The following is a 56,474-nucleotide window of genomic DNA, read 5'->3' as shown; positions in this document are numbered from 1 at the left end:
CAGCGCCCTGCTCGTCGCGGAGGGCCGGAACGGCGCGCCCCGGCGCGTCGCGACAATGCGGGGGAGCCTGTACCAACCGGTCTGGTCGCCTGATGGTCGCTGGATCGCTGCGAGCTACGGCGCTCCGGGTACAAGCTTGCGCTACGCCGTGTTGGTCGTCGGCGTGACGCCCGGCGGTCTGCCGAGCGCGCCGCCACGGCTCGTCGAGGCCGGACTTGTGGTTGGCTGGGACATCAAGTGGCTGCCCGACAGCCGGGCGGTGACCGTCTTCGGCATGAGCGGCCAGGGGTCCACGCCCGGCGTCTGGCTCGTGTCGCTTCGCGAAGGCGATCAGCCAGTCAAACTGACCCGGGACGACCCCTCGGCGATGTGGAGCTACTCGCTCTCGCCCGACGGCCGGTACATCGCGTACCCGGCCGAGATCCCGCGCGGCAGCTCGATCTGGCGCCTGGACCTCGGCGAGGTGCTGGCGGAGGGAAGGCGCGGCACCCGCCGGTAAGCGTTGCGCCGGTTCGCCGGCGCGGCGCGCTGTCACCCGGGGTTGGGGCCCTGTATCCCGGAGAGATGATGGGGTGATGGTGAAGGGCATGAGGTGGTGAGGGTAGGGGGAGAAAGGGGAGTTATGGGAGTAAATTGAGAAAGGGGAGTAAGGGGACCGGAGTGCGGTCGTGCCATTTCTCCCCTAACTCCCCTTTCTCCCCTCACTCCCTTTTCTCCCCTCACCCCATCACCTCATCACAAACTAATCCTGATTCTTTCCACCCGCGGCAGCTCCATTCCCGGCTGCATCTCGAAGCGGTTCGATCTTATCCTCCACCGCTGCTCCGACTGGCGCGGCATGCGTCCATTCACGCTGACCCGGCGCTTCTGCCGCATCACCTCGAACGACACCGCCTCGTTGGCGTCGTAGGTCCCGAGGATCCGCATCGCGTGGGACGGGCTGGTGGGCCGCCGGCCGCCGATCGAGAGAATGACGTCGCCGGCGCGCAGGCCGAGGGTCGAGTCGGTCCCCACGTCCACGACGAGCAGTCCCTCCGAGGTCCCGAAGTACTCCGACAGGCCGGGGCCCACCCGCACCAGTTCCAGGTCGGCCAGTCCCTCGCCGCCGAACGCCATGACCCGCATGCGATTCTCCGGGCCGCCCGGGACGGCAATCTCCGGCGGGAACGGGACGGCGAACCGGCGGAGCTGGTTGCCGCTCAACTCCGTGATCCGGTCGAACCCGGACTCCGAGACGACGAAACTCACGGTTTGGGTCCGCCCGTCGCGACGCAGCTCGAGCCGCACCGAGTCGCCGCCGTCGAGCCGCGAGGCCAGCTCGATGAGCCGTAGGCCGGGGCGCGACTGATCCATTTCGTCATCGCGCCGGTCGCTCCGGAGCGCGGCGAGGCGAGCGCCGTTCAGGCGCACGATGAGGTCGCCGGTGCGCACGCCGGCGCGATCGGCGGGACCGCCCGGCGTCACGCCCGCCACTCGCGCGCCGACGCTGTCGCGCGCCGGGTCAGCGGTCAGATCCACGAGCACGCCGAGCCGCTCGCGGCGGAAGCTCATCCGGGAGAACTCGCCCGGACCGATCGAGTACATGAATGTGCGCACCCGATCCTCGCGCTCGCGCTCCCGTTCGCGAACCCGCGCCGAGTCCTGAGCCGCCGCGGGGACGGCCACCGCGGCCAGGAACGTTGCTGTGAGAAGAAGGCGTCGCATGGAAACCTCGTTGAAGAAAAGGACGCTAAAGGCCCGCGAGGGCCACCCGCGTGGTGTGAACGTCCACCAGCGCCGAGAGCACGCCGGCGCGATTCTGCCACAGGCCGACCACCCGGTCCGGATCAGAACGCCAGGCGCCGGGTTGCGCGAGCTGTGCGTCGATGCTGGACAGCCGGTCCTCGAGATCGGCCACGACCCCCGCGGCGGACCCCGGCAGCGCCCGGGACTCGGGCGAGAGGTCGCGCAGCGACTGCTCCATCGCCGCCGACTGTGCCATCGCGCGCTGAAGCGCCGCACGACCGGCCGCCGTGGAGGCAGCGCCGTCCGGCCGCAGCGCCACGACGGTGAGCAAAGTCAGAGCCGCGGCCGTGGCCAGGCCGACCATGCCATGGACCCACCGGCGCCGGCGCTCGGCGCTCGCCCTGGTCGCGACTACGGGCCAGCGATCGCGAGGCAGCGTGAACGTGGGCAACGCCTTCAGCCGCGCGCGCATCTGATCCAGCCGGTAAAGCTCGCCCGCGCAGGCCACGCACTCCCCGACGTGCGCCTTCGTCCACGCGCTGCCTTCGCCGTCGCGTAGCGCGAGCAGCTCTTCGGTCGTTCCGTGCCGGATGTCGCTCATGCCATCGCTCCTTCGCCGAGCCAGCGGCGCAGTTTCTCGTGTGCCCGGGCCAGCTGCGACTTCGAGAAGCTCGTCGTCATACCCATCAGCTCGGCGATCTCCTCATGAGTGTACCCTTCCACATCGTGCAGCCAGACCACCGCGCGCGACCGCTCGGTGAGCCGCGACATCGCGGCCTCGAGATCGAGCCGTAGCGGCACGTCGGCGTCGTGCGACTCCGCCGCTTCGTCCTCCAGCGGCTCTCCCGCGCGGAGCTTCTCGCGGCGATAGCGCATCAGCGCCTTGCTCGCCGCGATGGTCCGAATCCACCCCCAGAGGCTGCCGTCACCCCGCCAACTGCCGATCGAGCGACAGACCTCGAGGAAGGTCTCCTGCAACACGTCCTCGGCGTCCTCCGCGGTCGGCGTCAGTCGCCGCGCCAGCGAGTACACGCCCTTCTCGTGCGCCCGATACACCTGCTCGAGGGCGCCGTAGTCACCGGCCTTCGCTCGCGCGACGAGGCTCCGGGCCTCCGACAGGGGGAGGGTTTCCGTCATGACGGTCACGTTATGTAGATGCGGGAGAGGGGGGAAGGGTCGCGTGAACCCCTATCTCCTTCATACAACGAGATTTACCAGCCTGTCCACCACAAACACCACCTTCCTGACAGTCTTCCCGTCAGTGAACTTCCGCACCCCCGGATGCGCAATGGCAGCCGCCACCACCGTCGCCTCGGCTGCGCCGCGGGGGAACATGAGCCGCGCCCGGACTTTGCCGTTCACCTGCACCACGATCTCCACGTCCTCCGCCAGCGCGAGTCGCGCGTCGAACACCGGCCACTCAGCGTCCATGACCGAAGCCGTGTGGCCGAGCCGCTCCCAGCACTCCTCGGCGAAGTGAGGCGCGTATGGTGCGAGCATGACCGCCAGCGGCTCGATGAGCGCCCGGGTGGGAGCGCCATCGCGCAGCGCGTTCACGTACTCCATCATCGCCGAGATCGCCGTGTTGTAGTCGAGCGACGCAGTGTCCTTCGTGACCTTCTGGATCGTGTGATGCATTAGTCGGAGCAGCTCTCCTGATGGCTGCTGGCTGACCTCCGCTGCGCGTCGGCGCGTCGGCGCGTCTGCTTCATCGATCAGATGCCAGACCTTATCGAGGAATCTCCGGATCCCCGAGATCCCCGCGTCGCGGAAGTCCCCACCCTCCTGGTAGGGACCGAGGAACATCAGGTACATCCGGAAGGTGTCGGCTCCCCACTGCTCGACGTACTGGTCCGGCACGACGACGTTGCCGCGCGACTTCGACATCTTCGACCCGTCCTTCACGATCGTGCCGTGGGCGCGGAAGCGCGGGAACGGCTCCTCGAAGTCCACGTAGCCAAGGTCCTTCAGCGCCATCGTGACGAAGCGCGAGTACATGAGGTGCAGCACCGCGTGCTCGTTGCCCCCGATGTAGCTCGTCACCGGGAGCCACTTCTTCGTGAGCACGGCGTCGAACGGCACGTCGCCGCGTCCCACGGAGGGGTAGCGCAGGAAGTACCACGCCGAATCGAGGAAAGTGTCGGAGACGTCGGTCTCGCGGCGACCCATCTTGCCGCACTTGGGGCACGGCACGCGGTACCACTCGGCGTGGCGCGCCAATGGCGAGACGCCGGAGTCGTCGGGCCGGGTGTCCGCCACCACCGGCAGGACGACGGGGAGGTCCTTCTCGGGAACGGGGACCGTGCCACAGGCATCGCAATAGATGATGGGGATGGGCGGGCCCCAGTAGCGCTGCCGCGACACGCACCAGTCGTGGAGGCGGTAGTTGACCATGCCCTTGGCGAGGCCCTTCGCTTCGAGCGAGGAGGTGATCGCCCGGGAGGCCTCCTCCCACGGCATCCCGTCGAAGCCGGGGCTGTTCACCAACCGCCCTCCCGGGACGTCGGGCTCGGCGGCCGGGAGCGGCGTAGCGGCGTCCTGGGCCGGGCCCGCGACGACCCGCACGATCGGTAGCACCATCCGCGTGGCGAAGTCGAAGTCACGCGCATCATGACCCGGAACGCCCATGATCGCGCCGGTCCCGTACTCCATGAGGACGTAGTCCGCGATCCAGATGGGGATGCTGTCGCCCGTCGCCGGGTTACGCACGTACGCGCCGGTGAAGACCCCGGTCCGCTCCTTGTCACCGACCTTGCGAGAGACCAGGTCGCTCTTCTCGACCTTGCGGCGGTAGGCGTTGACGTCCGCCCGCTGCTCCGCCGTGGCTAGGTCTCCCACGAGAGGGTGCTCGGGCGCCAGAACGAGGTAGGTCGCGCCGAAAACCGTGTCGGGACGAGTGGTGAAGACGGTGATGCGCCTGCCGGCGGGCGTCTCGAACGCCAGCTCTGCGCCCTCCGACCGGCCGATCCAGTTGGTCTGGAGGAGCCGCGTCGACGACGACCAGTCGAGCTTCTCGAGGTTGCCGAGCAGCTTCTCGGTGTACCTGGTGATGGTGAAGAACCACTGGTCGAGGACCCGCTGCTCTACCTTCACATCGGGATGCCGCTCGCAATAGCCGTTGATGACCTGCTCGTTGGCGAGCACCGTCTTGCACGCGGGGCACCAGTTCACCGCGGCGCGCTTCCTGACGGCGAGGCCCGCCTTGTGGAGCTGGAGGAATATCCACTGCGTCCACTTGTAGTACTCGGCGTCCGTCGTCGAGAGCTGCCGGCGCCAGTCGATCATCAGCCCCATGCGCTTCATCTGCCGGCGGAAGCGCTCGATGTTGCGCGGGATCAGCTCGGCCGGGTGTACGCCGATCTTGAGGGCGTAGTTCTCCGAGTGGATCCCGAAGGCGTCGAAACCCATCGGCTCGAAGACGTCGTCGCCCTGGAGCCGGCGGAACCGCCCGAAGATATCCGCGCCGACGAAGGCGAAGACGTTCCCGACGTGCAGCCCCTCGGCCGAGGGGTACGGGAACATCATGAGGTTGTAGAAGGGCCGCTTCGCGCCGACGAGGTCGGCGTGGTTGGTTCCGCGCTCTTCCCAGCGCGCCTCCCACTTCTTCTCGACGCCTTGCGGGTCGTACGGGGTGAAGCCTTGGTCGGGCATAAGAGGCGAAAAATAGCGGCTTGCGGCGTGAAACAGCCATCCCTACCTTGACCGGAGATGCCCGCTACCCCGCGTCGTTCCGGCGACCGCAGCCTCCAGAGCTATCTCCTCACGTTCGGCATCGTCGCCGCGCTCATCGTGGTGGCCGCCGTCGCGGCGCTCTCCTGGCGGGTGGCGAAAGGCTACCTCCAGTCCGACGCCGACCGGCGACTGGCCGACATCGCCCAGCGTACGTCCTCGCTGATCGCCCAGTACATGCGGGAGCGTCGCAGCGAGTTGGAGCTGCTGGCCTCGACGCCGACGGTCGTGGCCGCGGCGGAAGCGGCGGACGCCCAGGCGGCGCAGCAGGGGCTGCCGCTGAATACCATCGACCAGCTCGAGCGCCGATTCACGGCCACCCGCTCGCTCGAGGTGGATCCCGTGGCCAAGGCGTTCCTCCGGGCCGCCGTGGACCGTTCCGATTTCGCCGAACTGTTCTTCACGGAGTCTCACGGCTACAACGCGGTCACGTCCGAGGCTACGTCCGATTTCGTGCAGAGCGACGAAGAGTGGTGGCAGCGGGCGATGCAGACGGGCTGGTACCAGTCGGAGCCGACGTATGACGAGTCGGCGAGGGTCGTCTCCCTCCAGATGGCGGCACCGATCGTGGCGCGCGGGACCCAGCGCCGGGTCGGCGTCTTCCGAGGCACGTTCGACCTCGATCGGCTCTCCCGCCTGGTGGCGAGCTCTGACGCCGGCGCGGGCGCGGCGGTGCAGGTGGTGGACCAATTCGGCAAGCTGATCGTGGGCGGCGACTCGACCCAGCTCCTGAAGCTGCTGCCGGAGGCCCCGAGCCTCACCTTCGCCGACACGGTCAGCTTCACGACCGTCCAGGACGCCGAGCACGGCACCGAACGAACGGCGACGGCCCGGGTCGGTAGCGCCCGGTGGTGGGTGGTGGTGCGCCAGCCGGCGGAGCGGATCTACGAGTCGGTGAACGCCATCGGCAAGCTGATCCTCGTGGTGGCGATCACCCTGGGGGTGTTGGTGGTTTTCGCGCTCTTCGGCCTCGGCGCATGGCTCAACCGCCGCGTGACGAAGCCGGTCGAGCGGCTCGCTGCTGCTGCGAGCGCGGTCGCGCAGGGCGACCTTGCCGTGGACCTCGAGCTGACGCGAGGCACGGCGGAAGTAGCGCACCTGGGCTCTTCGTTGATCGGGATGGTCGGCGCGCTCCGGCGCCTCGTCGGGGCCATACGCTCGGCGGCTGACGAAGCGGCGGCGATGGCGGCCGAGATCAGCGCGTCCACCGAAGAGATGGCGGCCGCGGGCCAGGAGATGTCGTCCACGACTCAGGACCTTTCACGCCGCGCGCAGCAGCAAGCCGAGGTCGTGAAGGCGGCGGCGGTGGACGCGAACCGCATCCTCGCCATCGCGAAGCGCCTCGCCGAGACATCGCGCGACGCGGCCGCCCGCAACAGCGCGCTCGCGACCGTGGCCGAAGAGCACCGGGCGCAGCTCGAGGAGAGCAGCGCCGCACTCGAGGGCCTGGCGGCGGAGGTGGAGAAGGGCGCGGCGGAGTCCGCGGCGCTCAGGGAGGCCTCGAACCAGATCTCGCGGTTCGTAGCGCAGACCAAGACGATCGCGACCCAGACCAACATGCTGGCGCTGAACGCCGCGATCGAAGCGGCACGGGCGGGCGAGCACGGCCGCGGCTTCGCGATCGTGGCCGACGAAGTGCGCAAGCTGGCGACCCAGGCGGCACAGGCGGCGGTCACGACCGAGGGTACGGTGCAGCAGGTACTCAAGCGGGTGAAGGGCGCTCACGACGCGATGACCCGCCTCGGCGAGGGGAGCGCGGCAGCGAGACGGGCGGCGCGTACCGTGGGCGAAGGGTTGGGCGCGGTCGCGAAGGCGGCCGGCGACAACGACATCTGGTCGCGCGAGATCAACGCCTCGGCAGTGGAGTCAGAGCAGCTGGTTCAGGAGATCGCCGCGCGGCTGGACCAGCTCGCCGCGAGCGCCGAATCGTTCGTCGCGTCGGCGGAGGAGATCGCCGCGTCTTCGGAAGAGCAGACGGCCGCGACGCAGGAGATCGCCGCTTCCGCGCAGAACCTGGCGAGGGCGGCGGACCGGCTTACCACCGCGGTGCAGAGCTTCCGGCTACAGACCCACCAGCCGCCTCTGGAGCAGGCCGCGGACTAGGCCGTCGGCGGCCCCAGGTCCACCTGCCACACGCCGGTGACCTCCGGCATCTTCCGCAGGTCCTCGAGCACCGGTGTCGGCGCGCGCACCTCCAGCGCGATGGCGGCCAGGGCGTCGTCGCCGCGCCGCGGCGGGCGCGACTGATGGTAGTCGCTGATGTTGACGCCGGCGGCGCCCAGCATCGTTCCCACTTTCCCGATCACGCCCGGCACGTCCCGGTTGGTCAGCACGAGCAGCGTGCCGAAGGGCTCCACGTCCACGTGGTAGTCATGGATCCGCACGATGCGCGCGTGCGCGTCCCCCAGGAGCGCGCCCTGCACCCGGACGGTCCGCCCATCGGCGACCAACTCGACGCTCAGGCTGGTCTGGAAGACGTCCGGGTCCTCGGCGCGGCGGGTCACCCGGATCCCGCGCTGGCGCGCCAGGTGCCCGGCATTGACCAGCGACACCCGGTCCATCCCCATCGCCACCAGGACGCCCGAGAGCGCGGCGATGCCGGCCGTGTCGGCAGCACGGTCGTCGGTGCCGCGGTAGGTCACATCCACCGACTGCACGCCGCCCGAGCCCAAGCCGAAGGCGAGCTTGCCTAGCCGCTGGCCAAGGTCCATGAGCGGCCGGCTCGAGGCGAGCTGTGAGGCGTCGAGCCCGGGCAGGTTCACCGCGCTGCGCAGGTCGCCCGAGAGCAGCGCGTCACGCACCGCCTCCGCGATCTCGATCGAGACCCGGGTCTGCGCTTCCTTCGTGGACGCCCCGAGGTGCGGGGTGAGGATGACGTTGGGCGCCCCGCGCAGGGGTGAATCGGCGGGCAGCGGCTCCGGTTCGAAGACGTCGAGCGCCGCACCGGCGAGCCTGCCCTCCACCAGCGCCGCGGACAGCGCCGCCTCGTCGACCAGCGCGCCGCGCGCGGTGTTGACCAGCAGCGCCGTCTTCTTGACCAGCTTGAGGCGCTCAGCGTTGATGAGCTGGCGGGTGTCCTCGGTGAGAGCGATGTGGAGGGTGATGACGTCCGCCCGAGCGAGCACCTCCTCGAGCGGCAGCAACTCAACGCCGAGCGACGAGGCGTGCGCGGCCATGACGTAGGGATCGAGCGCGATCACCGTCATGCCGAACGCCCGGCCGATCTGCGCGACCAGCGAGCCGATGCGGCCCAGGCCCAGGATCGCGAGCGTCTTGCCGCGCAGCTCGGTGCCCTCGTAGCTCTTGCGGTCCCACTTGCCCGCCGCGACCGAGGCCGACGCCGCCGGGATCCTGCGAGCCAGGGCGAGCATCAGCGCGAAGGTGTGCTCGGCGGCGCTGGTGGAGTTGGCGCCGGGGGCGGTCAGAACGGCGATCCCGCGCCGCGTCGCTTCCTCGAGGTCGATGTTGTCCACGCCGATGCCGGCGCGGGCGACGATCCGGAGCTTGGGTGCGCCGGCCATCAGCTCCGGCGTCACCTGGGTCTCGCTGCGCACCACCAGCGCCGCGGCGTCCAGGAGCGCGTCCCTCAGCGCCTCGGCCCCCTTGCCAACCGTCTCGACGACGTCGAGGCCGTGAACGCCCTTGAGGAGCTGGACGCCCGGCGCCGCGATCCGGTCGGCGACGACGACGCGCTCACCCACGGCGCAACACTTCTTCCAACTCGGCGAGCAGCGCGTCCAACTCCGGCACGGTGTGGTCTCCCATGTGGCCGATGCGGAACGTCGAGTCCTTGAGCTTGCCGTAGCCGGCCGCGATCACGAAGCCGCGGGCTTCCATCCGTTTCGCCACGCTGCCCCCGGACCGCCCGTCCGCGGCGGCCTCGAGCCGGTGGCACGAGATCGTCCATGAGCGCCGGCCCTCGCGCGGCAGGAAGGCGATGCCGAGCGCTTCTCCCTTCTCCCCCGTCCACCGCTCCACCCGCTCGCGCATGGCGCGATGCCGGGCCCAGCGGGCTTCGATGCCCCCGGTGGCCGCGATGCGCCGGAGCTGCGCGTCGAGCGCGTAGAGGAGCGACATCGCGGGCGTGTAGGGCGTCTGGCGCTTGCGCGCCTGCGCGTCGTACGGCAGCAGGTCGAAGTAGATGCCGCGGCCGGTGATCGTCTTCGCGCGCGCGAGCAACCGCTCCGACGCGACCCCGAAGGCCAGGCCGGGCGGCAGCGCGAGCGCCTTCTGTGAGCCGGTCAGGACGAAGTCGAGGCCCCATGCGTCCGTCTCGACCGCACAGCCGCCGAGCGAGGTCACCGCGTCCACCAGCAGGAGGACGTCCGGGAACTCGTGGACGGCGGCGGCGATCTCGTCCAGAGGGGAGAGAGCGCCCGTCGCCGACTCCGAGTGGACCACGGTGACCGCGTCGGCGCCCGTTTCCTTGAGCAGGTCCCGCACCCGGTCGGCCTCGAAGGTCTCGCCGAGCGGCACCTCGGCCACGACGTGGTCGGTGCCGCACGCCTTGGCGATGTCGGCGAAGCGCTGCGAGAACGCGCCGTTCACCAGACAGAGTACTCGCCGGCGGACGCCGTTCCGGATCGCCGCCTCCATCAACCCGGTGGCGGAAGAGGTCGAGATGATCACCGGGTTCCGGGTGCGGAAGGCGGCCTTGAGCGGAGCGTCCACGCCGCCCAGGAGCGCTTCGGTGGCGGTGCCGCGGTGCCCGATCATCGGGCGCACCTGGGCCGCGAGGATCTCCGGCAGCACCTCGGTGGGCCCCGGCAGGAAGAACCGGCCGAATGGCGCCGTCACGCGGCGTGCTGCGCTTCGAGCAGTCCCTCTTCCACGACTTCGGCGGTCGGGACGATCCGGACACCCTCTTCGGCCCACTGCTTGAGGAGGTGCTCTGCGGCATCCCGGTCTATCGGCTTCATCGCGTCGCTCACCACGAATAGCCGGATGTCGGGATGGCGCTCGACCAGACCCTCGATGGCGTACTTGTCGCAGACGTCGAGCGCGACGCCGTACAGCACCACGGTGTTGGGATTCAGCACGGCGAGCACGGTCTCCACGTTCAGGTTGGTGAACACGTCGAACCAGTGTTTGTGGAGAAGGATGTCGCCCTGGTGCGCGCCGACGCGCGCCTTGAGGGCCACCGGATCCTGGGGCTCGGGCTCGATCACGAGGGGATCCCGCAACGCCGTCTCCGGGATCTTGGCCTGCCCCGCGGTGCCACGCATGCAGTGGAGCGGGAACGTCTCCCGGAAGTCTGGCGCGGCCGACAGCTCGCGGTGGCCCGGCACATGGTCATCGGCGCTGGCGACGATACGGTAGCCGCGGGCGTGCGCGTGATCGGTGAGACGCTTCAGGTTCGGGATGATGGACTCGGCGTCAGGCACGTACAGCTTCCCGTCCGAACTCATGAAATCGACCTGGGTATCGACGTCCCAGAAGATCGTGGTGGACATGAGCGTTCCCCTCCGGCCGTGAATGTACCTGAGAGGAGCGGGGAGCGGGGAGAGGGGAGAGGGGAGACGCCTCGCCCGGACGTTCCCCTACCGATTACGTCGGCGATAGGTGAACGCCCGGGCGGCGCAGGCCTGCTTCAGCGCGGGGGACTGCGAGGAGCTAGATGCCGAACGCTTCGGGCGGAGGGGTATTGGGGCGCGGCTTCTTCGCGGCTCGGTTCATTTCGGCTCCCGTTACGAAGTGCATACTCATGCGAACGAGTGCATAAATATACAAAGCGGCACGGGAGCGCAAGAGGGGGTGAGGGTGTGGGGTGACACCCGACACCTAATCCACCCGCTCCAACCTCGGATTCGCCCGGTAGACCCGCCCCGTCTTGGCGCAGGGCTTGCCCTCGACCAGCACGACGTCGCCCGTGAAGTCGTAGCGGCCCTGGTAGAGCGACGAGCCGACGCCGTACGCGTCCACCGGCACTCCCTGCTCCTCGAAAAGGCGGATCTTCTCGACGGTGAAGCCGCCGGACACGACGATCTTCACGTGCTGGAACCCTTCGGCGTCGAGGGCCCGGCGGACGTTCCATACGAGCTGCGGGTTCACGCCCGTGGGCCGGATGGTGCCCATCTGCGGCAGGACCGACTTGTCCACCATGGTCTCGGAGGTATCGAGCCGGACCCCGTAGAGCTTGTCGCCGAGGGCGCGGGCACAGGCGAGGCTGGCGCCGACGCAGTCGTTGTCGAAGTCCACCAGGGTGACGAGCCGGGTGTGCGCCGGCATCAGGTCCGCGAACTTGGTGGTCGCGAGAACGGTGTCCCCGCCGTACGCGGCGATGAGCGCGTGGGGGACGGTGCCCACGCCTTCGCTCCCCCACCAGGAGGCCTGGGCATCGGTCGAGACGCCGATCGCGCCTGCCACGTGGGCCGCGTACCCATCGCCGGTCTGGACCAGCCAGTGGTCGTGCCGGGCCGGGAAGAACATCACTTCCTTGGGCCGCGCCGCCTCGACGACCCGGCGCGTGTTGGTACCGACCTTGGTGCGCCGCGCGATGACCCCCAGGTAGAGGGTCTCGAGATGCGCGAAGGCGTCGTACGGGCCTTCGATCAGCATCACCGTCTCCCAAGGCTCGACCTCATCGCCGTCATGGAGGGCGTGGACGGTGAGCTCTTCCCACTCGACGGAGCAGAGCTTCAGGATCGCGACGGCCTCGTCCATGCCGCCCAGGAACGAGTGAGACTTGCCGAACACCTGCATCGTCACGCGGGGACGGTGCTGGTCGGCCAGCAGGATCTCGCGGGCGCGGACGAAGTACTTATCGGTGTAGTAGCCCTGCCGCATCTTTTCGACGGGCAGGTGGAAGACGGAGGGATCGAGCCGCTGCCGGCGCGTCATTGGGCCCCGAAGTGGCGGGCCTTCAGTTCGTCCAGCTCGGCGCGCAGCTGCGCCGCGTTCGGCGCGTCCGGGAAACGGTCGAGCACCTTCCTTATCTCCACGATCGCCTTCCCCGTGTCCTGGACGTTGTCTCGGTAGATGCCCGCGACGATCAGGGCGTAGCCCAGCTGCCGCTTCGGCTCGTTCACCCGCCGGTCGGCCTCGCGGTACGCCCAGATCGCCAGCCCGAAATCTTTCAGCTCCCGGAAGGCGAGCTGGCCCAGCTTCTCGCACGCCACGATGTCCTCCGGCTCCGTCTCGATCACGGCGCGGTACGCCTCCGCGGCCTTTCTGAGCTCGCCGCGTGCCTCCATCGCCTGGATGTTCGAGTGCTGGTTGACCGACGGCGTCGAGCTGCCGCTCGGCACGACGATGCGCCCGATCGCGTCGCCCACCGGCTCGATGATGCCGCGATTGATGAGGTAGTAGCCGCCCAGCACGCACCAGCCCGCGGCGCATCCGGCGAGCAGCAGCCAGCTCCACGAGCCGACCGTCACACCGATCACAAGGCTGACCGACGTGAAGATGCCGAGGAGGATGGCCATCCCCCGGATCTGGTTCTCCACGCGGGCGCCGTGGCCGATGTTCCGCGACTGGTCGCTCATGGGCGCGTGTACATAAGTGCCTGAGGCGAGGGTCGGCAAGACGCGACTCCGGGAGCCGGCGGGAAACCTCGCGGCGCCGTTTCGCGTCGTTTCTGGCAACCCCCGGCGCGCGGTGGTAGGATAGGCCCATGCCCGACGCAGTCGCTCCCGAGTTCATCGCCCTCCAGCAGGCCCTCATCGGCCGGTATTCGCTCGATCGGGAGCTGGGGCGCGGCGGAATGGGAATCGTCTTCCTCGCTCGCGACGTAGCCCTCGACCGCTCCGTCGCAATCAAGCTCCTCCCGCCTGCCATGGCCGCGCAGCCCGCGCTGCGCGAACGGTTCCTGCGCGAGGCGCAGACGGCGGCCAAGCTGTCCCACCCCAACATCATCCCGATCTTCGCGGTCGAGACGGTCGACGACTTCGTCTTCTTTGTGATGGCGTACGTGGAGGGCGAGACCCTCGGTCAGCGCATCCGCGCCAAGGGCCCGCTCTCGCCCAGAGATGGGACGAAGCTGATCCAGGAAGTGGCATGGGCACTCGCCTACGCCCACCTGCGGGGGATCGTCCATCGCGACATCAAGCCCGACAACATCCTCCTCGAGCAGGGGAGCGGCAGGGCGCTGGTGAGCGACTTCGGGATCGCGCGGGTCACGGAGACCTCGGGGAGCACGGCGGTCGGCGAGGTGCTGGGCACCGCGCAGTACATGAGCCCGGAGCAGGCCTGCGGCGAGCCGGTGGACGGGCGCAGCGACCTCTACTCCCTCGGGGTCGTCGGGTTCTTCGCCTTGTCGGGGAAGTTGCCTTTCGACGCTCCCGACATCCCCGCCTTGCTCGCGATGCAGATCACCAAGCCGGCGCCGCCGTTGGGGTCGGCCGCGCCGGGCATCCCGAAGCGCATCGCGCAGGCGGTTGACAGGTGCCTGGCCAAGGACCCGGCCGCGCGGTTCCCCACGGGCGAAGCGCTGGCCGAGGCGGTGGCGCAGTCCACTGAGCTTTCCCGCGAGCTGCCGGCGCCGCTGCGGGTGTGGCTCACCAAGGGCCGCGGCGCAAAACCGGCGCTCTACGGCTGGTCGGCGCTGATGGCCCTGACCGCCTGGCGTTGGGTGGAGGGTGGCCTCAACGCGGGCTCGATTGTCGGTCTCGGACTTTCGTGGGGTGCCTATCTTCTGTACCGCCTGCACCAGACACAGCGCATACTGGCGGCCGGATACGGCCTCGAGGATCTCCGGCTCGCGGTGCGCCAGCATACCGAGCGGCGCCGCGAGGAGATCGCGTTCGAGCAGACGGGCGGGCCGTCGCTGTTCGGCCGGCTGCTACGCGGGGCCACGCTGGTGGCGTTCGGCACCGCCATCGCCTCGGGGCTCGCGGTCATCCTGTTTCCGGCGGCTAGGGAGGGGACGGGGTGGTTCACAGTCTTCCTTTCGTCGTATGTCATCTCCGGCACAGGCGTCCTCCTCGGCCGCGCCATTCCCGGTCGGATCTTGAAGGCGAGCGGAGAAACCAAGCCCGACCTCGGCTCGCGCCTCTGGCTCGGCAGGGTGGGCAAGTGGCTGTTCAAGGTCGCCGGGGTGGGAGTCAAGCGGCCCGCGCTGCCGGCCGGCGCAACGCATCGTCCGACCGAGCTCGCCATTGGCCTGGCGGCGGACGCGCTGTTCGAGTCTCTGCCTAAAGAGACCCGCAAGGAGCTCAAGGACCTCCCCGCGCTGGTGCGGCGTCTCGAGGCCGACGCGCAGGCCACCCGGGCGCGGGTCGAGGAGCTGGCGGCGATGTTGGAGGACGTGAGCGCCGAGGACCCGGCGGCGAAGTCGGCCTCGCTTAAGATCACGGGCGCGCCGGCCGGCGCCGTCATCGCGGGCGGGAGACAGAAGCTGCGGGACGACCTGGCAGCTCAGCGTGACGTCGCACAGAAAAGGCTCGGCGTCTCAGTGGCGGCGCTGGAGAACATCCGGCTCGACCTGCTGCGGCTCAAGGCGGGCGTCGGCACGGTGGATCAGCTAAGCGCGGACCTCTCGGCGGCGCGGGAACTCGAGGCGGAGATCGAGCTGGCGATCCAGGGGCAGGAGGAAGTGGCGAAGCTGCTGCGCAATCCGCGTGGAGGAGAGCCTGCCGCGGGCTGAGCGTCCTACCCCTCCAGCTCGGCCTGCCTCTCCTTGATCTGGCGGACCAACCGCGTGACGTGGGCGCGCTCCGCCTGGCGGAGCGCGTCGTCGAAGGCGGCGCGCGCGGCGGGCAGGTCACTCGCGGCGGCCGCGACCTGGCCGATCAGCGACGCGGCGCGCGCCGACGAGTAGGGGTCGGCAGCCTCGGCGAAGATGACGCTCGCCTCGCGCGCGGCTCGGACCGCCTCGTCGAGGTTCCTCGCTTTCAGCTCGGCGTGGCCGAGGGCCAGGAGGGCCTCACCCACCTGGAACCGGTCGCCCGTCTCTTCCGCCGCGGCCTTCGCCCGCTTCGCGGCTTCGATCGCCTCCGGGACTTCGCCCGCCGCGGCCAGCGCTTCGGCCAGGACGATCTCCACCGCCGTGCGCTTCTGAGGCGGCAGCGCTCCCGCGTTCTCGGCCAGTTTCTTCGCCTCCGCCGCCGCGGCCACCGGACTCACCGTACCGGCCACCAGCGCGCAACGCAGTTCTTTTCGCCTGAGGTTGGTCGCGGCCTCGGGGCTCGCGTCTCCCACCAGGCGGGCGCGGGCGTACGCGGCCGCCGCCTCGCCGTTACGGTCGAGGCGCCGCAGCGCGTCGCCGCGCAGCTCGTGCGCCTCGCCTTTCTCTTCCGCCGTCTCGCCGGTCTCGGCCGCCATCACCGCGAACGTCACCGCGTCGTCGTAGTCGTGGACGTTGAGGGCGTGGCGCGCCGCCACGCGGGCCGCCACGGACGCGCGGGCGAAATCGCCGGCATGGTACCAGTGCCAGGCCATGACGCCGGCGGGGGAGTCGGGATGCTGCGCCAGCGCTTCGGCGATCTGGCCGTGGAGCTTGCGCCGGCGCCGCGCGTTCATCGCCTGCGCCAGGACCTGCCCGAGCTTGTTGTGGGTGAACCGATACCAGTCGCCCTGTGGGCGTTGGAGCGGCGACAGCACGCCGGCGAAGACCGCCTCGTCGAGGGCGTCGAGGACGGCGTCCTCGGCCCGGGTCGAGAGCTCGATGAGCAGGTCAACGTCGAACTCGCGACCCACTACCGCCGCTATCTGGAGGATCTCCCGCGCCGCGGGGGACATCCCCTTGAGCCGCCGCTGCACGACGTCGGCGACAGCCTCGGGCGGCGGAGCGTCCGCGAACGACACGCGCAGCTCGTCGGTGACCCGGTCCATGTCGCCGCGCTCGATGAGCGATCTGACCACCTGCTCGATGAAGAACGCGTTGCCCTCGGTATGGCCGTAGACGAAGCGCACCAATTCCTCGGGCGCCTCACGGCCCAGCGCGCGGGAGAGCCAGGCGGCGACAGCCTCGTAGCCGAGCGGGCGGAGCGTGACCCAGATGACGTTCTCGAGCCGTCGCATCCGCTCCCGCACCTCCGACGTGCCGCGCCCCACGGAGCTGCTGGTCACGAGAAGTAGCGGCACGTCCGAGATGTCGTGCGCGAGGAACTCGAACAGCGAGATCGAGGCGGGGTCGCACCAGTCGAGGTCCTCCATGCCGATCAGCACCGGCCCGCGCTCGGCCGCACCGCGCACCAGGAGCGTCACCTCGTCGTAGAGCACCGCGCGGTCCGGCGCGCGCGTATCGAGCCTGGCATCGGCGAGGGCCAGGATGGCGGGCCAGGTGCGCCCCTCGGCCGCGCGAAGCTGGAGCGCGCGCCGCAGTATCGGCAGGCACGGTCCGTAGGGGCGGACGACGTCGGCTTCGTAACCGCGCCCGGTGACCTGTGCTGCTTCGTCGCCCGCGGCCTCGCGTTCGGCCTGCTCGAAGAACGACGACTTGCCGGCCCCTTCGTCTCCCTCGATCCAGAGCAGCGTGGTCCGGCCGGTGCGCGCGGTGGCCCACGCGTCGCGCACCATCCGCATCTCGCGCTCGCGGCCGGCGAAGCGGAGCGCCGCGAAGTGCGACTGCCACCGGTCGAGCTGGCCTGAGACCCTGCTCCGGCGCGGCGACGCGCCTACCGCCGGCGGCGCGGCCGCCTTGACCGCATCATCGGCGGCGCGCGCAAACGCGGTGGCGGAGGGCCATCGTCCCCTGGGCTCCGGATCCAGCGCCCGCGCCACGACCTCAGTGAGCGCGGTGGGGATCTCCGGACGGAGCAGGTGCAGGGCCGTCGGTGGCTGGCTCATGCGCTTGGCGCGGAACTCCGCGAACGACTTGCCCGAGTGCGCGGGCTGGCCGGTCAGCATCTCGTAGAAGACGGTGCCGAGGGCGTAGAGATCGCTCGCCGGGCCGAGCGGCTCGCCCATGAGCTGCTCCGGGCTCATGTACGCCGGCGTGCCGACCGCGAAGCCCGCCGACGTGATGCTGCTGGTGGTCTCGAAGGCGCGCGCCACGCCGAAGTCGAGCAGCTTCACCACGCCGCCCGCCGCGAGCATGAGGTTCTCGGGCTTGATGTCGCGGTGGAGGATGCCGAGGCCGTGGGCCACGTCGAGCCCCTCGGCAACCTCCTTCAGGACCTGGAGAGCCAGGGCAAGCGGGAACGGCCCCGAGGTCTTGAGCCGCTGCGCTACGGTCTCCCCCTCGACGTACTCCATCGCCAGCAGGAACTCGCCGTACGGCGTGCAGTCGAAGTCGTAGACCTGGGCGACGCTGGAGTGGCTGATCTTCGCGGCGAGGAGGGCCTCGCGGCGAAAGCGCTGCTCCGCATCGGGCTCCAGCGTCAGCTCCTTGTGCATCAGCTTGACGGCGGTTGACCGCCCCAGGTGCACGTGCTCCGCGAGGTACACGGTGCCCATCCCGCCGGAACCCAGCTCGCGGACGAGCCGGTAGCGATTGACGAGCACCTGCCCCGTGCGGTCCATCAGGCGTCCTTCTTCTTCTTCTTGCCGGTCTTGCCGTTCTTGCCGGTCTTGCCCTTCTTCTCGTCCTTGTTCCGGTTCAGGCCTTCCTCGATCGCCTCGACGATGGTCCGCAGCGCCTTGATGCGCGCCCAGTACTTGTCGTTCGCCTCGACGATCGTCCAGGGCGCCCAGGTCGTGCTGGTGTTGGTGATCATGTCGACCACGGCGGCCCGGTACAGGTCCCACTTGTCACGGTTGCGCCAGTCCTCCTCGGTGATCTTGAAGCGCTTGTACTCGAGCTTCTCGCGCTCCTTGAAGCGCCGGAGCTGCTCCTCCTTCGAGATGTGCAGCCAGAACTTCACGATGACCGTGCCGAAGTTGGCGAGCGACAGCTCGAACTCCTTGATCTCCTGATAGGCGCGGCGCCACTCCGCCTCAGCGCAGAAGCCCTCGACCCGCTCCACCAGGACACGCCCGTACCAGGTGCGGTCGTAGATGGCGAGGTGGCCGGCCTTCGGGATCTGCCGCCAGAAGCGCCACAGGTAGTGGTGCGTCGCCTCATCACCCTTGGGCGCCGCGATGGGGATCACGCTGTACCCGCGCGGATCGAGCGAGCCGATGACCCGCCGGATGTTGCCGCCCTTGCCCCCGGCGTCCCAGCCCTCGTAGGCGATCACCACCGGCATGCGCTCCTCGAAGCACTTGAACTCCAGCGCGCGCAGCCGCACCGAGTACTTCTCCAGCTCTTCCTCGAATTTCTTCTCGGAGAGCGCCTTCTTCAGGTCCACGCGGTCGAGGACCGTCTCCATCTCCTTGAGCGCCGGGACGGAAACACTGGCCCGGGCGGTCCGCACGGGCTTCGCCGCTCCCGCCTTGGCGTTGAGCGCGGACTGCATCGCGTCGGCCAGCGTCTTGAAGATCTTGATGCGGCGGTAGTACTTGTCGTGCGCCTCGACGATGGTCCACGGCGCGTAGGCCGTGCTGGTGCGCTCGAGCATCTCCTCGGCGGCCCCCAGGTACTCGTCGTACCTCTGGTGCGTCGCCCAGTCCTGCTTCGTCACCCGCCACGCGTCGTACTTGCTCTTCTCGATCTTCTCGAACCGCTTCCGCTGCTCCTTCTCGCTGATCTGCAGCCAGAACTTGACGATCACCGACCCGTCGTCGGTGAGCATGCGCTCGAACTGCGCGATCTCGTTGTAGGCTGACTGCCACTGCTGCTTCGTCACTATTCCGTCCACCCGCTCGACCATCACCCGGCCGTACCAGGAGCGGTCGAAGATCGCCATCTCCCCGCGCCCTGGTATCTTGGTCCAGAAGCGCCACAGGAAGGGACGCAGCCGCTCTTCCGGCAGCGGCTCGTAGATGGGGTGAACCTTGTAGCCGCGCGGGTCGAGCCGGCCCACCAGCTTCTCGATGCAGTCGCCCTTGCCGGCCGCGTCCCAGCCCTCGAACAGCACGGCGACTGGGATCTTCGCGTCGAAGGTCTCCTGTTGGAGGTCGCGGAGCTTGTCGCGCAGCTCCTTGAACGACTTGTCGTAGGAGTCTTTTTCGATTCTCTTGTCGAGGTCCAACGTTTCCAGCATACCGGCCTCCCCCTGGGTGGGTGCCACAACCTATCAGCCGATGGACAATCTCTGCCACACCCTGGTCGGGCTCGGCCTGGCCGAGTCCGGTCTGAAGCGGAAAACAGCGCTTGGCACGGCCACCTTGCTCGTCGGAGCGAACCTGCCCGATGTTGACGTGTTCGCGTACGCTTGGGGCCCCGTCACGGCGCTCGGCTTCAGACGAGGATGGACGCACGGGGTGCTGGCGATCGCGGTCTGGCCGTTGGTGCTGGCCGGGCTGATGCTGGCCTGGGACCGCGGGGTGAGGCGACGCCGGGAGCCGGGAGCCGCACCGTCAGACCCGTGGTGGCTGGTCGTGCTCGCCGCGATGTCCGTCACGAGTCACCCGCTCCTCGACTTCCTGAACACCTACGGCGTGCGCTTCCTGATGCCGTTCAGCGACCGGTGGTTCTACGGCGACACCCTGTTCATCGTGGACCCGTGGATCTGGATCCTGCTGCTTGCCGGCGCGATCTGGTCACGCTGGCAATGGTCGAAGGAGGTCCCGCGGGCGGGCGGACCGGCGCGGGTGGCGCTCGTTCTGACACTCGCCTATGCGCTGGCTATGGCGGCGCTCAACGTCGCCGGGCGACGGCTGGTGGAAACCGCCCAGAGCGACCGCCTGACGATCCGCCACCTCATGACGGCGCCCGTTCCCGCGAACCCGTTTCAGAGGGACGTGGTGATGGACACGGACCGGGGGTACGTGCGCACATCCATCGCCTGGCTCGAGCGGCCAAGCCTTGGGGATGACTGGGACGTCATCTCCACGGGGGACTCGACCTCCGAAGCGCGCGCCGCGGCCGCCACTTCCGATGGCCGCACCTACCTCCGCTGGGCGCGATTCCCCGTTTTCCAGGTCGAGCGGCAACGGGGCGGCGCGCTGGTGCGTATCTCGGATGCCCGTTACCCCGGCCAATCCTGGGCCGAGGTGGCCATCCCAGTGAACCGACCGCTATCTTTGCCGAGAACAACACCCGCTCCGGAGCGACCGTGATGGATCAGCTGTCTCGTCGGGACTTCCTGCTGGCCGGCGCCGCCACCCTGCCGCTCGCGGGCAAGGCCGCGGCGAAGGCCCCGGGGTTCCCGGCCCCCTCCGTCGTCCTCCGGCAGGGCTCGCGGCCCTGCGTCGTCGCCTCGGCGAACGGCATCAGGGGCGTCGCGCGCGCGATGGAGCTGCTCAACCAGGGCGTGGACACGCTGGACGCCGTGGTCGAGGCCGTGAAGATCCAGGAGCTGGACCCGAACGACAACTCGGTCGGTTACGGCGGCCTGCCCAACGCGGATGGCGTCGTGCAGCTCGACGCTTCGTGCATGCACGGCCCGACCAAGCGGGCCGGCGCGGTGGGCTGCCTCGAGGGGATCAAGACGCCGAGCGAAGTGGCGAAACTGGTGCTGCGCTACACCAACCACATCTTCCTGGTGGGCGAGGGGGCACAGCGGTTCGCGGTGTCGTTCGGCTTCCAAGTCGAGAACCTGCTCACGGATGCGTCCCGCCAGGCGTGGCTCCGCTGGCGCGCCAACCTCAATCCCAACGACAATTTCCTGGATGTCGAGCGCGGCGAGACGTTCGTTCGTCCGCCCACTGGGACGATCAACTGCGCCGTGGTGAACGCGCGCGGCGAGATCTCGTCGGTGACGACGACGAGCGGGCTGGCGTGGAAGATCCCGGGGCGCGTGGGCGACTCACCGATCATCGGCGCCGGGCAGTACACCGACAACGACGTGGGCGCGGCGGGCTCCACCGGCCGCGGCGAGTCGAACATCAAGGTGTGCGGCGGCTTCCTGACGGTCGAGGGGATGCGGCGCGGCCTCACGCCCACGGACGCCTGCCTCGAGACGCTGCGACGGGTGGTCGCGACGACGGAGCCGCGCCTGCTCGATCCCCGCGGCCGCCCCAAGTTCCAACTCAACTTCTACGCCCTGAACAAGCGCGGCGAGTTCGGGGCGGCCTCGCTCTACCCCAGCCGCGTGGGCGAGGCGGCCACGGCCTACCCCAGCCGTTTCGCCGTGCACGACGGCCGCGAGGCGCGGCTGGTGGACTCCGCCTACCTCTACGACACGCCTGCGCCACGCTGAATCGAACGGCCGCGGCGCTCGCCGCCCTGCTCATTCTTGCGCCCCGGCTCGGACGCGCGCAGCAGCGGTCCGAGCCGTGGGTTTTCTACCTCTTCCCCGTGCCCACCTACAGCTCGCTCGAGGGGCTCATGGTGAGCATCACCGGCGGGTGGCGGAAGGCGCCTCCGCCGGGCCCGATCCCCGTCGGCATCTCGATCGAGCCCACCGCGTGGATCTCGACCAGCGGCACCCGCGGCATCCAGCTCACGCTCGACTACTCGGGGCACTGGCCGGGCTGGCGGTTCCTCGCCATGGGCGGCGCGCAGCGCGGACGACGCGCGCCGTTCTACGGGATCGGGAACGCGACCGAGGTGGACGATTCGCTGGAAGCGGCGAACGGCGGCGTCTCTCACTACTACCGCTATTCCCTGGTGCGCACCACCGGACTCCTCGCCATACGCCGGCGCATCGCCGGACCGCTGCACCTTCAGGTCGGCGGCCAGTGGCGCCACTACGCGGCAAGGACGCTGGACGGACTTCCCACCGCCCTCGGCGACACGATCGACACGGGGTTCACGAGCGACACGGGATCGTCCACCAGCGCAGAGCTGCGCGGCGGCCTCTTCTTCGACACGCGGGACGAAGAAGCGACGCCGTCGCGGGGGGTCTTGGTCGAAGCACTCGCGGTGCGCGGCCTCAAGGGCTCGGGCGACTTCGACTACACTCGCTACGCCTTCGGCGCCCGCGAGTTCATCCCCCTGGGGCTGCGGACCACGCTCGGGCTCCGCCAGTCGCTCGAGCTGTCGGACGACCGTCTCCCCTTCTACATCGCCTACGAGCGACTGACCGCCTGGCGGCCGGACGACGGCTTCGGAGGCCCCACGACGCTGCGCTCCAACCTGCCGGGGCGCTGGATCGGCGAGAACAAGGCGCTCGCGAGCGTGGATCTCCGTTACAAGTACTGGGACGGCGCCTTCGCCAGCTCGCCGTTCCGGCTGTGGCTACTGGCATTCGCGGACGTCGGGCGGGTGTGGAGCCACGATGAGCGCTTCGAGACGAACGGCCTGCACACCGGTTACGGCGCCGGCTTCCGCTTCCAGCTATCCAAGGGTTCGCTGTTCGGGTTGGACTTCGGCTGGAGCCCGGATGCGCATTTCGAGTTCGGCTCGGCGCTGACGATGGCGTTCTGACAGGCGCCCGGCGCGCCCGGCGGCAATCCCCAGTCTTCCGGCGTACCTTTCGACCTGATGCCCGCGATCCTCGCCACGCTGCAGGGCCTTTCGGAGTCCCTCCACCACCGTCCCCTGACGGCGGCGGCGGCGCTGTTCGGCGCGGGCCTCGTCACGAGCCTCACCCCGTGCGTCTATCCGATGATCCCCATCACCGCCGGGCTCCTGGCCGGCAGCGCCCGCCAGAACGCATCACGGGCGAGGACCATCGGCCTCACGCTTACGTACGCCTGCGGCCTCGCGCTCTTCTACGCGCTGCTCGGGCTGCTGGCCGGGCTCACCGGCTCGCTGTTCGGCACCATCGGGTCGAATCCCTGGGTGCGCTTCGCAACCGGGAACCTTCTACTCCTCTTCGCGCTTGCCATGCTCGACGTCATCCCTGTCTCCGCGCCTCAGCGGCTCGTGGCCTGGGCTAGAAGCCTCGGCGGAGGTTCGTATCCCGCGGTCTTCCTCCTCGGCGCGACATCAGGCATCGTGGCCGCGCCGTGCGGTGCTCCGGCGTTCGCCGCGGTGCTCACCTGGGTCGCCTCGACGAAGAGCGCGGCGCTCGGCTTCATCTACCTCTTCGTGTTCTCGCTGGGCATGACGGCGCTGCTGATCGTAGTGGGCCTCTCGTCGGGAACGCTCGCCGCGCTGCCACGCTCCGGCCGATGGATGCTGTGGATCAAACGAGCGGCGGGACTCGTCTTGCTCGGTATGGCCGAGTACTACTTCATACAGATGGGAACTGTCCTGTGAGTAGGACCCTCCAGACCACGCTCGCGCTAGCCGCGCTCGCGACCGCGACCGCCCTTACCTGCCCTCGCGTACTCGCCGCGCAGGACGAAGTGATCGGCATCGCCCTCGGCGCGACGCCGCCGGCCGTGCAAGTCGAGGACCTGGACGGGCAGGCGGCGGATTTCTCGGCGTTCGTGGGGCGCCGTCCCGTGCTGGTCGAGTTCTGGGCGACCTGGTGCACGAACTGCCGGGCACTGTTGCCGAAGATGGAGGCCGCATATCAGCGGTATGGCCGGCGCGTGGATTTCGTCGTGGTGGGAGTGGGCGTCAACCAGACGCGGAACACGATGCGCCGTCACCTCGAGACCCACCGGATGCCATTCCGGTTCTTCTTCGATGCCACCGGGAGCGCGGTGCGCGCGTTCGAGGCCCCGGCGACGTCCTACGTGGTGGCGCTGGACGCTCGGGGACGCGTGGTGTACACCGGGGTCGGTCCGGACCAGGATATCGAGGCGGCAGTGCGGAGGGCGGTGGGGGAAAGGCGTTGACCTTCAACGCTTCTCTTTCCTCAACCGTTTCTCAGTTCCCTGCCGCCGGCACAGTCCTATCGATCGCCTGCCCCAGCTCGGTGTACGCCGTCGGATCCACCTCCCGGAACGGCACCGCCCGGTACGCGATCCTGCCATCCGGCCCCACCACGAAGAGATTCCGGTTCGTCATGGTCGGCCGCGAGGCCAGCGCGCCGTACGCACGCCCCACCACCGCGCCCGAATCACTCGCGAAGAGGAACGGGAACTCGCTCTCCCGTGCCCACGCCGCCTGCATCGTATCGGGGTCCGCGCTAATGGCGATGAGCACCACGTTACGGCCGTCCCTGAATAGCTGCGCGTACTGATCACGGTACGCGTTCATTTGAACGGTTCAGCCACGCGTTCGCGATCGGAAGTAGAACGCCAGGACCACGGTCTTCCCCCGAAAGTCGCTGAGGCGGATCGGGTCCTGCAGGACCCCGAAACGGGTCGCGCCGGGCAGCGCGAAGTCCGGCGCCACCGCGCCGATCTCGAGCGGGGGCGTGGCCTGGGCCGCTGGAGCCGCCTGGGCGCGAGCGGCCGAGGCGGAGGCCGCGAGGCCGATGGCGGCAAAGAGCACGGAAGAGCGTCGCTGCATCGTTACCCTCTCCGGTAAAAGGCGAAATGCGGACCTGACCACTAGTATACGCTGCTGGGATGCCCGGTGTTAGACGGCCGCGCTGGGCCGGTCTGAATCCTAACGTCGGCGGTGGCCGTAGGGCATTTGAACCCCGGCCAACTCCATGCTGCCCAATGGATTGCAAAGGTAGAATCGATGCGCCATCACCCGATGCTCGCCCTCCTGCCGCTGCTGGCCCTCGCCGCATGCTCCAAGGCTAGCGGCGAGGGCGGTGACTCGCCCTACCCCTTCAAGGTCGGCTTCGCCGACCGTGGCGACATCCACGTAACCATTGAGGAAACCGGTGTGGTCGAGCCCGACCGCCAGATCGTCGTCAAGTCGCCGATCTCCGGGATCGTGCGCCGGCTGCTGGTGGGCGAGGGAGACGTGGTTCGCGCGGGCCAACTCCTCGCCACCGTCGTTCCCGACATCGCGCAGGCCAACCAGCTCGCCCAGATGCGGAGTGACGTCACTTCCGCCCGCATCGCGCGGGACAACGCCCGTCGCGACTACGACCGCGCGCAAGGGCTCACCGTCGGCACGATGATCACCCAGCAGCAGATCGAGGAAAAACGAGCGGCGATCGAGCAGGCTGAGAACACCCTGCACCGCGTACAGAACCAGCTCCGGCTCGTGGAAGAGAGCGGCGTGGTCGCTAACGATTCGTCGCAGCTCGCTTCGATCCGCGCGCCCGCCGCCGGCGTGGTGATCCTGCGCGGCGTCGAAGAGGGCGAAACCGTCGTGGGCGGCACCAGCGCCTTCGGCGGCGGTACCGAGATGTTCACCATCGGCGACCTCTCGGTGCTGATCGTGAAGGCGGCGGTGAATGAAGTTGACATCGGAAAGGTGGCGCGTGGTGAGCGCGTGCAGCTCAACGTGGACGCCTTCCCCGACGACACGGTCGAGGGCGTCGTGCGGCTCGTCCCACCCGCGGCGCGCCAGCAGGACCGCGTGCGGGTCTTCGACGTCGAGGTCGAGGTGCGTGGACGCCAGAGCGTGCTGCGCCCCGGCATGACCGCCAACGTGCGCATCGCCGGCCCGACGCGGCGGAACGTGGTGCGCGTCCCGGTCGAGGCAATCATCTACCAGGAAGGAAAGCCGGTCGTCTTCAAGGTCTCGGGCGGTGAGGCGCACGCGACTCCCGTCACGCTCGGCCTTTCCGACATCGCGCACGTCGAGATCACCGGACCAGGCATCGCGCCGGGCGACTCGGTGGCCCTCGAGGACCCGGTCGCGGCGGCCGACCGGGCCAAGAGCGTGCGGCGGACGTCGTAGTGCCACTTATACACGCGAACGGCCTGGAGAAGACCTACCGCCTGGGCCGGGTTGACGTGCCGGCGCTGCGGGGCGCCGACTGCGACATCGAGGCGGGCGAGTTCGTCGCGATCACCGGCCCTTCCGGCTCCGGCAAGAGCACCCTCATGCACATACTCGGCTGCCTGGACACGCCCACGGCCGGCAGCTACGAGCTGGACGGACAGGACGTGAGCCGCCTCCGGGGCAAGACGCTGGCGCACGTGCGGAACAGGAAGGTCGGCTTCGTCTTCCAGACCTTCAACCTGATGCCGCGGCTCAACGTGCTCGAGAACGTCGCGCTCCCGCTCCAGTATCGCGGCGGGATCCCTCGCGCGGAGCGGAAGTCCCGGGCGCGCGCCATCCTCGCGCGGCTCGGCATGGGCGACCGGATGGATCACCGTCCGGACGAGCTGTCGGGTGGGGAGCGGCAGCGGGTGGCGATCGCGCGCGCGCTGGTCGGCGAGCCGGCCATCCTCATGGCCGACGAACCCACCGGCAACCTGGACTCGCAGTCCGGCGCCGAGGTGATGAAGACCTTTCGCGAGTTGCACGAGGCGGGCCACACCATCCTTCTCGTCACCCACGACTCCAAGGTCGCCGCCGAGGCGCACCGCACCATCCACATCTCCGACGGTCGCGTAGTGTGACTTTCGCGGAGGCGCTGCTCACCGGTCTCGACGAAGCGCGGCGGCATTGGGGCCAGACCGTCCTCTCGCTGCTGGGCCTCATTCTCGGCACCGCGAGCATCGTCACGGTGCTGGCGCTGTTCGGCGGGCAGACGGCGCTCACCACCCAGTTCCTCAACGAAGTGGGCGGCGCCGGGACGATCATCGCGCGCAACCGCGACATGGCGATCACGCCAACCGCGCGCGAGCTCCGCTCCGACCGCCTCACCTACCGCGACGCCCAGATGCTGAAGGACCGCGCCCACACGCTCCTCGCGGTGAGCCCCGGCTGGAGCCACGAGCTGCCCTACCGCGCGGGCGGCGTCAGCTTCGACGGCGAAGTGATCGGCACGGTGCCGGACTACGCCTTCATCAACGACATCCGGCCGCTGGTGGGCCGCTTCCTCGGCGATCTGGACGTCCGTCGGCGGGCACGGGTCGCGGTGCTGGGCTGGAAGTACGCGGACTCGCTGTTCGGGGACCCCGAGCGTGCCCTCAACCAGCTCGTCAACATCGGCGGGAAGAACTACGTGGTGGTGGGCGTGATGGAGCGCGAGGAGTTCAAGTTCGCGGTCTGGGAGGATAACGCGCTCGAGTACCGCAACCGCCGCGCTTACATCCCCATCACCACCGGGATCGCCAACCTGTCGGGTAACGACCGCCTCGACTTCATGACGCTGAAGGCGCGGCCGCAGGACGGCGCCAGGGTCGCGGAGGCGGAAGTGCGCACCCTGCTTGCGATGCGCCACGGCGTGGAGGACTTCGAGCTTCAGCCCTCCGGCCAGGGCGCCGGCGGCGACAACACCCAGTTCCTGATGCTCATCAACTTCATCTTCCTGGTGGTAGGCGCGGTGTCGCTCTTCACCGGCGGCATCGTGATCGCGAACATCCTGCTCGCCTCCGTCGTGGAGCGGGTGCGCGAGTTCGGCACCCGCATGGCGCTGGGCGCCACGGGAGTCGGCATCTTCGCGCACGTGCTCGCGCAGGTGGTGGTCGTGGCGGTGCTGGGCGGCCTCGCCGGCCTCGGCCTCGGCACCGCGCTCACCGGACTGGTCGCGCACTTCATGCAGGTGCCGGCCGTGGTGAGCCCCTTCGTCGCCGGCCTCGCGCTCGCGACGGCGCTCGCCACCGGCCTCGTCGCCGGCACTTTCCCCGCGATCCAGGCGGCGAGGCTCTCGCCGGTCGAGGCACTGCGCTATGGCTGAGCCGGCGGCTTGGCCGGTGGAGACCGCCGCGGCCGGGCGCCGGGGCCGACTCGCGGGCGCGCTCGATGCGACGTGGGAGCTGGCACGCGACGCCTTCCGCGAGATCGGCGCGCACAAGGTGCGCTCGGTCCTCACCCTCTCCGGTATCGTATTCGGGTGCGCGTCCGTCGTGGCGATGACGTCGCTCGCCGCCGCGGTGAAGACGATGGCCTACGACGAGCTTCGGCGAATGGGCCTGCCGAGGAGCTTCTCGTTGTACGACGGGAGCCCGCGCAGCGACAGCCGCCGCGCCGCCGACCTCATGCATCCCGGCCTCAAAGCCGCCGACCTCGAGGCGCTGCGCCGCGTGCCGGGGGTCGAGTCGGTGTACGGCAACGTCGCCGGCCAGGACATGATAGTTGCCACGCCACTCGGCCAGCGGCGCCTCCAGGTCCGCGGCGTGGACGCTGGGTACCTCGAACAGCGGCACTGGCCCGTCATCCAGGGCCGCACCCTCGTGCCGCTCGACATCATCGGGCGCTCGCGCGTCGCCGTGGTCGGCTCGGCGCTCGTCGAGGACCTCTTCGGCAGCGCGGACCCCGTCGGCCGTACCCTCACGATCGACGCCGTGCGGTTCACGGTGGTGGGTGTCAACGCGCCGCTCCCCCTCGAGTTCATCCCGGTCGATTTCAGCTTCACGGCCCGGCGGATCTACATCCCCTACACGTACCTCAGCCGCTATCAGATGGGCGAGGGCCGGGTGGGGAGCGTGACCGTCACCGTCGCGGCGGATGCGGACTTCCCGAGCACCATGCAGTCGGGGCGCGCGGCGCTCCGGCAGCGGCACGGCGTCGAGGACTTCAACCTTCAGAACGACGCCGCCGAGGTGGCCGAGAACCTCGCGCTGGCGGACAACGTCCTGAAGGGGTGGAACGGCGTGCTATTCGCCATCGCAGGCGTGACGATGATCGTGGGCGGCATAGGGCTCTTCAGCGTGCTGCTGATCTCGGTGCGCGAGCGGGTGCGCGAGATCGGCATCCGCAAGGCGCTGGGCGCGGACGACGAGGAGATCAAGGCGTTGTTCCTGGCCGAGGCGCTCACGTTGGCGGCGAGCGGCGCGCTGGTCGGCATCGCGGGAGGCGCGGGCCTCATCTTCGTCACCCAGCAGATCGCGCAGCAGTTCGGGCGGCACTTCACGATCCCGATCAACGTGCCCGGCGTGGTGATGTCGGTCTTCTTCGCGGTGGTGGTCGGGCTGCTGTTCGGCTGGTATCCGGCGCGGCGGGCCTCGCGGTTCAATCCGATCGAGGCGATCTACGAGGTCTAGCGCTCAGGCCTTTTTCAACTTCTCGAAGTACACCTTCCTCAGCTTGGCCACCTTGGGCGCGATCACCGCCCGGCAATACCCCTGCCCCGGATTGTTCCGGTAATAGCCTTGGTGGTAATCCTCGGCGGGGTAGAACGTCGCGAGTGGTGAGATCTTGGTCACGATCGGCGCATCCCAAACCTTCTGGGCCGTGAGCTCCGCAACCACGCCCTCGGCCGTCGCCTTCTGCTCTGGAGAGTGGTAGAAGATGGCCGAGCGATACTGCGTGCCGGCGTCGTTCCCCTGGCGATCGAGCGTCGTGGGGTCGTGGATCGTGAAGAAGACCTCGAGCAGGTGCTTGAAGGAGACGGCTCGCGGGTCGAACGTGACCTGCACGACTTCGGCGTGACCCGTCGCGCCCGCGCAGACGCGCTCGTACGACGGATTCGCCACCGTCCCTCCCGCGTAGCCCGAAACCACGCGCTCGACGCCGCGCAGCTGCTCGAAGACGGCCTCGAGGCACCAGAAGCACCCGCCCGCCAGCGTCGCGGTCTCCCGTCCGTTCGCTCCCACTCCGATCTCCTTCAGAGTCGTCATGCCGTCATCAAGAACGCCGGAGTCGGGTCCGGAGTTCCGCCACGAGCCTGGTCACATCGCCGCGGACGGCTCCAACAGAGCCGCGTGCAGCCTGCGCATCCCTGGCTCCAGCAGATCATCGTCCACGATGATCGTGAGATTGATCCCCGTCGCGCTCAACGAGACCATGCGCACGGGGATGTCTCCCAGCGCGGCGATCGCATGCGCCATGGTCGCGCTGTGATCGCCGAGGCCCGCGCCCACCACCGCGAGGATCGCGCGGTTACGCTCGACTGAGACGTCGCCCAGGGTCGCGAGGTCCACCACGAGCCCGTCGAGCCGCGCCGCACCGTCCACCGTGAGAGAGACGGACACCTCCGAAGTAGCCACCACGTCCACCGCGACCTGGTGCCGCGCGAAGATCTCGAAGAGGCGGCCCAGGAACCCGTGCGCGTTGAGCATCCGCGACGACTGCACCTTCAGCACCGCCACACCTCGCCGGCCGGCGAGCGCCGTCACCGGGCGGCGCGGGGCGTCAGTGGTGATGCGCGTCCCCTTGCCGTCGGGCCGGCGGGAGTTGTACACGTGAACCGGGATCCCGCGCCCCACCGCGGGCGCGATGGTCGCGGGATGGAGCACCTTGGCCCCGAAGGTGGCCAGCTCCGACGCCTCATCGAAGCGCACCTGCTCGAGCAGGCGCGCCGCCGGCACGACGCGTGGATCGGCGGTGAGCATGCCGTCCACGTCGGTCCAGATCTCGATCGCCTCAACTTCGAGCGCCGCCCCGATGAGCGAGGCGCTGTAGTCGGAGCCGCCGCGACCCAGCGTGGTCGTGATCCCCTGCTCCGTCGCCCCGATGAAGCCGCCCAGTACCGGAACGCGACCCTGCTCGACCAGCGGGAGCAGCGTCTCGCGCCCCGCCCGCGCGATCGCGTCGGGCTTCGGTGTGGCTCGAGTGAACTGTTCGTCGGTGATCATGACCCGCCGCGCATCCACCAGCTCCACGGGAAGCCCGCACGCCGCGAACGCCGCCGTCACGAGCCCCGGCGACAGCTGCTCGCCGATGGCGGCGACGGCGTCCTGGCTGCGCGGCGTGACGTGCCCGAGCACTGAGAGTGCCTCGGCGAGGCTCGCCAACTCGTCGCACGTCGCGCTTATATCGCCTCGCACTTCATCCGCCGGGGCGCCACTTCCCAGCAGATCGTCGGCCGCGGTGAGGTGCCGCTCGCGCAACCCCTCCACCTCACGCACCGCCACGATGAGCCGGCCCTTCACCGCGTGCTCGGCAATGGCGAGCAGCGCGTTGGTCGTCCCCGCGAGCGCGGAGACCACCACGATGGGCTTTCGGTCCAGCCGGGTGCGAACGATGGCCGCCGAACGCCGGATGGCCTCGGCGTCACCCACCGACGTCCCGCCGAACTTGACGACGATCACACGCCGCGGATCATGCCGCGCGCCACCATCAGCTCGGCGTTGAGGATCGACGCGCCCGCCGCGCCGCGAATGGTGTTGTGCCCCGTCGCCACCAGCCTGAGGTCGAGGATCGGGTCCTTGCGCACCCGGCCCACGGTGACCGCCATGCCGGCGCCAGCCCCGGCGTCGCGGCGGGGCTGGGGACGGTCCGGTGCATCCGTCACGATGAGCGGCGGCTTCGGCGCGCTCGGCAGGTCGAGATCCTCCACCGCGCCGCGCCACGCGCGCAACGCCCCCAGCGCCTCGTCCGGCGCCGCTTTCTCGTTAAGCGCCACCGAAAGACACGCCGTGTGGCCGTGCTCGACCGGCACGCGGTTGGCCTGCGCGCTCACTTCGAATGGCGCCGCGCTCACCGAATCGCCGTCCAGCCAGCCGAGGATCTTCCGCGTCTCGCTCTCGATCTTCTCCTCCTCGCCGGCGATGAACGGGATGACATTGCCGAGGATGTCGAGGGAAGGAACGCCCGGATACCCCGCGCCCGAGACCGCCTGCATCGTCATCGCGAACACCTGCCGCACGCCGAACGCCTCGTGGAGCGGCGCCAGCGCCATCGCGATGACGATCGTCGCGCAATTGGCGTTGGTGACGATGGCGCCGTCCCAGCCGCGTGCCCTACGCTGCGCATCGAGCAGCGCGAGATGGTCCGCGTTGATCTCCGGGATGACGAGCGGGACGTCGCGCTCCATGCGGAAGCTGCGCGCGTTGCTGAGCACCACGCGGCCCGCGCGCGCGAACGCGGTTTCAATCTCTCCCGCGACACCGGCGTCCAGCGCGGAGAACACCACCGGCGCGTCGAACGCGGCGGGATCGCACCGGAGGACGGGCAGGTCCGCCGCACCCGCCGGCAGATCACCACCGATCCAGCGGGTCGCCTCCCGATACTTCTTCCCCGCCGAGCGCTCGGACGCCGCGACCGCGGCGAGCCGGAACCACGGATGGTGCTCCAGCAGCTGGACGAACGTCTGCCCGACCGCGCCCGTCGCGCCGAGGACGGCGACCGGGATCCTGGTCGCCGGGACGTGCGGCATGCGCTCAAGTCGCAAGGAGGATACCGGCAAGGCGCTCATACGCGTCCACGCTCTCCGTCAGCTCCCGCACCTCGATGTACTCCTCGGCGGTGTGCGCGACATGAATGGACCCCGGCCCGAAGAGCAGCGGTGTTCCCCATCGGTCGAGCAGCGGGACGTCGGTGGCATACGCGACCGGCGCCGTCGCGAAGCCCGGCACCGTGTGGCAGCGCGGCGCGGGCGGCGTGTACGAGCCGTACCCGATCTCCGCGCGCCCCGTGACGCACCCCTCTACCACGCGCTTCAGCTGCTCGACGTCCCCGGCCAGACGGAACATCAGCTCGGCCTCGCATGCGTCCGGAATCACGTTGGCTTCGGTGCCGCCCTTGATCGTGCCGACGTTGACCGTCGTGGCGCCGAGGATCTCATCGGTGGGGAGCGGGAGGCCCTGGATGTCCTGGAGGATGGCCAGCATCGGCACGATCGCGGACTGGCCGAGGTCGGGATAGGCGGAGTGCGCGGCGCGGCCCTTGGTGCGCAGCGTGACCCGTAGCGACCCGCGGGCGCCGGTGGCGAGCTTGCTCTCGGTCGGCTCGCCGAAGATGAGGAAGCGGCTGGTCGCGGGGAGCCGGTTCGCCGCGCGCGCGCCGTCGGAGCCATGCTCCTCGCCCACCACGAAGAGCAGGTCCACCCGGTCCTCGCCGCGCGCCGCGAGCCGCTCGGCGGCGACCAGCATCGCGGCGGCGATCCCCTTGGCATCGCACGCGCCGCGGCCGTAGAGGCGGTCGTCGCGGAGGTCGGGCCGCACGAACGGCGGCACCGTATCGAGATGGGTGGAGAAAGTGACCCCGCCACCCGCGCGCGAGGCCCAGACATTGCCCCGCCCATCGGTCACTTCCTGGACGGTGACGTTCCACCCGCGGGAGACTAGCCAGCGAGCCACGAAATCCACCGCCGGCCCTTCGGCGCCGGTGGGGGACTCCAGGGAGACGAGTTCGGCCGCGAGCGCCACGACGTCGGTCATGGCGCGGATAATAGCGCCATTCGGCGCGCGGTGCAGCGCGGCGGGCGCCGTATGCGCGGCGACTCGATCAGGAACCGGTCAGCAGATGCGCGGCAGCTGGTCGCCCGGCAGCATGTCCACGACGCGCGTCCCGCCGATGGCGGTGAGCATTACGACCATGCCGGGATGGTCGTCCACCACGTGGCCGATCCGCGCCGCCTCCCGGCCGAGCGGGTGCGTGTGCAGCGCCTCGACTGCCTGGTCCGCGAGCGCGCCGGGCACGAACGCGAGCAGCACGCCCTCGTTGGCGACGTACAGGGGGTCGAAGCCGAGCAGCTCGCATGCGGCGGCCACCGGGCCCGGGATCGGGAGCGCGTCCTCGTGCAGCGCGATGCCGACGCGGGAGGCCGCGGCGATCTCGTTCAGCGCGCTCGCCACGCCGCCGCGGGTAGGGTCGCGCATGACGGAGATCCCGTCGCCGCAGCGTTCGCGCAGGCGCTCGACCAGCGGGTACAGCGTGGCCGAGTCGCTCTCGACCTGCACCTCGAGCTCGAGGCCCTCGCGCGCGGCCATGATCGCGATGCCGTGCCGCCCGATCGGGCCGCTCACGATGACCGCGTCGCCGGCGCGGGCGCGCTCGGGTCCGGGCCGGAACCCGCCATCGAGCAGGCCGATCCCGGTCGTGTTGATGAACACCCCGTCGGCCTTGCCGCGCTCCACCACCTTCGTGTCGCCGGTGACGATCTCTACGTTGGCTTCGCGCGCCGCCTCGCTCATCGCGACGAGGATCCGATCGAGCACGTCGAACGGCAGCCCCTCCTCCAGCACGAAGCCCGCGGCGAGGTACAGCGGCCGCGCGCCCATCATCGCGAGGTCGTTCAAGGTACCGTGCACCGCGAGCGAGCCCACGTTGCCGCCTGGGAACTCGAGCGGCGAGACGACGAAGGTGTCGGTCGAGACCGCGAGTTCGGCGCCGCCGATGCCGACGACCGCAGCGTCACCCAGGCGGCTCAGGATCGCGTTGCCGAACCGCGGCAGGAAGCGCTCGCGCAACAGCGCGGCGCTCATCTTCCCGCCCGAGCCGTGGCCGAGCTGGACGCGGTCGTGGGCGACCGACGGCGCCGGGCAGACGAGCGCGCTCGTGGCCAGGGTGCCGACGCTCATGTCACACCTCCAGCGGCGCTGCCGCCCGCAAGCGCCCGTAGTTGTAGTACGCGGCGCACGCGCCCTCCGACGACACCATCGGCGCGCCGAGCGGCTGCTCCGGCGTGCACTGCGTGCCGAAGGCCGGGCAGGCGCTGGGCTTCAGCTTCCCGGTGAGCACGTCGCCGGCGTGGCAGAGCGGCGACTCGGCGGTGGTGATGTCGGCGAGTTCGAATCGCCGCTCCGCGTCGTACGCCGCAAACTCCTCGGCGAGGCCGAGCCCGCTGCGCGGGATCTCCCCGATCCCGCGCCACTTCCGGTCCACCAGCGCGAAGACGCGCGAAACCAGCTCCTGAGCGGGTTGGTTGCCTTCCCGGCGCACCGAGCGCACGTACTGGTTCTCCACCTCGTGCCGCCCCTCCTCGAGCTGGAGCACCGCCATCATGATCCCCTCGAGGATGTCCACCGGCTCGAACCCGGTGACCACGATGGGCACTCGGTACTTCGCCGCGATCGGCTCGTACTCGGTCCACCCCATCACCGTGCAGACGTGACCCGCGGCGAGGAAGGCCTGCACGCGGTTGTCCGGCGACCCGAGCAGCGCCGTCATCGCCGGCGGCACGGTGACGTGCGAGACCAGCACGCTGAAGTTCGGGACGCCCAATTCGCGCGCGCGCCAGACCGCCATCGCGTTCGCGGGCGCCGTGGTCTCGAACCCAACCGCGAAGAAGACGACCTGCTTGCCCGGATTCCGCCGGGCGAGCTCGACGGCGTCGAGCGGCGAGTACACGACGCGCACCTGGCCGCCCCGGGCGCGGACCTGGAGGAGGTCGCACTCGCTGCCGGGCACCCGCAGCATGTCGCCGAACGAGGTGAAGATGACGTCCGGCCGCGCGGCGAGGCGCAGCGCCTTGTCGATCTGCTCCAGCGGCGTCACGCACACCGGACAGCCGGGGCCGTGGATCATCTCGACGGCGCCGTCCAGGAGGTCGTCGATCCCCTGCTTCACGATGGTGTGCGTCTGGCCGCCGCAAACTTCCATGAGCACCCACCGCCGCGTCGCGGTCCGCCGGATCCGCGCCATGAGGGCTCTCGCAACGTCGCCATCGCGATACTCGCTGAGGTATTTCATGCGACCATGCCCGGCAGCGAGCCGAGACCGCGCTCCGCGACCTCCCGCATCCACTCCAGCTCGTCGAGCTGGCTCATCTCGCGCAGCGCCTCGAAGGTGCGGCGCGCCTCCTCCTCATCCACCTTGCTGATGGCGAAGCCCACGTGGACGATGACGTAGTCGCCGAGGCCCACTTCGTCCGCGACGTAGGCGAGGCAGACATCGCGCCGCACGCCGCCGAAGTCCACCACGCCGGTGCGCAGACCCTCGTCGTCCTTCAGCTCGACCAGCCGGCCGGGGATTCCTAGGCACATACTGACCTCCCGAGTCGCGCGTCCGGCGCGTGAGCCGCGGCGCGCTCGCCCGCCAGGATCGCCGCCGCGATGGCGGCCTGGCCGTAGCTGATCGCGCCGTCGTTGGGCGAGAGGCGCTGCGGCGCGTAGACCGCGAGCCCCCGTGCCTCCAGGCGCCAGCGCACCGACGCCAACAGCCGCGCGTTCTGGAAGCACCCGCCGCCCAGCACGACGGTCTGCAGCCCCTCGGCCTCGCACACCTTCTGCGCCACCTCGGCGGTCGCGGCCGCGACGCTCTCGTGGAACGCGGCAGCCAGCGTCGGCGCGCTTACGCCCCGCGCCAGCCGTCGGCCCAGCTCCGCGAGCAGCGGCACTGGGTCGAGGAGCCAGCCGTCCTCGCCATCGGGCTCCACCGGGAACGGGAGCGGCGCCGCGCCGTGCGCGCCGGCCATGGCCTCCAGCTCCATCGCGGCCTGGCCCTCGTAGTCTGCCACGAGGCGTAGGCCGAGCACGGCCGCCGCGGCGTCGAACAGCCGGCCCATCGAGGAGGCCGCCGGCGCGTTGAGGCGCCGCGCGATCTGCCGCACCGCCACCGCCCGCTCGGCCTCATCCACGCCGTCGAACGCGCGGGCGAAGGCGGGCGCCTCCTGGGGCGCGAGCGACAGGAAGCCCAGGGCCGCGCGCCACGGCCGCCGCGCCGCGAGATCACCGCCGGGCAGCGGCGCATAGCGCAGGTGCGCGCGGCGCCGGTAGCCGCCGAGGTCCGCGGCCAGCACCTCCGCGCCCCAGACCGCACCGTCGTCGCCCAGGCCCGTGCCGTCGTAGGCGATGCCCACCACGCGGTCCGTGAGCCCGTGCTCCCCCATCACCGCCGCGATGTGGGCGTGGTGATGCTGCACCGTGAGCACCCGGTGCAGGCCCAGCTCTTCGGCCACCCGGGTCGAGAGGTAGCCGGGGTGCAGGTCCCGCACCGCCACCTCGGGCTCGATGCGGAACAGCCGCCGGTAGGTATCGTACACCGCCGTGAAGTGCTCGAGCGTCTCCAGGTCCTCGAGGTCGCCGACGTGCTGGCTCACGTAGGCCGTCGCGCCGTGCGCCAGGGTGAGCGTGTTCTTGAGGTGCGGGCCGACGGCGACCAGCGGCACCGGCGACGCGACGGGCAGCGTCAACGGAAGCGGCGCGTAGCCGCGCGCGCGGCGCAGGAACACCGGCGCGCCGGTCACCACGCGCACCACCGAGTCGTCGTAGCGCGCCACGATCTCGCGGTCGTGCAGCAGGAACGAGTCGGCGATCCCGGCGAGCCGGCGGCGTGCCTCGTCGTTCGACGTCGCGATCGGTTCATCGCTGAGATTGCCGCTGGTCATCACCAGCGGCCGCCGCGCGCACTCCAGCAGCAGGAAGTGGAGCGGCGTGTAGGCGAGCATCAGGCCGACGGTGTCCAGCCCCGGAGCGACCGCCGCCGCGAGCGGCGCCTCGGCGCGGCGCCGGAGCACCACGATCGGCCGCTCGGGCGAGCCGAGCGGCTCCGCCTCGGCCGCGCCCACATGCGCCACCGCGCGCGCCTCGTCGAGCGATCCCACCATCACCGCCAGCGGCTTGGCATCGCGGCGCTTGCGCGCGCGCAGCCGGCGCACCGCCGCCTCGTCGGTCGCGTCCACCGCGAAGTGGAAACCACCCAGGCCGCGCACCGCGACAATCAGCCCCTCCCGGAGCATGGCGGCGGCGGACTCGATCGCGCGGGCGCGGTGCCGCTCGAGCACCCGCCCGTCCGCGTGCTCGAGCCAGAGCCGCGGGCCGCACGCCGGGCAGCTGTTGGTCTGCGAGTGGTGGCGCCGGTTGCCCGGGGTCTCGTATTCGCGCCGGCACTCGGGACACATCGCGAACGCGCGCATGGACGTGCGCTCGCGGTCGTACGGCATCGCCTCGATCACGCTGAACCGCGGGCCGCAGTCGGTGCAGGTTATGAACGGGTAGCGGAACCTGCGGTCCCCCGGCTCGATCAGCTCGTGCTCGCATGCCGCGCACAACGCTACGTCGGGCGAGACCGGCAGCCTGCCGTCCGGTTCGACGGCGCTCAGCAGGATCGCGAAGTCGGTGCGCCCCTCGGGCGCGCACGGCTCCCGCGCGATGCGCGCAATGCGGGTGAGCGGCGGCGCCTCACGCTCCAGCGCGCCGACGAACGCCTCCAGCGCCTCGGGCGTGCCCTCCGCCGCGATGGACACCTCGCCCGCGCCGTTGCGTACCCACCCGCCCAGGCCGTACCGCGTCGCGACCCGGTGCACGAAGGGCCGGAACCCGACCCCCTGCACCAGGCCGGTGACGCGCAGCAGCTCGGCCGCGCGCACGGTCGCGATCTCTCCGGCGGTCATGCCGGCGCGAGGGCCCGCACGCGCTGCCGGAGGAAGCAGTACCACGCGTCGAGCCCCTCGCCCGTGAGGGCTGAGGTATGGAAGAACCGCAGCTCCGGATTGACCTGACGAGCGAACTCCATCGCGCGCTCCAGACGGAACGGCACGTACGGCAGCAGATCGATCTTGTTCAGCACCGCGACGCTCGCCTGGCGGAACATCTTCGGGTACTTGAGAGGCTTATCCTCGCCCTCGGTCACCGAGAACAGCACCACCTTGGCGTCCTCGCCGAGGTCCCAGCTCGCCGGGCACACGAGGTTGCCGACGTTCTCGATTATCAGCAGTCGTGTAGCAGCGAGGTCAATGGCCTCGAGCGCGGTAAGCACCTGCCGGGCGTCGAGGTGGCAGGCGCCGTTGGTCACCACCGCCTGCACCAGCCGGTTGGTGCGGCTGGCGATGCGGTCGGCGTCGTTCTGCGTCTGCACGTCGCCGGCCACGACCGCGATGCCCAGCTCCTCGCCGAGCGTCTCAACCGTGCGCTCGAGCAGCAGCGTCTTCCCCGAGCCGGGCGAGCTAACGAGGTTGAGCGCCGTGACGGACGCCTCCCGCAGCCGGCGCCGCACCTCGGTCGCCAGCTCGTTGTTCTTCGCCATCACGCTCTCACGGACCTCGATCGTCCGGACCGCCATCGTCAACCTCCAGGTAGGCGACGTGCAGAGCGTCGCCGGGACGCCGCAGGATCACCGGCCGTGCGCGGCCGAACGGCGGATCGGCGAGCACCGCCTCGAGACAGAACGCGAGGTTCTCGGGCTCCACCCCCGCGTCGTCGCCGACCTCGACCGCCACTTCCCGCACCGCGGCGCATCCCTCGCGCCCGAGTCGCTCTTCCGCGATACGGCAGACCTCCAACGCGATGCTCAGCTCATGCATGCGCCGCCGCCCGGACCCGCCTGCACCCGTACCCCCAGGCCCCGAGCCGGTCCGCCACGCGCCTCACCAGCTCGTCCAAGGCCACGGCCACCAAGGGGGCAAGCTCCGTGCCCATCGCTACCCGCTGCGGCTGGACTCCGAAGGCCACCGCGCGCTCCGGGAGCGTGCCCCGAAGTTCTGCCAGGGCAAGCACTTCGCGCAGGTCAATCTGGTGTGGCGACAGCTTCACCCCTAAGTACCGGGGCAAATCGTCGCGTTCGAGGACAATCTGTCTCCCCGCCGGCGCGCCGGCGTCAATCGCGTCCACCATGATCAGCGCGCCGGCGTCCTCAATGACCGGCAGCAGGTTCATTCCCCAGGTACCACCGTCCACCAGCAACACAATCGGGAAAGCCGGTGCTCGAAGTCTTCATACTTGGCGTCCGCCCTTCTTCACGATCGGGCACCTATCGTGCGGCCGTGAACGCTACGCTGACCGTCCTCGGCGTGGGCTTCGTCCTCGGGCTGCGGCATGCGTTCGAGCCGGATCACCTCGCCGCTGTCTCGACACTAGCTATGCGCCAAGGCGCCCTGCGCGATGCCGCCCGTCTGGGCCTCTCCTGGGGCGTCGGCCATACCGCGAGTGTGGGCGTCGTCGTGGCGGCGATCATGCTCGCCGATCTCCGTCTGCCGCCAGCCTTTCAGCCGGCCGTGGACCTGACGGTCGCTTTCCTTCTCATCATCCTGGGCCTGAGCGTGTTGCTGCGGATGAGCGGCGCGGGTCCTCGACCGAGCGCGCGCGACATCGGGGGCTCGTTCGGTTTCGGCGTGGCGCACGGGCTGGCGGGCAGCGGCGCGATCGTGGTGCTGCTGGTGGCGGCAGCGCCGACGCGCGCCGCTCAGGCGACGTACTTCGCGGCGTTCGGGATGGGGACGATGCTTGGAATGCTCGGCGTGTCGGTCGCGGTGGCCGCGCTCGCGCGGGCCGCTGCACGCAACGGCGGGCGGTGGGCGACGTTCCTGCACGTCGGTTCCGCCGGGGCGAGCACGGCGGCGGGGCTGCTGCTCGCCGCGAACCTCTAGACGCGCACGCGCGACATCACTTCGAACAGCTCGCGGAGCGTCGTTTCCCCCTTGTCCTTGGCATACCAGCGCCGGACCTCGGGGTAGAAGTCCAGCTTGGTCCGGCCGGCGCGGCGCTGCTCCTTCACCCACTCCTGCAGCTCCGCGGGCCGGGGACCCCACCAGCCGATCTCATCCATCGCTTCGGTGAGGACGATGGCGACCGGGATCGAGCGCGTGCCGTCGGTGAGGTAGCGTTGCATCACCTCCGGATGCTCGTCACGCCGGAGGATGCGCAACTCCACGTTGGGCGTCAGCTCCGCCCATTTCGCGAGCACGGGCACCGTGTTCGTCGCATCGCCACACCAGTCTTCGGCCAGCACGACGACGCGGAAGCGCTCGCCCAGCTCCGCCACGCGCTCGCTCGCCCAGTCCGGGATGCGCGCGGCGCGGTGAACGCCCGTCCAGAGGGCGCAGTGCTCCTTCGATTCCTTGACGAACTGCTCGTATGTCAGCGCGCGGTCCCAGCGGTCCGCGAATGGCCACGTCATGTGAGGCTCCTTTCCCTGTTGTCCCTTCGTCAGGCAAACTAACTATCGCGTCAACTTCCTGTCTGAGGAACGCGTAACGCTGTCGTGAAGGTTCCTTCACCAGGTCCGAAGCCGAGGCGTAGATGAGTGATGAGGCTACGGAGAGGAGCGCCTGTTGGCCAAGTCTGCATCGCGAACATCGGGCCGCGAGGGACTCGCCGCCGGCGCCGAAACGGCGTTATCTCATTCGTCGTCGCGATCGCGTGCGCGGTGCTGTTCCGGCGCGGACGCTGGAAGCTCCGGATGGTCTAGGCTTCGGTCGGACCAGCTGCAAGAGCATCACGTCACAGGCTAGCGTTCCGTCCGCCGGAGTGTCAGCGACGTCAGCCGCGAAGGCCGTAGCGCGTTCCGAGCACTTCCACGTGATGGCGCTCGTGGCCAGGGATGATGCGACCCAAGGCGCGCACGCTGATCGGCTTGCCGCTCGCGATGCCGCGGCGGCGCCATTCTGCTTCCCCGAAGCTTCGGAACAGGTCCAGGGTCGAGCGGCGCGCGTTCGCCAGCTCGCTGACCAGATCGGCCAGCGTGCGCTCGTCGAACCGTCCGGCCGGGACGTACGCGTTCTCGTCGAAGCCTGGCAGAGGCGTGGCGTCGCCCCGCGCGATTCGAAGCGCCCGATACGAGAAGATCCGCTCCGCGTCCGCCAGGTGGCCGACCACCTCCCTCACGCTCCACTTGCCGGGAGCGTACCGCGCGCCCGCTTCGGCTTCCGCAACGCGCCCGAGCAGCGCCGTCGTCTGTCCGATCTGCGCGGACATGGCCTCGATGGGGTTGGTTTCCGGGACCCGGGAGACGTAATCAGCGTAGAACGGCGCGTACTCGTCCGCCTCCGGCCTTCCCACCACCATAACGGACATCGCGGTATTCCTGGTTGAGGTGTGCGGTCGTCGCGGCGCCTCGATCGCCCCGCGACCTCCGGTCACTCAGTCGAACAGATGCGCCTCCAGCCAGCGGGTCAGCTGCCCGTCCAACTCAACGGGTTCTTGCCCAGCCTGGTGCGGGATGACCGCCCAACGCTTGCCCCCGTTCATGAGGAACCAGGTTGGGAGGATGGCGTCCTGCTTCCGAGCTGCGTTGGCGGGCTGCCCCTCGTAAGACACGAAGTGGAACTCGCGCCCGCGAAGCGTCAGGCGCCGTTGCTCGACCTTGTAACTGCTCATGGAAGACTCGCAGACGTGAGAGTGATGCCGACGCCGGGGAGCCACCAGACCCGGGTGCGCACCTTGAATCTAACCCTTCGTCACGTCGTGGTGCGGGGAGAGCGCTGAGGATAGCCCTAGAACTCGCGCTTCTTCATCTCCGAGAAGAAGGCCCTCAACTCCGGATCGTCGTCCGGTTGTGGCTGCAAGGTGCTATCGTAGTTGCGCTGCACCTTGGCCTTGGCCTGTGCGACCTTGGCGGCATTCTTCCTGATCAAAGCAGCCATTCGCTGTTCGTCGCTCTTCGACATTCCCTAAGCTCCTGAGGTGGGATCCTGGGCGTCCACGCCAGTCAGCGTAACGCCGTCGCCGCTCCCCGGCAAGCCATGAGCGCCTCGCTCGTACGGGATGATGTTCTCCCACTCACTTGGGTCGGACCGCGCGACGACCGCCACAACGGGTTCCGTGAAGCCCACGTGAACGTGGGCATATGCGACGCCGCCGGGCGGGATCGTCGCGACGTTCATCGAGAGCTCTTTGGCTCCGACGTTCTTGCCGGACAACCCGGCCTGGTAGCGAATACCGTTCCTACCGCGGACGCCGCCACCACCACGAACGATGAGGATCCCGTCGTGCCCCTCCGCGGGTCCCTGGGCCGAGTCCTCTTCGTCCGCAAGTGCCTGAGCGCGGGGGACCGCTCACGGTCGCGCGGCCCGCGGGCGTCCCGGTCAGCCGTCAGCGTCCCAATGGAACCGGTGCAGCAGCCGATGGACGACCGGCGCCAAAACGATACCCACCGCAACGAGGAACACGAGACCAGCGTAGAGGGCGTAAAGACCGGCGAAGAGCTTGCCCCCAGCGGTCTGAGGCGATTCAACCGGCTCCATACCGCCAAGCAGCATCGCGGCATTCAGAAAGGCATCCCGCCAAGCCAGGCCTTCGAAGTGGGCGTAGCCTGCCATGCCGATGAGCAGCGAGCCAAGCACCAGCGCGGACGCACCGAGGAAGTGGAGCCTAGGCTGGTCGTAAGACCCCAACAGCGTAGTACGGGCCAGTCCGGCGACACAAATCAGGTCGCAGCGTCGGTTGCTGCCTAACGCCCAGGTTCACCGGCGCGGCGCGGCCGCACTCGATGAACCAATAAGACTCCGCTGCGCCGCGTCCGGTGCAACCGCTAGTTCGGCGGCGCGAAAACGTCAAACGCTCGTCTTAGCGCCGCGCGTCCAATACGAGGCTCACTGGGTCGCCAACGCGGATTGTACCGGTTTGCACCACCGTTCCATAGACGCCCGCGTTGTTCTTGTTCAGCCGGACGACTGTCTTCAGCACCCGCGCGTCTTGTGTGCCCGTGTCCGGATCGAGGTTGATCATCATACATCGCACGTCGCGCACCGTCACGCTCACGGCTGGCCTTGGCTCGCTGTTGCCGAACACCAGTGTCCCGCCAACCCACCCATCCTCGAGAAACGGCTCGCGGCCGCGAGTCTCAAGCACAATGTTGGCTCGGAAGCGCCTGCGATCGAGGTCCACTCCCGCCTCGCCACCGATGCCAGCAATGGTCGCCAGGCTAATCACCGATACCGAGGCTTCATCGAAGATCCCGTGCTTGAGCCTCATCAATTCCACGCTGCTCCCAAAACGCTCGCCGACCTCGCTCTGGAGCTCTACGCTGCGAAGCTCCACGTGCGTTCCGACCGGTGTGCGTACGTGAGTTGGCAGGGGCTCGCCGGTACTCTCGTCGAGACCGAACGGGTGGTACAGAAGGAGTTCAGCGACGCGGCTCGCGGTAAGCCACGGGAAACCGCTGTCATCTCCCAAGCGCCGGAAGGCGAAGCGCCGATCACCATCGAGACCGTGCCACCCGAGAAATGCCGACTCCGTCACGGTACCAGCCATCGACTTGACGGGATACCGCACAAGTTCGCAAACATGCCCGAGTTCATTCACCATACAGTCACGCCGCGGCAAGCCGCCGAACGACCAAGTTCACCGGGCCGGCGCAACGATACCGGACGAAGGATGAGGCCTCGGCTGCGCCGGCCTCCGGTGCAAGCGCTGGTTCGGCGGCCGTTGCTGTACGTTTTGCTTCGACCCGTAGGCAGTCAGTCGGGTAGAAACCGCTCGATGAGCACCTCGTCAATATATTGTCCATCGATCTTCGCATGTCGTTCAGCCGTCCCGATGACCCGAAATCCCTGCCCAAGGTACGCCGCCATCCCTGCCGTGTTGTCCGCACGCACATACGTGAAGATCTTCTCGTAGCCCTTGCGCCGCGCCTGCTCGAACATCGCCTCGAACAATCGCCGCCCAATCCCCCGCCGTTGGTGCCCCACGGCCACGTAGGTCCCCATCACCCCAACGTGATCGAAGGCGTGCGTCCCCCCAGTCGTGAACGGTTCCACGCTTTGGCACCCGACGAGCGTTCCGTCGAGCGCCCGTGCCGCGACGAGAAAGATCGCTCGCTCTGGCAAGCTCGCAATGTAGTCGCGCTCGTCAGCAACCGTCAGCATCGTATCGAGTGCCGTGGTTCCCGCTTCGATGATTGGGTTGAGAACGCTGACGAGCGCTTCGGCGTCATCAAGCACCGCGCCACGGATTTGAATCTCCTGCTGAGTGTCGGTCATTCTCACCGTTCCTAGGCCGCCGAACGACATGGGCTTAAGTTGCGGCGCGGTGGCGCCCAGAACGAAACCAGCGTCTGGGAAGATCGCGCCGCTCTCAACCATGTGCCGATCGCCACCATGGTGGGGCGCCGCCGCGTGCATCCAAAGCTGCGGCTGCCCTGGCGCAGCGGACCGATGGCCGAATGATTGAGACGATGCCGCTCTTCCCGAAACCAACTTTGTTCTTTGCTGCACGCTAACGTGTTGAGCTTAACCTGCGCGCCGCGCGCTTTCAGAGTATGACCACCTTCGGCGCGTCAGGTTCAAGCTCTTGTTATACGCGACTTACGCACAGTTCGTATTCAAGTTCGTCCTCGATCGCCACACCGTTTGCGCCAAACTCAGGAATCTCCGGCTTGAGGACGCGCGAGCGCGTCACGGCCCCTTTGTGGACCGTCACGAGCCGCCAGCCGAGAGCCCGATAGAACGACTGCGCCACCGTGTTGTCGTTGGTCGTGACGAGCCACAGACGAGAGCAACCGGCGGAGCGAGCCGCCTCCCGCATCGAGTCCAGCAAGGCAGTGCCGACACCCTCGCGGGGCCGTTCGACCACCAGGACCACGACCTCGCAGGTGCTCCCGGCGATCCGGAACTGGAGCAGGCCCGCAGGGACACCGTCATGCATCGCGATGAACCCGGGAAGGGCAGTCGCGTCGTACAGCCGACCGCGTGAGACGACGCGTGACGAGCCGAAATGGGCGCCGACCAGCGCGTTCGACCACTCGCGGTCTGAGGGTTCTAGCCGCCGAATCTGCATCACACCACCAACCGAATCGGCTAATGCGTATAACGCATAGTGCATAAGCTGCAAGCCGGCGCCTTGGCCGCGCTGGCCCTACGTAGCCTACGATAACGCTTGGCGAGTGCACCCGCCAGCGCGGCCAGCCGGCCCTCGACAGGTTCAATTCCTAGTTAGGTGGCACACCTCGGGCTCTAACCGCCTCGCTCCCTGCTACTAGCCTTGGACGCAGAGCAGACGGTGGGTCACATCATGGTGCTCTCCGGTGAGCCCAGAGGGGTTCGCCGTGCGAAAGATCACGTACCCCGGTCCCATTACCGCATAGCGCGCAGTACCCCGGCCGATGGTACCGAGCCAGGTCGGGCCTACCTCAACAGAGACGGTGCTAGAATCGCCTGCGGGAATCCAGCCAACCTGTACTGGTTCCACTAAACGATTGGTGAATTCCAGGACTAGACGACCGGCGCAAGTTCTGGTAGGCGATGTCTCGCTGTAAGTGCTCGCTGCGCGATGACAGCCAGCAAGGGCGAGGACGAACAGCCCGGTCGCGACTCGCACATTGGTTCTCAGCGTGTGCCACCTAACGAGTACAGTTTAGCTGCGAAGTGCCGCCGGGCACGGTGCCGCGTGCGCACCGAACGGCCACCGGCGGGAAGCTGCCTTGAGCATACGATAGGCAGCCCACAAACGCCACGGCGCACGGCGCGGACGCGGCGCTTCGTCAGCTACAACTGTTAGTTAGACGGCGGCGAAAGCGGCGCGGCGAACAGCTTGCGGTAGCTTGATGGGAGCAAAGAGCGACTTAGGATAGAGATAGTCTTCGCCCGACTCGTCGACAACGCGCAGCTGTCCGTGTGCCGCGGCGTGGCGGTCGGGTATGGCCTGATAGAGTTTCCGGGGCTCGAGGGACACCTCGTAGCCACCATTGCGAAGGCACAGAACGAAATTGCGAGCAGCGGCCATTGCGGTTAGACCTAGTCGAGGTAGTGTTTGATCTTGAACTCCTTGCGACCCACTCCTGACGCCTCGTACCAATGTAACTCGGCGAGCCGAACCGCGCCGTCCTGGAGCTCGACCGTGGCAACGCCCCTCCGCTTGCGCCACCGAGCCCTCCCGTACACCCGCAGAAGGCGCTTGAGTTCACGGATGCCGCGACCGGATGCGATGGTCTCGACGTTGGTTATCCGGCTGAGTATCCGAAAGTCCACCGCCGAAGCTTGCACCACTCGCTCGTGATGGTCAATCGCCGCCGTCTAACGAAGTGCGCTTAACCTGCGAGCCGGCGTCATGGCCGCGCCGCTGCGCTGTTCCTGAACAACTTACCGCAAGAGCGTCGGCGCGGCCAGCCGGCTCGACAGGTTCAAGCGGAGCCCGTGTGAAAACGCCACTTTGGCAGCAGTGGCAGCGTTGTAAATCAACAACTTAGGGGTGCTTAGAACGGTGTTTTCGCACAGGCTCAGCGCTAGTTAGGCAGCCAGTTTTGTCACGGCGTACTCCAGGGAGACAATGCCCGTCTTGTACACTCGGTGGCCGGTCAGCGCGAGCTTCGCCTGATGGGCTGGGTGTGGAAGAAGCGGGAGCCCGCCGCCGAGGAGCACTGGGATGACCGCGACCTCCACCGTATCCACGAGCCCCGCGTCCAGAAAACTCCGAAACAGGAGTCCTCCACCGAACAGCCAAATGTCCTTCGTTGCTTGCGCCCGAATGGGGGCGACCGTCGCTGGTGACACGTCAGCGATGATCGTCACGTCCGGATGGTCCAGCGGCCGCAGACTGCGAGAGAAGACGAAGGTCTTCCCGCCCGCTGCCCCGGGGCCACCTGCGCCCGCCATTCCCTCGAAGGTGCGGCGCCCCATGAGAAATGTGTCGAATTGCGCGAATAAGGCGCGAAAATCGATGTCAGGATCCATGAGGATCCAGTCGGCTTCGCCCTTGGGCCCTGCGATATAGCCATCCAAACTGATCGCCACCGCGTACCGAATCCGAGGCACGGACACCTCCCGCTGTTGGTGATCGCTGGCTGCATAACAGATAGCGCTTCAGTTGCGGGCCGCCCACTCCGTGCGCAGCGGCTGCACCAACCTCGGCGGGCGGCCCGTCAACTGCAAGCGGAGCCCGTGTGAAAACGCCACTTTGGCAGCAGTGGCAGCGTTGTAAATCAACAACTTAGGGGTGCTCAGAACGGTGTTTTCGCACAGGCTCAGCGCAAGTTAGACGGCGCCGAATTGCCTGGCAAATGCGGTCTCGCAAGCTTTCCGGCCCTCGGCCGTAAGGAGCACCGATCTCGCCTTGCCACGAGGGCTCGCTATCATCCCGCGCTGGTGGAGGCGCCCAAGCGCGTCCCAGTCGAAACCCTTCCACGCGCGCGTACCTCCTGAGCCCTCGTGCAGGTTGAGGTACATGAGGGCGAGCACCGCCTCGTCGACCTTATCTGTGTCATAGTTCACGGCTCGCTCGCCTCCGGTTCTCTCTCGTCGCGATGACTCGTCGGCGCCGTATAACGCGATGGGTTTAAGCTGCGGGCCGGCGTCTTGGACGCGCTGGCAAGCCCGCGCCTCTGAATACTGTCTCTAGCATAGAAGCTCGGCGCGGGCGCCGCCAGCGCGTCCAGCCGGCCCGGGAACCTCCCTCACTTTCGTAGACACTTCCATCTAACAAGGGGGTGTCTGTGGCACGGCCGGGGCCGAGGAAGGTGCGAGAGTACAGCCTCGAGTTTAAGGTGACCGCGGTGCGGTTGAGCCAGCAGCCGGCATTCCGTGGCGACGGCGCCCGACCAGTGCCAGCCCCAGGTTGAGGCCGCAAGTTGGGCTGAGTCGCTTCAGCCCGTCAGCGGAAAACATCTCGAAAACACAAACTTCAGCGAGAGGCTGAACCAAGTTCTCTCGGCTCCTCTGGTTCCTGAAGGAGGACGAGGCGGAGGACGAGCAACGGGCTGCGCAGGGGAGCCCGCAGACTGGTGCGGATAGTGGGGCGGGACAGGATCAGCCTTACCGGGACAGGCGGGGACGGCCCAGAATCTTGTCTGCTACTGTCGGATAGGCTTGGTGACTGCGGGAGACCTCAAGGGGTTCACGAGGAAAGCCCTGTCGGCGACTGAAAATCCGCGTGTCGGCGGTTCGATTCCGTCCCTGGCCACTCCTAACATCAAGCCCAGCAATCTGTTAGCCCCAGCGCTCCATCGGCCGGCGGCTTCGCATTGTGCCGAAGTTGTGCTGTGGAGCGGCCAAGAGGGTGACCGCTCCGCGGTCTCAGACCTTAGTCGGCGGCTCTGAGACCGGTTGCGCCCTCGGCCCTGCAACGCTGCCCGTCGCTCCGGCATCCAGTCCTCTGAGACGCTGCGCCCACCGGATGATCTCGGGAGGCGGCGGTCGCGTAACCCCGTACCACTCGGCCGTGAACCGCTGCATGTGAGGTGTGTCATGACGCGACGGGTACTGCCATTCACGACGGCCTTCCTCCTGCTGGCTCCTGGAGTCACGATTGCCCAAGGTGTGGCTGCAAGCGCGAGCCAGTTGCCCGGAGCGCCGGGAGCTGTGCTTCGGGTAGACCCACGGCTGATCGTCGAAGCAGCGGAGGTGTGGCGTCTAATCGCCGGGCGGGAGAACCCCATCTGGCGCGGCTGGGATGCCTCGGACACCCCGATCCTCCTCTACCTTCCCGGCGAGCAGGATGTGCTCATCAATCACCCCCGACCACCTGCGGGCTTCGTCGTCTATGATGGGCCGGTGCGGTTTCCGGGAGGACGCATCCTGGTGCGGGACGGTCCCGGGTTCCTCCAGTACGACGGCCAGAACACGTCGCGCGACGTCGAGGGAGTCCGGACGCTGGTGGTTGCCGATGCCCTGTCCAACCTGAGGCAGCAGCTCCGCGGTGTGATGGAGGCCCCGCGACCTCCAGCCGAGAGACCGCCGGACCTCAGCTTCTCGCAGTTGGCGATCGATCCATACGACCAGCTCACACTCATCGTTCACGAGGCTTTCCACGTCTTCCAGGGGCGTGTGGCCCCGTCGAAGGGTGCCAACGAGATGCTCCTGCTGCACTACCCCGTGCTCTCGGTGGCGAACAATGTGGGGTTTGCGCAGGAGGGCGCGGCGCTGGCGGCAGCCCTGCGAGCCGCATCCGACACGGCATTCAGGTCCGCCGTCGTGCGATGGTTGGCGCTGCGACGGCAGCGCAGATCCGTGCTCCCGCCGGAAGCCATCGAGTACGAGAACGGAGTGGAGTTCAGCGAAGGTCTCGCCAAGTACGCGGAGTACCGGCTGCTCGAATTGCTCGAAGGTCGAACCCCTGGCCCGGAGATGTGGTGGGTTCAGGGATTCGGCGGGTACGGCAATTTGGCATCCCGACGCTCCCAACTCGTCGACAGAATGCTCCAGCACATGCGGGGCGAGGTCTTGGTCAACAACGACCCGTATGGCACCGCCCCCCTGCGCATGAGACTGTACTACTCGGGCATGGCGATCGGCGCCCTGCTCGACCGGCTCTCCACGAACTGGAAGGACAGAATCGTCGAACCCGAGGTGTCCCTCACGGATCTCGCAGTGGGCGCGATTGGTGCCGCTGCCGGCGAGCTGGGCAGAGCGCTGGAGGAAACGCGACGGGACAGAGACTTCGATTCACTGGTTGCCGCGAAGAGCCGTCTCGCGGACGAAGGTCGAGCCCGGATCGACACGGTGCTGGCGCGCATCGAGCATGGCGTCGGAACCGGCATCATCGTGGACTACGGAGCCCTTGAGACTCCACGAGTGGCGCTGGCCTTCACCCCCTTCGGCATCACAGTCGTAGATTCGGATCGAACCATCTACGCGCAGATCCCCATCCGCGCCCACTTCCCGGACGGCTCCGAGGTCGCGCAGACGGAGCCGACGCCCCTCCTCCACGACAAGAAGGGCAAGCTGATCCGGTTCCGGTTACCGAGGGCCATCTCTCCCCAGGAAGCAGTGAGGGCGACCGGTGGCGTGGCGCTGACCGGTCAGGAGGTCCGTGAGTTGAGATTTGAGTTGCCGGGGGTTGTGGTGCATGCCGCCAGTGCGACCATCCAATGGGAAGGAGGGAATCTGCGAATCGTTCTCAGGTCACCACAGAGGTAGCCGAGCTCGTCACGACGTCGGGGTTCACCGGGGGCGCCAACAGCTTTGCGAACGACCTACGCCACAGGCTGTCTCTCAGTGACTACGGAGGCCTTGTTCGTTGGCTCACGGAAGGCTCCAAGGGAACGACCACGTGGTACAGTTAGTGGGACGAGCCTTCGGTGCCGTGGCTGTGGTGATGCTGACCGTGACCGCCGACATCGAACCACAACGAGTTCTGCGGTCCGGCCGAGCGGTGTGCGCTGCGGACACGACTTGCGAGCACGACCAGAAGGACGGCTACGACCACGAGCCCGATTACTTGCCAAAGCTGGAGCATGCGGTATCGCCCCCCGATCAGCGTTGCCGCCTAACGACCGCACGTAAGTTGCGAGGCGCGGCGCCCAAGAGCGCCACAACCGCACCTTGGTATGCGCGCCGCGCCGCGGCTCGTCAACTTCACGCGATTGTTAGGCAGCAACCCGGGACCGCGGCGAGCGCCGGAGCCGCTTGATGCGACGAATGGTCCGGGCGGCCGGCGAGCGCGCCGCGTGGTAGAGATCCCACGCAAGCTGAAGATTCAGCCAGAACTGAGCCTCCATACCAAACAACTGCTCTAGCCGCAAGGCGGTATCCGGCGTGACGCCACGCTTGCCGTGAATGAGCTCGTTGATCCGTGGGTACGACACGCCAAGCCGGGCGGCCAGCTCACGCTGCGTCATTCCCAACGGCTTGAGGAGCTCCTCCAGCAGCATCTCGCCAGGGTGCGTGGGCGCTCCATGCGAAGGAATTCGAACCATACCTGCTCCTAGTGATAGTCGACGACCGCTACACGCTCAGGGCCGGCCTCGGTCCACGTAAAGCAGACCCGATACTGCTGGTTCACGCGAATGCTGTGCTCCCCCGCCCGGTCGCCGCGCAAGGCCTCCAAGCGGTTACCGGGAGGGACACGCAGCGACCCGAGGCTGACCGCAGCGTTCAGCTGATCCAGCTTGCGGCCCGCCACAGGCCACAACGAGGCCGGGCAGGTGCGTCTCGCAATCTTGGTATCCCGGCGATTGAAGATGTCCTCGCTGCCGGCATCGGCGAAGGACACAATCACAGGCGCCGCCGGAGGGAGGTCACCCTGCTAATATAACGGTATCCGTGATACAGGCAAGGGGTGGCTCCGGACCGTTGCTGCCTAACGAATGGCGCTTAACCTGCGAGCCGGCGTCCTGGCCGCGCTGGTGCGCTGTTCCCTGAATAACTTACCGCAAGGGCGCCAGCGCGGCCAGCCGGCTCGACAGGTTCAAGCGGAGCCCGTGTGAAAACGCCACTTTGGCAGCAGTGGCAGCGTTGTAAATCAACAACTTAGGGGTGCTCAGAACGGTGTTTTCGCACAGGCTCAGCGCTAGTTAGGTGGCAGCCAATTCGCGGATGTCACGTGGAATGCCTACGATCGGTCAGGCGCGGGCGTTACCGCCGGCATCACGGGAAACCGAGGTCAGGACATGAACGAGGACATCGCTTAGCCACTTGACCTCCTCCGGATTCGAGAGCGCTGCACCCAGCTCGATTGAGCCGTGATCGCTACGGATGGCGACGCGGCCCTTGCCGCCGCCGATGACCGCGAAGCCGCCGGACATTCCGTACTTAGCCTGGATTACTTCCACTTCCTCGATCTCGCCGGAAGTCAGCCGAGTCGTCTTCGTGCCGAAGATATCGCGCTGGGTAACGACGAGGTCGTCCGGCGAGACGATCAGGCGCTCTCGGACGATGGCGCTGCGAATTAAGAGCGGCAGGAAAATAACCAGAACGAACAAGAAACCGAACAGCCCCATTACGCCGATTTCCATGCCCCACTCGTTGTAGTTAACCAGTTCACCAAAGAGGGCGCCAAAGCACGCTAAAAAGATCATCAGCCGAAACTCCCGCGCGCTGTGGCCGACAGGCGGGATCTCGATCGTGGTGGGCGCCCGGGTTCCGCCGTATTCGAAAATTGCCCTTGCTTGCGGCGGCTGCGCGGGAAGCGGCAGGGACCGGCGCGAACGCTTCACGCGCTGCCGCAAAGACTGGTCGAGCGCGCCGGCCTCGCGCGCGACTTCCTCTCCCGAGGACCGGTCCCGGATCCCGAGGTGGACGAACTTGGCGATCTCCTCGGCGAGGTGGCGCGCCTTGTCGTGATCGCGAGGCTCGTGAAGCGTAATCGCATCGGTGCCGGGGCCTTCCAGCCTCACCGGAAAGACTTCATAGGTTCGTTTGCCGGCTTGCCGCTCCTCGCGCGACAGGGTCACATGATGGCTTTGCGAGAAGCGATGCTCGGTCTTGTGAAACGGAACGAGGAGCCCCCACCAGGTCGTAACAGTGAGTCGCTGCCGGTCGACAATGACGCCGCAGCGCACGCACATGAACAAGGCTCCGAGGAGCGCGAGCACGCCGCCGAAGGTAGCGACGTTACCGGTCGTGCACCCGGGGGGCGGCAATGGCGATGCCAGACACACATACAAAATTAACAGCCCCACCGCAAGGAACCCGAGGCCGAAGAGCATCCAGTAGCCGCCGACCCGGGCAATCCCCTTTACGTTCGGAACCACTCTAATGCCCCCTCCGCCTCCCTCCCGAGGAGCCTACGGAAAGTCCACGCTTCAATGCCCGCTCTGGGTCGAAAGCAGTCATCGACTATAAGCGATCTCACGCATTCCCCAGCGATAACGCGGTCATATGCCACCTTCTGCTTATCCGGTTAGCTCCACAAGCCCCAAGCAGTAGCGGTCCCTGTCGGCCGGTGCCCCTCCAAGTTCCGCTGGCCCGGGCTCCGTGGAGGCAAGCGGATAAGCAGTTGCCACCTAACGAAGTGCGCTTAACCTGCGAGCCGGCGTTCTGGCCGCGCTGGTGCGCTGTTGCTGAATAACCTACAGCAAATGCGCCAGCGCGGCCAGCCGGCTCGACAAGTTCAAGCGCTAGTTAGGTGCCACCCGATTGCCCCCGGAGTCGCTCCCAGAACTGGCGCGGCGACTCGATTGGTAGCGGCGCCTTCGACGCGACAACCAGCAGGTCCTTGTCGCCGGTAACGAGGACATCGGCCGCCCCCGCGATGCCAGATGCCAGGACCCAAGCATCGTCCGGGTCACGAACCGGGACGGTTGATGGCTTGCGCGGCCTCGGAATGACGGTTTGATCGCGCAGCAGTTGCTCGATGCCGGTTACGACCTGCGCGGGGAGACGGAACTTCTGTTCAAGCGCCTTTCGGACTTCCGCCAACACCACCTCAGGTACCAGCAACTCATGCTCGGCGAGCACAATCCGCAACACATCGGCCGAGAGGCCCCGGGTTGCAAAAGCACTGACGAGGACGTTCGAGTCGAGGCAGACCTTCACGAGATGTCGCGGAAGACGTCCTCGTCGGTGAGGTAGCCGCGCGCCTCAGCGAACGGCGCGACCTGGCGGCGTAGCTGATCGAACTGGAGCAGGGCAAGCTGCCGCCGGAGGGCGTCGCGTACGATCTCGCTGCGAGTCCGCCCGGATTGCTTCGACAGTCGATCGAGGCGCCGTTGCAGCTCTCGGTCGAGGCGGATAGTGAGCGCGCTCTTCATGTCCTACAATGTATGACAACCCACGCCCGCGGTCAAGGCCGACCGCAGCGGACCGTCAAGATAGTGGGTCTTGGGTGGCATCTAACGAGTTGCGCTTTAGCTGCGGCCCGGCGCTTCGGCCGCGCCAACACTTCATCCGAGCCGCAACAGACACCTGCCGGCGCGGCCGGCCGGGCCGACTGCTACAAGCGGTTGATGTTAGGTGGCACAGCGCCGTGCGCCTGCTAGAGCGGCGTGCGTCGGCTCATGGCAGCGATGAGAGCGAGCACCTCGTGGTCGACCTTCCTGGCGACCCTCACCGACGAGGCGATCGACACGATGGTGGCCGCCTTCCGTGGGTGCCCCGCGCCGCTCGGCGCGGTGCGCCTCGAGCACCTCCACGGCGCCGTGACGCGGGCCGGCGTCACCGACACCGCGTTCCCCCAGCGGCACTCCGGTACACCCTGCTGCTTGTCGCGCAGTGGCTCGACCCGAAGCAGAACGAGGAATGAGTGGCCTGGGCGCGGAAGATCTTCGACGCGATGAGGCCCTTCATGGCCGAACGGCGCTACGTCAACTACCGGGGCGACGACGAGGCTGGCGACCCCGTGGCCGCCGCCTACGGGCCGCGCTACGCGCGGCGCGAGGTCAAGCAGAAATACGATCCGGCCAACGTCTTCCGCCTGAACCGGAACATCCGGCCTGACTAACGGTTCGGCGACGCGCCGGTCACCAGCCGCACGCCCGCTTCGAGCACCTCGTCCCGTCCCTCGCGGACGCCTCGCAAGCTACGCTGCACCCGCGCGGTGGGCAGAATGCCCACGCCGTGGTGCGTCGTGCCGTCGTGCTTCAGGACCCGCATCCCGGTCCAGGAGATCGCGTACCCGCCGGGCAGGGTGAAAGGGTTGACGTTGCCGTTCGTTCCTGCGGTGGCGTCGCCGACGATGTCCCCCAGGTGGTACGCTTCGACGATGCCCATGGTGGTCTCGGCATAGCTGATGGCGCGACCATCCGTCAGGAAGGCAACCCTGGCGTGGAAGCGAGGCTGGGCCGGCGGCACGGGCCAGCCGCCTTCGAGGTAACGAACGCCCTCCCGGTCGGGCCGGGTCACGATCGGCACTTCGAACTTCGCTGAGTGCATCGTCGAGTCGCTGAGATGCGCCAGGACGCGCGGCGTGTTGAGCCGGCTCGGATAGCCGCGCATGTCGAATACGATGCCGTGCGCTGCCTCCAGTCTCGGCACGGCCGCCTCGAACGTGCTGTCCGCGATGCGCGTGAGGTCCACGTACATGACGCCGGGCCGAAGCTCGGCTACCGGTGCCGGCCGTGGCTCCGGATCCAGCCGCGGTCGACTGATCACTCGCGCCAGCGCGACCAACGTCTCTTGGCCGTCGGCGTGCCGCAGTCCGACGTGCCAGGCGGAGTCCGGGGACCCCAAACTCAAGTCCTGTAGGGCCCGGAATCGCGCCCAGCGGGGCGTGGCACTCGGTATCCCGGCCATGCGCTCGGCGACGACCTGCGCCGCCGGTCGTCCCTCGACGGTGACTACCACGTCTCCGCGACGCACCGTGTCCTGCGTGGAATCTGCGACTGCGCTGACCACCAGCTGATCTTCGACCCAATCGAGCGCCACGGGTGCCGCGCCGAGAGGCGAGCGCGCCGCCGGCCGGACGCCGCCGTGGCCGTCGTGCAGTGCGACGAGCATCAGTCGGAGCGTGCGCTCGAAGGCGGCGGCCGTCGGATCCGCGGCCGCTGCGAGAAGACTGGGTTCGAGGGTGGCGGTCCAGTCCGTGCGCACCACGTCGAAGTACGGATAGAAATGTTGCATGACAGCCCAGAGGAGCACGACGTCGGCCAGCCGCGCGGCGCGATCCTCTGCCCAGTAGCGCGCGCTGGCCGGATCCGGGCCGGGGCTCCGCTCCCTGTCGTCCGCGCCGCCCGATGGCACCGCGACACGCAGCGCCAGGGGGATACGCGCGCTCACGCCGCCGCCGAGCGTCGCCTCGATGGCGGCGTCGGGGCTGGGAGCCAGTGAATCGGGTGCGCCGGCGGGGACGATGCGGAGGCGACTCCGGTAAGGCCCGGGGGCATTCGGGCCGAGCTGGATGCCGTAGTGCAGCCAGTACGCGACCCCGGCATCCGAAGCATCGGCGGGCTTGGCGAGCGGCGCGGTTCGGCGTGCCGCGGCGATCCGGTTGCTTGGCGCCACGACCACGGTAGCAGCTACGTCGTGAAAGACGGCGCGCAGCGCGACGGCGAGGCTGTCCGGCGTCGGTGAGCCTTCTACCGCGGAGATCCCTCGTACCGCGAATTGATCCCAGTTCGTCACGCGGCCGGCTTCCGAAGGGTGGAAGAACCGGACGTAGCCGAGGAGGCGGGCGAAAGCCGTGAGGTTGGCGAGGCCGCGAGTTGTCAGCTGCCGCGATTCCCACATGCGGGGTGGGGCAGCCGGGGGGATCGGAACGCCGGCGCTCTCGAAGTCGAGATTGTGAGGCTCGGCAGGAAGGTCGGCACCCGAAGCGGTCTCCGGGCGGGCACCCAGTACCTGGCCGGTCGGCGTCGCGGCGGAGTCTGCCGCCGTGAGCGCCAGGTCATCCATCCACAACGAACCCGATCCGGCCAGAATGGCCCCGAAGACGATCCGTGTCGCGGTCGGTGGCACGTCCAGGATGATCTCGCACCGCTGCCAATCCGTGGTGCTCTGGAGAGGTCG

Annotated in this window: 56 protein-coding genes (1 of these 56 running past the window's edge); 15 read left to right on the top strand and 41 right to left on the bottom strand. The window is 68.5% G+C overall.

Annotation, left to right across the window (positions count from 1 at the left end):
- A protein-coding gene (locus tag Q8Q85_04285) for a hypothetical protein (protein MDP3773464.1) crosses the window boundary here: on the top strand, positions 1-499 show its 3' end. 1,628 nt of this gene lie to the left of the window's left edge; only the last 499 of its 2,127 coding nucleotides appear in the window; its start codon lies off the left edge, out of view; the stop codon is at positions 497-499.
- Between the two features lie 236 nt (positions 500-735).
- On the opposite strand, the gene Q8Q85_04280 is transcribed toward Q8Q85_04285, so the two are convergent.
- Genes Q8Q85_04280 through leuS form a run of 4 tightly spaced genes read right to left on the bottom strand, consistent with a single transcriptional unit; the run spans position 736 to position 5,376 of the window.
- Complete coding sequence (locus tag Q8Q85_04280) at positions 736-1,704, bottom strand: PDZ domain-containing protein (protein ID MDP3773463.1); 969 nt, start codon at positions 1,702-1,704, stop codon at positions 736-738.
- 25 nt (positions 1,705-1,729) lie between these two features.
- Positions 1,730-2,326, bottom strand: a complete 597-nt coding sequence (locus tag Q8Q85_04275; GenBank protein ID MDP3773462.1) for a hypothetical protein — start codon at positions 2,324-2,326, stop codon at positions 1,730-1,732.
- A complete protein-coding gene (locus tag Q8Q85_04270; protein MDP3773461.1) occupies positions 2,323-2,862 on the bottom strand; it encodes a sigma-70 family RNA polymerase sigma factor in 540 nt (179 codons plus the stop codon). Before Q8Q85_04270 ends, Q8Q85_04275 begins: the two co-directional genes overlap by 4 nt.
- Positions 2,863-2,922: 60 nt before the next feature.
- Positions 2,923-5,376 (bottom strand): leucine--tRNA ligase, encoded by a 2,454-nt coding sequence (gene leuS, locus Q8Q85_04265; GenBank protein MDP3773460.1) that lies wholly within the window; start codon positions 5,374-5,376, stop codon positions 2,923-2,925.
- Between the two features lie 57 nt (positions 5,377-5,433).
- On the opposite strand from leuS, the gene Q8Q85_04260 reads away from it, so the two are divergent.
- Positions 5,434-7,557 (top strand): methyl-accepting chemotaxis protein, encoded by a 2,124-nt coding sequence (locus Q8Q85_04260; protein MDP3773459.1) that lies wholly within the window; start codon positions 5,434-5,436, stop codon positions 7,555-7,557.
- On the opposite strand, the gene serA is transcribed toward Q8Q85_04260, so the two are convergent.
- The 5 genes from serA to Q8Q85_04235 form a co-directional block, all read right to left on the bottom strand.
- Positions 7,554-9,155, bottom strand: a complete 1,602-nt coding sequence (gene serA, locus Q8Q85_04255; protein MDP3773458.1) for a phosphoglycerate dehydrogenase — start codon at positions 9,153-9,155, stop codon at positions 7,554-7,556. The genes Q8Q85_04260 and serA overlap by 4 nt on opposite strands.
- Entirely contained in the window at positions 9,148-10,251 is a 1,104-nt protein-coding gene (locus tag Q8Q85_04250; protein ID MDP3773457.1) for an alanine--glyoxylate aminotransferase family protein, read from the bottom strand. The genes serA and Q8Q85_04250 overlap by 8 nt, the downstream gene beginning before the upstream one ends.
- Positions 10,248-10,907, bottom strand: a complete 660-nt coding sequence (locus tag Q8Q85_04245) for a cysteine hydrolase family protein (GenBank protein MDP3773456.1) — start codon at positions 10,905-10,907, stop codon at positions 10,248-10,250. The genes Q8Q85_04250 and Q8Q85_04245 overlap by 4 nt, the downstream gene beginning before the upstream one ends.
- A 328-nt stretch (positions 10,908-11,235) precedes the next feature.
- On the bottom strand, positions 11,236-12,294 hold the full coding sequence (locus Q8Q85_04240; protein ID MDP3773455.1) for a hypothetical protein: 1,059 nt from the start codon (positions 12,292-12,294) through the stop codon (positions 11,236-11,238).
- On the bottom strand, positions 12,291-12,938 hold the full coding sequence (locus tag Q8Q85_04235; protein MDP3773454.1) for a hypothetical protein: 648 nt from the start codon (positions 12,936-12,938) through the stop codon (positions 12,291-12,293). Before Q8Q85_04235 ends, Q8Q85_04240 begins: the two co-directional genes overlap by 4 nt.
- 128 nt (positions 12,939-13,066) lie before the next feature.
- On the opposite strand from Q8Q85_04235, the gene Q8Q85_04230 reads away from it, so the two are divergent.
- A complete protein-coding gene (locus Q8Q85_04230; protein ID MDP3773453.1) occupies positions 13,067-15,037 on the top strand; it encodes a serine/threonine-protein kinase in 1,971 nt (656 codons plus the stop codon).
- Positions 15,038-15,042: 5 nt separating this feature from the next.
- Here the strand turns inward: Q8Q85_04230 and Q8Q85_04225 are convergent, their stop codons facing one another.
- Positions 15,043-17,856 (bottom strand): protein kinase, encoded by a 2,814-nt coding sequence (locus Q8Q85_04225; protein ID MDP3773452.1) that lies wholly within the window; start codon positions 17,854-17,856, stop codon positions 15,043-15,045.
- Positions 17,856-19,418 carry a hypothetical protein gene (locus tag Q8Q85_04220; GenBank protein ID MDP3773451.1) on the bottom strand — a complete coding sequence of 521 codons (1,563 nt, stop codon included), beginning with the start codon at positions 19,416-19,418 and terminating at the stop codon, positions 17,856-17,858. The genes Q8Q85_04225 and Q8Q85_04220 overlap by 1 nt, the downstream gene beginning before the upstream one ends.
- A 40-nt stretch (positions 19,419-19,458) precedes the next feature.
- Here Q8Q85_04220 and Q8Q85_04215 point away from each other — a divergent pair, with 40 nt between their 5' ends.
- From Q8Q85_04215 to Q8Q85_04195, 5 genes are all read left to right on the top strand, one after another.
- Positions 19,459-20,436, top strand: coding sequence for a metal-dependent hydrolase (locus tag Q8Q85_04215; GenBank protein ID MDP3773450.1), 978 nt, complete (start codon positions 19,459-19,461; stop codon positions 20,434-20,436).
- Positions 20,436-21,518: a N(4)-(beta-N-acetylglucosaminyl)-L-asparaginase gene (locus tag Q8Q85_04210; GenBank protein ID MDP3773449.1), complete on the top strand. Its 1,083-nt coding sequence runs from the start codon at positions 20,436-20,438 to the stop codon at positions 21,516-21,518. The genes Q8Q85_04215 and Q8Q85_04210 overlap by 1 nt, the downstream gene beginning before the upstream one ends.
- Before the next feature lie 98 nt (positions 21,519-21,616).
- Complete coding sequence (locus Q8Q85_04205; protein MDP3773448.1) at positions 21,617-22,687, top strand: BamA/TamA family outer membrane protein; 1,071 nt, start codon at positions 21,617-21,619, stop codon at positions 22,685-22,687.
- Between the two features lie 57 nt (positions 22,688-22,744).
- Positions 22,745-23,464, top strand: coding sequence for a cytochrome c biogenesis protein CcdA (locus Q8Q85_04200; protein MDP3773447.1), 720 nt, complete (start codon positions 22,745-22,747; stop codon positions 23,462-23,464).
- A complete protein-coding gene (locus Q8Q85_04195; protein MDP3773446.1) occupies positions 23,461-23,991 on the top strand; it encodes a TlpA disulfide reductase family protein in 531 nt (176 codons plus the stop codon). Before Q8Q85_04200 ends, Q8Q85_04195 begins: the two co-directional genes overlap by 4 nt.
- A 31-nt stretch (positions 23,992-24,022) precedes the next feature.
- Here the strand turns inward: Q8Q85_04195 and Q8Q85_04190 are convergent, their stop codons facing one another.
- A complete protein-coding gene (locus tag Q8Q85_04190) occupies positions 24,023-24,610 on the bottom strand; it encodes a redoxin domain-containing protein (GenBank protein MDP3773445.1) in 588 nt (195 codons plus the stop codon).
- A 177-nt stretch (positions 24,611-24,787) separates the two neighbouring features.
- Between Q8Q85_04190 and Q8Q85_04185 the strand changes: the two genes are divergently transcribed.
- From Q8Q85_04185 to Q8Q85_04170, 4 genes are read left to right on the top strand one after another with little or no spacing between them, the layout of a single operon-like run.
- Positions 24,788-25,906, top strand: coding sequence for an efflux RND transporter periplasmic adaptor subunit (locus Q8Q85_04185; protein MDP3773444.1), 1,119 nt, complete (start codon positions 24,788-24,790; stop codon positions 25,904-25,906).
- Positions 25,906-26,574, top strand: coding sequence for an ABC transporter ATP-binding protein (locus Q8Q85_04180; protein MDP3773443.1), 669 nt, complete (start codon positions 25,906-25,908; stop codon positions 26,572-26,574). The genes Q8Q85_04185 and Q8Q85_04180 overlap by 1 nt, the downstream gene beginning before the upstream one ends.
- Entirely contained in the window at positions 26,571-27,797 is a 1,227-nt protein-coding gene (locus Q8Q85_04175; GenBank protein ID MDP3773442.1) for an ABC transporter permease, read from the top strand. The genes Q8Q85_04180 and Q8Q85_04175 overlap by 4 nt, the downstream gene beginning before the upstream one ends.
- Positions 27,790-29,103, top strand: coding sequence for an ABC transporter permease (locus Q8Q85_04170; GenBank protein MDP3773441.1), 1,314 nt, complete (start codon positions 27,790-27,792; stop codon positions 29,101-29,103). Before Q8Q85_04175 ends, Q8Q85_04170 begins: the two co-directional genes overlap by 8 nt.
- A gap of 3 nt (positions 29,104-29,106) precedes the next feature.
- Here Q8Q85_04170 and msrA read toward each other — a convergent pair whose 3' ends face one another.
- The 11 genes from msrA to Q8Q85_04115 form a co-directional block, all read right to left on the bottom strand.
- Positions 29,107-29,679 (bottom strand): peptide-methionine (S)-S-oxide reductase MsrA, encoded by a 573-nt coding sequence (gene msrA, locus Q8Q85_04165; GenBank protein ID MDP3773440.1) that lies wholly within the window; start codon positions 29,677-29,679, stop codon positions 29,107-29,109.
- A 51-nt stretch (positions 29,680-29,730) separates the two neighbouring features.
- Positions 29,731-31,092, bottom strand: coding sequence for a lysine-sensitive aspartokinase 3 (gene lysC, locus Q8Q85_04160; GenBank protein MDP3773439.1), 1,362 nt, complete (start codon positions 31,090-31,092; stop codon positions 29,731-29,733).
- Positions 31,089-32,159, bottom strand: coding sequence for an aspartate-semialdehyde dehydrogenase (gene asd, locus Q8Q85_04155; protein MDP3773438.1), 1,071 nt, complete (start codon positions 32,157-32,159; stop codon positions 31,089-31,091). The genes lysC and asd overlap by 4 nt, the downstream gene beginning before the upstream one ends.
- A gap of 4 nt (positions 32,160-32,163) precedes the next feature.
- Positions 32,164-33,162 carry a M20/M25/M40 family metallo-hydrolase gene (locus Q8Q85_04150; GenBank protein MDP3773437.1) on the bottom strand — a complete coding sequence of 333 codons (999 nt, stop codon included), beginning with the start codon at positions 33,160-33,162 and terminating at the stop codon, positions 32,164-32,166.
- Positions 33,163-33,240: 78 nt separating this feature from the next.
- On the bottom strand, positions 33,241-34,305 hold the full coding sequence (gene hypE / locus Q8Q85_04145) for a hydrogenase expression/formation protein HypE (GenBank protein MDP3773436.1): 1,065 nt from the start codon (positions 34,303-34,305) through the stop codon (positions 33,241-33,243).
- A gap of 1 nt (position 34,306) precedes the next feature.
- The gene (gene hypD / locus Q8Q85_04140) at positions 34,307-35,416 is read right to left on the bottom strand and encodes a hydrogenase formation protein HypD (protein MDP3773435.1); all 1,110 of its coding nucleotides are present in this window, start codon (positions 35,414-35,416) and stop codon (positions 34,307-34,309) included.
- A complete protein-coding gene (locus Q8Q85_04135; GenBank protein ID MDP3773434.1) occupies positions 35,413-35,709 on the bottom strand; it encodes a HypC/HybG/HupF family hydrogenase formation chaperone in 297 nt (98 codons plus the stop codon). Before Q8Q85_04135 ends, hypD begins: the two co-directional genes overlap by 4 nt.
- Positions 35,700-38,057, bottom strand: coding sequence for a carbamoyltransferase HypF (gene hypF, locus Q8Q85_04130; protein ID MDP3773433.1), 2,358 nt, complete (start codon positions 38,055-38,057; stop codon positions 35,700-35,702). Before hypF ends, Q8Q85_04135 begins: the two co-directional genes overlap by 10 nt.
- Positions 38,054-38,725 (bottom strand): hydrogenase nickel incorporation protein HypB, encoded by a 672-nt coding sequence (gene hypB, locus Q8Q85_04125; protein MDP3773432.1) that lies wholly within the window; start codon positions 38,723-38,725, stop codon positions 38,054-38,056. Before hypB ends, hypF begins: the two co-directional genes overlap by 4 nt.
- Positions 38,697-38,966, bottom strand: a complete 270-nt coding sequence (locus Q8Q85_04120; protein MDP3773431.1) for a hydrogenase maturation nickel metallochaperone HypA — start codon at positions 38,964-38,966, stop codon at positions 38,697-38,699. The genes hypB and Q8Q85_04120 overlap by 29 nt, the downstream gene beginning before the upstream one ends.
- Positions 38,959-39,339: a hydrogenase maturation protease gene (locus tag Q8Q85_04115; GenBank protein MDP3773430.1), complete on the bottom strand. Its 381-nt coding sequence runs from the start codon at positions 39,337-39,339 to the stop codon at positions 38,959-38,961. The genes Q8Q85_04120 and Q8Q85_04115 overlap by 8 nt, the downstream gene beginning before the upstream one ends.
- 86 nt (positions 39,340-39,425) lie before the next feature.
- Here Q8Q85_04115 and Q8Q85_04110 point away from each other — a divergent pair, with 86 nt between their 5' ends.
- A complete protein-coding gene (locus Q8Q85_04110; GenBank protein ID MDP3773429.1) occupies positions 39,426-40,028 on the top strand; it encodes a hypothetical protein in 603 nt (200 codons plus the stop codon).
- Here the strand turns inward: Q8Q85_04110 and Q8Q85_04105 are convergent.
- The 11 genes from Q8Q85_04105 to Q8Q85_04055 all read right to left on the bottom strand — a co-directional run bounded on the left by Q8Q85_04105 (position 40,025) and on the right by Q8Q85_04055 (position 47,129).
- Positions 40,025-40,558 (bottom strand): thioredoxin family protein, encoded by a 534-nt coding sequence (locus tag Q8Q85_04105; GenBank protein ID MDP3773428.1) that lies wholly within the window; start codon positions 40,556-40,558, stop codon positions 40,025-40,027. The two genes, Q8Q85_04110 and Q8Q85_04105, sit on opposite strands and share 4 nt — an antisense overlap.
- 362 nt (positions 40,559-40,920) lie before the next feature.
- The gene (locus tag Q8Q85_04100; GenBank protein ID MDP3773427.1) at positions 40,921-41,454 is read right to left on the bottom strand and encodes a DinB family protein; all 534 of its coding nucleotides are present in this window, start codon (positions 41,452-41,454) and stop codon (positions 40,921-40,923) included.
- 66 nt (positions 41,455-41,520) lie between these two features.
- On the bottom strand, positions 41,521-41,757 hold the full coding sequence (locus Q8Q85_04095) for a hypothetical protein (protein ID MDP3773426.1): 237 nt from the start codon (positions 41,755-41,757) through the stop codon (positions 41,521-41,523).
- A 116-nt stretch (positions 41,758-41,873) separates the two neighbouring features.
- Positions 41,874-42,047 carry a hypothetical protein gene (locus Q8Q85_04090; protein MDP3773425.1) on the bottom strand — a complete coding sequence of 58 codons (174 nt, stop codon included), beginning with the start codon at positions 42,045-42,047 and terminating at the stop codon, positions 41,874-41,876.
- A gap of 3 nt (positions 42,048-42,050) precedes the next feature.
- Complete coding sequence (locus Q8Q85_04085) at positions 42,051-42,263, bottom strand: hypothetical protein (GenBank protein ID MDP3773424.1); 213 nt, start codon at positions 42,261-42,263, stop codon at positions 42,051-42,053.
- A gap of 201 nt (positions 42,264-42,464) precedes the next feature.
- Positions 42,465-42,722, bottom strand: a complete 258-nt coding sequence (locus Q8Q85_04080) for a hypothetical protein (protein MDP3773423.1) — start codon at positions 42,720-42,722, stop codon at positions 42,465-42,467.
- Positions 42,723-42,945: 223 nt separating this feature from the next.
- Entirely contained in the window at positions 42,946-43,686 is a 741-nt protein-coding gene (locus Q8Q85_04075) for an MOSC domain-containing protein (GenBank protein MDP3773422.1), read from the bottom strand.
- 152 nt (positions 43,687-43,838) lie between these two features.
- On the bottom strand, positions 43,839-44,462 hold the full coding sequence (locus Q8Q85_04070; GenBank protein ID MDP3773421.1) for a GNAT family N-acetyltransferase: 624 nt from the start codon (positions 44,460-44,462) through the stop codon (positions 43,839-43,841).
- A gap of 211 nt (positions 44,463-44,673) precedes the next feature.
- The gene (locus tag Q8Q85_04065) at positions 44,674-45,201 is read right to left on the bottom strand and encodes a GNAT family N-acetyltransferase (protein MDP3773420.1); all 528 of its coding nucleotides are present in this window, start codon (positions 45,199-45,201) and stop codon (positions 44,674-44,676) included.
- Between the two features lie 911 nt (positions 45,202-46,112).
- Positions 46,113-46,361 (bottom strand): hypothetical protein, encoded by a 249-nt coding sequence (locus Q8Q85_04060; protein ID MDP3773419.1) that lies wholly within the window; start codon positions 46,359-46,361, stop codon positions 46,113-46,115.
- Positions 46,362-46,604: 243 nt separating this feature from the next.
- Positions 46,605-47,129: a dihydrofolate reductase gene (locus tag Q8Q85_04055; protein MDP3773418.1), complete on the bottom strand. Its 525-nt coding sequence runs from the start codon at positions 47,127-47,129 to the stop codon at positions 46,605-46,607.
- Positions 47,130-48,671: 1,542 nt separating this feature from the next.
- Between Q8Q85_04055 and Q8Q85_04050 the strand changes: the two genes are divergently transcribed.
- Positions 48,672-50,228: a hypothetical protein gene (locus Q8Q85_04050; GenBank protein ID MDP3773417.1), complete on the top strand. Its 1,557-nt coding sequence runs from the start codon at positions 48,672-48,674 to the stop codon at positions 50,226-50,228.
- A gap of 449 nt (positions 50,229-50,677) precedes the next feature.
- Here Q8Q85_04050 and Q8Q85_04045 read toward each other — a convergent pair whose 3' ends face one another.
- From Q8Q85_04045 to Q8Q85_04020, 6 genes are all read right to left on the bottom strand, one after another.
- A complete protein-coding gene (locus Q8Q85_04045) occupies positions 50,678-51,007 on the bottom strand; it encodes a HigA family addiction module antitoxin (GenBank protein ID MDP3773416.1) in 330 nt (109 codons plus the stop codon).
- A gap of 8 nt (positions 51,008-51,015) precedes the next feature.
- Positions 51,016-51,303 carry a type II toxin-antitoxin system RelE/ParE family toxin gene (locus Q8Q85_04040; GenBank protein MDP3773415.1) on the bottom strand — a complete coding sequence of 96 codons (288 nt, stop codon included), beginning with the start codon at positions 51,301-51,303 and terminating at the stop codon, positions 51,016-51,018.
- A gap of 349 nt (positions 51,304-51,652) precedes the next feature.
- Positions 51,653-52,783, bottom strand: coding sequence for a hypothetical protein (locus Q8Q85_04035; GenBank protein MDP3773414.1), 1,131 nt, complete (start codon positions 52,781-52,783; stop codon positions 51,653-51,655).
- A gap of 370 nt (positions 52,784-53,153) precedes the next feature.
- The gene (locus Q8Q85_04030) at positions 53,154-53,567 is read right to left on the bottom strand and encodes a putative toxin-antitoxin system toxin component, PIN family (protein ID MDP3773413.1); all 414 of its coding nucleotides are present in this window, start codon (positions 53,565-53,567) and stop codon (positions 53,154-53,156) included.
- Positions 53,564-53,782 (bottom strand): ribbon-helix-helix protein, CopG family, encoded by a 219-nt coding sequence (locus Q8Q85_04025; GenBank protein ID MDP3773412.1) that lies wholly within the window; start codon positions 53,780-53,782, stop codon positions 53,564-53,566. The genes Q8Q85_04030 and Q8Q85_04025 overlap by 4 nt, the downstream gene beginning before the upstream one ends.
- A gap of 224 nt (positions 53,783-54,006) precedes the next feature.
- The gene (locus Q8Q85_04020) at positions 54,007-54,189 is read right to left on the bottom strand and encodes a hypothetical protein (GenBank protein ID MDP3773411.1); all 183 of its coding nucleotides are present in this window, start codon (positions 54,187-54,189) and stop codon (positions 54,007-54,009) included.
- Between the two features lie 84 nt (positions 54,190-54,273).
- Here Q8Q85_04020 and Q8Q85_04015 point away from each other — a divergent pair, with 84 nt between their 5' ends.
- Positions 54,274-54,471 carry a BBE domain-containing protein gene (locus tag Q8Q85_04015; protein MDP3773410.1) on the top strand — a complete coding sequence of 66 codons (198 nt, stop codon included), beginning with the start codon at positions 54,274-54,276 and terminating at the stop codon, positions 54,469-54,471.
- Here the strand turns inward: Q8Q85_04015 and Q8Q85_04010 are convergent.
- A partial coding sequence (locus tag Q8Q85_04010) for a S41 family peptidase (GenBank protein MDP3773409.1) occupies positions 54,468-56,474 on the bottom strand: 2,007 nt, incomplete at its 5' end. The genes Q8Q85_04015 and Q8Q85_04010 overlap by 4 nt on opposite strands.

This window comes from Gemmatimonadales bacterium (assembly GCA_030697825.1).
Lineage (GTDB): Bacteria > Gemmatimonadota > Gemmatimonadetes > Gemmatimonadales > JACORV01 > JACORV01.
The sequence above is the reverse complement of the archived record's forward strand: the minus strand, read 5'-3'. Positions and strand labels throughout refer to the sequence as shown.

Excerpts from the sequence above, each read along its gene's own strand:
- Q8Q85_04025 (MDP3773412.1), bottom strand. The coding sequence starts at position 53,782 with ATGAAGAGCGCGCTCACTATCCGCCTCGACCGAGAGCTGCAACGGCGC.
- Q8Q85_04100 (MDP3773427.1), bottom strand. The coding sequence starts at position 41,454 with ATGTCCGTTATGGTGGTGGGAAGGCCGGAGGCGGACGAGTACGCGCCG.
- leuS (MDP3773460.1), bottom strand. The coding sequence starts at position 5,376 with ATGCCCGACCAAGGCTTCACCCCGTACGACCCGCAAGGCGTCGAGAAG.
- Q8Q85_04230 (MDP3773453.1), top strand. The coding sequence starts at position 13,067 with ATGCCCGACGCAGTCGCTCCCGAGTTCATCGCCCTCCAGCAGGCCCTC.
- Q8Q85_04270 (MDP3773461.1), bottom strand. The coding sequence starts at position 2,862 with ATGACGGAAACCCTCCCCCTGTCGGAGGCCCGGAGCCTCGTCGCGCGA.
- Q8Q85_04185 (MDP3773444.1), top strand. The coding sequence starts at position 24,788 with ATGCGCCATCACCCGATGCTCGCCCTCCTGCCGCTGCTGGCCCTCGCC.
- Q8Q85_04070 (MDP3773421.1), bottom strand. The coding sequence starts at position 44,462 with ATGGTTGAGAGCGGCGCGATCTTCCCAGACGCTGGTTTCGTTCTGGGC.
- Q8Q85_04090 (MDP3773425.1), bottom strand. The coding sequence starts at position 42,047 with ATGTCGAAGAGCGACGAACAGCGAATGGCTGCTTTGATCAGGAAGAAT.
- hypE (MDP3773436.1), bottom strand. The coding sequence starts at position 34,305 with ATGAGCGTCGGCACCCTGGCCACGAGCGCGCTCGTCTGCCCGGCGCCG.
- Q8Q85_04150 (MDP3773437.1), bottom strand. The coding sequence starts at position 33,162 with ATGACCGACGTCGTGGCGCTCGCGGCCGAACTCGTCTCCCTGGAGTCC.
- Q8Q85_04135 (MDP3773434.1), bottom strand. The coding sequence starts at position 35,709 with ATGTGCCTAGGAATCCCCGGCCGGCTGGTCGAGCTGAAGGACGACGAG.
- hypD (MDP3773435.1), bottom strand. The coding sequence starts at position 35,416 with ATGAAATACCTCAGCGAGTATCGCGATGGCGACGTTGCGAGAGCCCTC.
- Q8Q85_04235 (MDP3773454.1), bottom strand. The coding sequence starts at position 12,938 with ATGAGCGACCAGTCGCGGAACATCGGCCACGGCGCCCGCGTGGAGAAC.
- Q8Q85_04085 (MDP3773424.1), bottom strand. The coding sequence starts at position 42,263 with ATGAACGTCGCGACGATCCCGCCCGGCGGCGTCGCATATGCCCACGTT.
- Q8Q85_04095 (MDP3773426.1), bottom strand. The coding sequence starts at position 41,757 with ATGAGCAGTTACAAGGTCGAGCAACGGCGCCTGACGCTTCGCGGGCGC.
- Q8Q85_04105 (MDP3773428.1), bottom strand. The coding sequence starts at position 40,558 with ATGACGTGGCCATTCGCGGACCGCTGGGACCGCGCGCTGACATACGAG.
- Q8Q85_04075 (MDP3773422.1), bottom strand. The coding sequence starts at position 43,686 with ATGGTGAATGAACTCGGGCATGTTTGCGAACTTGTGCGGTATCCCGTC.
- Q8Q85_04240 (MDP3773455.1), bottom strand. The coding sequence starts at position 12,294 with ATGACGCGCCGGCAGCGGCTCGATCCCTCCGTCTTCCACCTGCCCGTC.
- Q8Q85_04225 (MDP3773452.1), bottom strand. The coding sequence starts at position 17,856 with ATGGACCGCACGGGGCAGGTGCTCGTCAATCGCTACCGGCTCGTCCGC.
- Q8Q85_04045 (MDP3773416.1), bottom strand. The coding sequence starts at position 51,007 with ATGGTTCGAATTCCTTCGCATGGAGCGCCCACGCACCCTGGCGAGATG.
- Q8Q85_04170 (MDP3773441.1), top strand. The coding sequence starts at position 27,790 with ATGGCTGAGCCGGCGGCTTGGCCGGTGGAGACCGCCGCGGCCGGGCGC.
- asd (MDP3773438.1), bottom strand. The coding sequence starts at position 32,159 with ATGCCGCACGTCCCGGCGACCAGGATCCCGGTCGCCGTCCTCGGCGCG.
- Q8Q85_04220 (MDP3773451.1), bottom strand. The coding sequence starts at position 19,418 with ATGCTGGAAACGTTGGACCTCGACAAGAGAATCGAAAAAGACTCCTAC.
- hypF (MDP3773433.1), bottom strand. The coding sequence starts at position 38,057 with ATGACCGCCGGAGAGATCGCGACCGTGCGCGCGGCCGAGCTGCTGCGC.
- msrA (MDP3773440.1), bottom strand. The coding sequence starts at position 29,679 with ATGACGACTCTGAAGGAGATCGGAGTGGGAGCGAACGGACGGGAGACC.
- Q8Q85_04260 (MDP3773459.1), top strand. The coding sequence starts at position 5,434 with ATGCCCGCTACCCCGCGTCGTTCCGGCGACCGCAGCCTCCAGAGCTAT.
- Q8Q85_04245 (MDP3773456.1), bottom strand. The coding sequence starts at position 10,907 with ATGTCCACCACGATCTTCTGGGACGTCGATACCCAGGTCGATTTCATG.
- hypB (MDP3773432.1), bottom strand. The coding sequence starts at position 38,725 with ATGGCGGTCCGGACGATCGAGGTCCGTGAGAGCGTGATGGCGAAGAAC.
- Q8Q85_04065 (MDP3773420.1), bottom strand. The coding sequence starts at position 45,201 with ATGCACTATGCGTTATACGCATTAGCCGATTCGGTTGGTGGTGTGATG.
- Q8Q85_04275 (MDP3773462.1), bottom strand. The coding sequence starts at position 2,326 with ATGAGCGACATCCGGCACGGAACGACCGAAGAGCTGCTCGCGCTACGC.
- Q8Q85_04215 (MDP3773450.1), top strand. The coding sequence starts at position 19,459 with ATGGACAATCTCTGCCACACCCTGGTCGGGCTCGGCCTGGCCGAGTCC.
- Q8Q85_04280 (MDP3773463.1), bottom strand. The coding sequence starts at position 1,704 with ATGCGACGCCTTCTTCTCACAGCAACGTTCCTGGCCGCGGTGGCCGTC.
- Q8Q85_04210 (MDP3773449.1), top strand. The coding sequence starts at position 20,436 with ATGGATCAGCTGTCTCGTCGGGACTTCCTGCTGGCCGGCGCCGCCACC.
- Q8Q85_04120 (MDP3773431.1), bottom strand. The coding sequence starts at position 38,966 with ATGCATGAGCTGAGCATCGCGTTGGAGGTCTGCCGTATCGCGGAAGAG.
- Q8Q85_04200 (MDP3773447.1), top strand. The coding sequence starts at position 22,745 with ATGCCCGCGATCCTCGCCACGCTGCAGGGCCTTTCGGAGTCCCTCCAC.